Here is a 44980-nt window from a genome sequence, read left to right as displayed (position 1 = left end):
TGCCTCGGTCCCATCATCACCGCACCTCCACTCTCAAAAACGAGTGAATCAGCGACAGGCAAACCAATCAACGGAATTTTTCAACACTATGTCCGCGATCTGTAAGTTCGACCTGCATGGAAATTTTCGCTCGCGGCAAAGGACCGCAATGCGGGCTGCGACCGCAGAATCCAGATGGGTCGTTGGATGTCGGCTCAGGGCCGGTGTTTTCTCCGTATGTAGTCATCCTAGTCAGATAGGCCGCCACTAATGGGCGTGTGTTCGTCGAACGACAGATGACGTGTCTTTTCCGGATTGCGAACAACGTAAACAGCGGTAATCACGTCGTATTCGATCTCCAACGACATCGTTTGCAAAAGGCCGCTCGCTTCATGGCTGAGGATCGATGGCAGATTGTTCAGGTGGCAGAATTGCCATTGCTGGACAGATTGATCAGAGTATTTACGCGCCAATCCAGACAATAGCCGCATCACCTTATCTCGGCCCAAAATCGGATTGAGTGTCGCCAGCACTTTGCCGCCGCCATCCGAAACAAATCTTACGTCTTGCGCAAGCAATTTGGTAAGAACGTCGGTGTCGCCGCTTTTGGCGGCCATGAAAAATGCCTTGGCGATGGCTTCGCCTTGTTGCGGCTCAACCTGTGTTCGAGGTTTGCTGCGCTGCACATGTTTCCGCGCTCGGCTGACAAGCTGGCGGCAGGATTCAGGTGTGCGTTCCAGTGCCGATGCCAGCTCGTCATATGATTGCTCGAACACATCGTGGAGCAGAAATGCTGCCCGCTCGAGAGGTGTCAGCCGCTCCAGCGCCAGTAGGAGTGCCACTGAGACGTCACGGTCCAGTCGCTCGGTGGCATCATCTGTGATCAGTGGTTCCGGCAACCACTCGCCGGGATATGTTTCGCGTCGAATACGCGCGGCCCGCATGTGATCCAAACATAACCGCGTGACGGTTCGGATCAGAAAACCCGTCGCGTCCCGCACACTGGCATGATCAACCTTCTGCCAACGCAAAAATGCGTCCTGTACTACATCCTCCGCGTCGCCAACGGTGCCCAGCATTCGATAGGCGACCGCAAACAAGCGCGGTCGCAGATCGACAAAAATCTGGTCGTTGACGGGTGAAATCATATGACTCATGCGGCCGAGGCCTCCTTGGCGGCAGGATGTGGCGTTGCAAAGCCAATAGCAATGCGGTTCCAGGCATTGATCGTTGTCACAACCAGCGTTAGGGCGATCTTTTCCTGATCTGAAAACTGAACGGCCATCTCTTTATAGATGTGATCCGGTGCACCATTCTGCTCGATGCGGGTCAGCGTTTCGGCCCAGGCAAGAGCGGCGCGTTCACGCCCGGAATAAAGAGACGACTCTCGCCACGCGTTCAGTAAGTGAAGCCTGTCTTCACTCTCACCCTGCGCACGCGCGTCATGGGTGTGCATGTGAATGCAGAAAGCGCAGCCGTTGATCTGCGACACGCGCAATTTTACCAGTTCGATTAGACTGTGCTCAAGGCCGGATGTTTTGAGGCATTCCTCCATGTCGAGCATTGGCTGCATAAGTTGCGGGGCAACGGCGAAGTGGTTTAGGCGGGATTGCATGAGGTGCTCCTGTATTCGGGTGTATAGAAACAGGACGCGGCAGGCGTGGAGTTTGTGACATGGGTGCGTAACAAATCAGTTTTTATTGCGTAGGGTGGACAGTTATATATCAATCGAGTTGCGCAAAGTTCACCAGTGTTTCGCGAATGCTTTACCCGACTGCAGGTGCCCTGTTTCCAAGGTGCGCCATGTTCTGAAAATGTGATGGTTTCTTGGGAGGCGCTTAATTTATCAGTATTTATTTCGTATCTTCGTCAACCGCCTCGCCCAGTGCTTTAAGCAATCCATTCAAGTTATCGCGCTGCTCGGGCGATAAACCGTTCATAAGCCGATGTTGTGTTTCAACGTGATCTGAGACGGCATTTTCGATTTTTGAGAACCCGTCCCTCGTCAATCGGATCAAGAAGCCGCGTTTGTCTTCCGGATTTGGCGCGCGCTCGACCAAGCCGGCCTTGACGAGCTGGTCAATTCGGTTGGTCATTGTCCCCGATGTCACCATGGTCAGGTCAAGCAGTTCCCCGGGCGACAAGCCTTCAGGCTTTCCGGATCTGCGCAGAGTCGCCAGTACATCAAAGCTGGCGAGGTTTAGCCCGTAAACCTTCCAGGTTTTGTCCATCTCTTTTCTGAGTTGAGCCACCAGGCGGGAGAGACGCCCAATCGTTTCCATCGGTCCGACATCAAGGTCGGGTCGGGCTTTGTTCCATTGCGAAATGATACGATCAATGTGGTCCATGGAAGCATATTGCGAAGATTTATCTTGACGTCAAGAGAATGAGTAATATCTTGACGTCAAGATAAATGGAGATTCCTCATGAAACATCATGTCGACATCGCGCTCACTGCAATCGCGCCGCTGGTCTGGGGCAGCACGTACTACGTTACGACTGAATTCCTTCCTGCTGGGTATCCAATCACAATGGCTGCCCTGCGTGCGCTGCCTGCTGGCCTGCTATTGCTCGTTCTGGCCCGGCAACTGCCGCAGGGTATCTGGTGGATACGCGCTTTCGTTCTTGGTGCGCTCAATTTCACCGTGTTCTGGACATTGCTATTTGTGGCGGCGTACCGGCTGCCTGGTGGTGTAGCCGCAACGGTTGGGGCGGTTCAGCCTTTGATTGTCGTATTCTTGGCTGCGATGCTGATTGGTACGACGGTCAAGTTATCTGCGGTGATCGCGGCACTGATCGGTATCTTTGGGGTTGGACTTCTTGTTCTTGGTTCGGGGGTTTCACTTGATCCGATTGGAGTGATTGCGGGCATCGGGGGCGCAGCCTCCATGGGGGCGGGCACAGTTCTGACCCGGAAGTGGCAAGCCCCTGTGCCCCTTTTGACTTTGGCGGCCTGGCAACTCACGGCAGGGGGGCTGTTGCTGGTACCCTTGGCGCTTTTGTTTGAGCCTGCGTTTCCACCATTGAATACGCAAAACATCACCGGCATCGTCTATCTCACTCTGATCGGGGCTGCGCTGACATACATCTTATGGTTCCGGGGCGTTTCCCGGATCGAACCCGGCGCCGTTTCAGCCCTTGGTTTTCTCAGCCCGCTTTCCGCAGTCATTATTGGATGGATGCTTCTTGGTCAGGCTTTGACACCCACCCAGATCGCCGGAGCCGGGGTTGTGCTCACGGCAATCTGGCTTGGACAGCGTGCTGGGCAGATGGGCAATTCCGTACTTTCAAGAACTTCCAATTCACACCTCGTCTCAAAAGGAGAATGCTCATGAAACTTGTTGTATTTGGTGCCACTGGCGACGTCGGTTCTCGTGTCGTGACTGAGGCCATTTCGCGTGGCCATGAGGTTACTGCGGCAGTTCGAAATGAGGCGGGGCTCAAAAAACTACCCAAAGGTGCCAAGCCGGTTGTTGCAGATGTCGCAGACCCTGCGGCATTGGCCACTGCGATGGCTGGCCAGGATTTGGCCATAAGCGCTGTGCGTACACCGGCCGGGCGTGAAGGCGAAATTGTTGCTTTGACCCGATCCATCCTGCATGTCGCATCTCTTGTCCGTCTTCGTGTAATTATTATTGGGGGTGCCGCTCGTCTGCATATGCCCGATGGCAGCCCGCACACTGTCTTATCAGATCCAGACTTTCTGCCTGAAAGCATAGTCCCAACCGCACGTGCATCCATGGCGCAGTGGGAACTCTGTTCATCGGATGCCTCAGCAAACTGGACCTATGCCAGCCCGTCCGCCTTATTGCAGCCCGGTGAACGCCGGGGCGTCTTCAGAACCGACACAGATAACCTGATTGTTTATGACGTCGGCAACTCAGAAATCTCCATGGAAGATTTTGCAGTGGCAATTGTAGATGAGGCTCAATCGCCCAAATTTCCACGCGCCGCCTTTACCGTAGGCTATTGAAACGCGAATACCTAGTCGTTCAGGGAGAGCACGCCGTCTGCAGTTTGCAAGCGGCGTGTTATTCCAGATGCAGTCTCGTCACGCGACCTTACGAAAACGAACAACCCGAGCGACATTTTGTCGAATACGCTATCCGCTTTACAGCGTGCTTACGCGGGCCGACGGGATCAACCGTTAGGACTGCAGGCACAAAGGCAATGGGCATTGTAAGGTTAAGGATTTCATCGATAGTCAAATTCCTGCGCAGAACTTTTTGGCGAATTTTCTTCTGGCTAGTTTTCGAATGGAACAGTTGAGAGGATTGCAAAGTTCGCGATGACAAAACTCACGGGCGAATGACGGCTTTGATGTGCCGGCTGTGGGTTCAGCTGGCCATCGATTTCGCACTCGCGGCGAATGTCGGGAAAGCGGGCTGCGACCGCAGCGGCCGAGTGTGGTAGTCAACGACTGGTTAGGACCGTAGCAAGCATCTGACCCTTTTGGTACAACCTACCGGTTCCTTAAAAACTCTCTCGGACTGACGCCCAGAGTTTGTCGAAACATGTAGCTGAACGCGCTCATAGATTCGTATCCCATGTCGAAGGCAACCGAGGTTACGCTCTTACCCGCCGCGAGCAGCGATACGGCATGCAAGACCCGTGCATGGCGCAACCATTTCGAAGGCGGCATGCCTGTTTCGGCGATGAACAGTCGTTCGATGGTCTTTCTGCTCGCTGGTACATCCGACAACCAGGCTTCGACCGAGCGAACGCTACCAGGGTCGTCGAGCGCACCACGCGCGACGTCGAGAATCCGCGTATCTTTTGGCAATGCAAGAGTAAGCGGCACGTCCTTTGCGGCGAGAATCTCCTGTCGAAGCAACGCATGCAGCGCTGTGTTGTGCTTGACTGTTCGCGTGCCTGTTGCTTCAGGCATCACCGCAACAAACAATGCGTCCAGAAGCGGTGTTATGGCAACGACCCGGCAATCAGGTCCAAGCCACTCTGCCTCTTCGCGATTGACATCGACATAGTGCATGACGTTGTTCGCCCCATAGCGCATCCAGTGTTCTTTATCTGGAGGAATCCAGATCGCCATGGCCGGACTGAGCAGCAGGACCCGGTCCGGGGTTCCGACATACATCGACCCCGAGGCTGCCGAGATCAGTTGACCAAAATCGTGGGAATGCCAGTCGTAGCTTTCGCCTGACGCTGGCTCAATCGTTTCCCCGAGATAGCGGGGTCGATCAGATGTAGTCGGCGTGCTGTACTTCATTGACGAATCCTCGATAACAGTCGTCTCCCTGTCGACAGACAGACATACCATCCTTCGCTATCAATCGCCAATCAGTCGGGCACCGTGCCCGATGTTTTGCACTCGATGGGTTAGCCACCATGACAGAACGATCCCTAATGGCCTGGTTCGCCGCGGGACACTTCGCCATCGACTGGCCAATTGCAGCGCTATGGTTGATCGTGCCGGCTGCTGGTCTACACATGGGCTTTTCCCCCGCTGAGGTCGGTCTACTGTTTACGCTGTTCAGCATTGGCGGCGCTTTGGCCTACCTGCCAGCAGGCCTCATCGCAGATTGGGTTTCGAACCGCGGTCGTCTTCTTGTCGGCACCTTTCTCTGGGTCGTCGTGGGATATGTTCTCGCAGCAGCGGCGCCAGGATTTTGGAGCCTTGCTATCCTTCTGGCGCTCGCTGGTATGGGCAACGCGGCCTGGCATCCGATCGCAACTGGAATATTGACGAGCACCAACAAGGCGACACGCGCCCGCGCCTTGGGAGTGCATGCCGTTGGAGGATCCTTTGCGGAGGTCTTCGCGCCACTGTCGATCGGGTTGCTTCTGTCGGCCCTCGATTGGCCCGTTGCTTTGGCGCTTTCCGTGCTTCCAACCGCTTTGGTTGGCGTGTGCTTTTTGTGGGTCGCACGGGCGGTTCCTGCCTCCGAAACTTTGCGTATCAATCGCAAGGAGCTCTTACTGCTTCTGAAGACGTGGCGCAGTCGAAAGGGGATCCGCCTCGTTGCCATGGTCTCGCTCTACAATATGGCATTGATCGCTCTGCTAAGCATGATCCCACTCTACTTGGCGACGGTTCACGCACTTGCACCCAGTATGATAGGGGGCATCTTCGCAGCTATGCTTGTGTCCGGGGCGCTCGCCCAACCGTTGGTCGGATCAATTTCTGACAAGCTCAACCGCTTCTCGATCCTCGCAACTGGAAACGGCTTTGCTGCCTTGGCTATCGGTGTACTGGTGTTCGAGCCTCCGTTCTGGATCATGATAGCCCTGATGGCCTTTGGGGTCGCTTCGCTGGACGCAGTTCGAGCGACAATGCTGGCAGCTACAGTTGATCACTCGGATCGCAACGAAAGTACGACGCTGGGTTTCGCGTTCACTTTGCTGGACGGGGTAGGCGCGTATGGAGCGGTTTTGGCCGGGATCGTCGCTGGCATATCCTGGGGTGCCATGTTTGGCCTTTCTGCGGCGTTTGCCGGCGGTGCGGCCGTTCTTGCCATCGGCACTCTGCCCGCTTCAGCACGACCCAATGATTTTCCATCAATTGATCCGCTTGGTAGAAATCGCATGACTATCGAAGAGGCTAAGGCCGAACATGCGCGGCGATACTGGTTTATATGATCAAATGCGCGAACCGCCGCGACTAAACGCGTCAAGCGACGAATGGGAACAAATCACAAGGATGCTTAACTATGATTGCCTACATCACAATAGGTGCCGATGACATGAAGAGCGCTGAACGCTTCTACTCCGCGTTTCTGCCAGATCTCGGATATCAGCTGGAACACTATCACGGTGACCTGAGCTATGCGCTTCCTACAAAGCCGGGGCAGGCGCCAAACCTCCCTGAGTTCTATGTCAAATCTCCTTTTGACGGGAAGCCCGCATCAACAGGAAATGGCACGATGGTCGCGTTCGAGGCGCGCAGCCAACAACAGGTTCGTGATCTTCATGCCGCTGCACTTGAGGCGGGTGGAAGAGACGATGGAGCGCCGGGCTTCAGAGAGGCCTACGGACCGAACTTTTTTGTCGGCTACCTGCGCGATCCTCAAGGCAACAAGATCGCGTTATTCTCCAGCGATCAGAGCGAACCAAGAAGAGACGGATGAAGGAAACTGTCTGGTTGGGCGGGCAATACAACGATGGCCTTGGCCTCGGTCGCATCATTTGCTATCTACTTTGCACGGTCGGCAGAAACCGAGGCGTCGCTGCTCCTCCGGGAGAGCTAAACCTGCCAAACAGATCGAACGGCAAAGCATTCACTAACACAGTTGAGAGCGCCGCTTCGTTAAGCCAGCGACCGACGATCCAGCAATGGCGCTTGATGTGGAAGCCCCATGCCTAAAATCTCTCTGCCGTTACACGCGGACGACTTGACCGTGTTTGTGCGATCCCTCGCCAAGCAACTCGGTGACGCAAGCCCGCCGCACCTCGTGCTCATGAATATGGCTGCGCGTGCCGCAGGTTTTCAAAACGTCCAACACATGCGCTCGGTCCATGCCGCTGGTCAAAGGCTTGCGCGCGCAACCAACGGGCAAACTGTTGATGCGAGAACCGTAGAGCGCGCCTTGTATCAATTCGATGCCAATGGTCGTCTCCTTCGCTGGCCGTCCAGACGCAACGTGCAAACGCTTGCTCTTTGGGCGCTCTGGGCAAGACTTCCGCCGGCACAGTCGATGATGGAGCAGGAAGTCAACGAGCGTCTGATTCTCGAACACGCGTTCGAAGATCCAGCAACCCTGCGGCGCACAATGATTTCTGCCGGGCTTCTGACGCGTCAAAACGATGGTACCGACTACCGACGCGTCGAACAGGAGCCGCCAGTCGAGGCGAAAGCTCTCATTCAAGCACTGAACATGCGGCGCCGAAACCGTATGCCAAAAGCAGAGGAGGTCGGCCATGCATAGAGGATCTTGCCTTTGTGGCGCCGTAAAGATCGTCGTCGAAAGTGACCTGCCACGCCCCACCGCGTGCCACTGCCAGCAATGTCGCAAGCATTCCGGTCATTTTGAGGCCTCCATAGATATTCCCCGTACAGCACTTCGGATCGAAGGCGAGGATGTAGTGCGCTGGTACCAGTCTTCTGAAAAGGCGCGACGGGGCTTTTGCGGCACCTGTGGATCAACACTGTTCTGGGATCCGATCCACCATGACTGGACGGCTGTCGCCATGGGCGTATTCGATGGTCCAACGCATACGTCCCTCGCGATGCATATCTTCGTGTCCGAGAAAGGGGACTATTACGAGATCGCAGACGGACTCCCTCAAAACGAACGTTAGCGCGAAGCAGAATTGGTTTTCGGAAACAGAGATGAGACAAAAGTTGATTTTGCTGACAGGCTGTTCTGGTGGCGGGAAGTCAACGTTACTTCAGGCCCTCGGCGAGCGCGGACACGCCACGGTGACAGAGCCCGGTCGACGGATTGTTGCGGATGAATTGGCCCGATCGGGTCACGCTTTGCCGTGGGTCAACATGCACGCATTCGCATTGCGTGCCATTGAGGTTGCAATGAGCGACTTGCACGCAGCGCGTGAGTTAGAAGGTTCTGTCTTTTTTGATCGCGGGTTGGTCGATGCAGCTGTTGCTTTAGCGAGTTCCGGCGGACAGGACTTATCAGAAACACTCGGAAAAACTCGGCAATATGCGAAGCAAGTTTTTGTGGCTCCGCCATGGAAAGAGCTTTTCACGCAGGATGGTGAGCGCAGACACGACTTCTGCGCAGCAGTTCAGGAGTATCACCGTATTTTGTGCGCACTAGATACCCTTGGCTACTTGAGAAGGGAGCTGCCAAGGGTATCAGTGCAACAACGCGTTGAATTCGTTCTGAGCATATGCGGTGCAGCTTAGACCAGTGGTCCGCTTCTAACCCATCAAGCTCTCGACTTTGCACCCGCAGCGAACGGCGGCAGTACGGGCTGCGACCGCAGCATCGGAGGCGGGCAACGAATGTCTCTTATGGGCCGCCATTGCAGCTCGAGTTATCGGGTCACTTAGCTGCAGTCGGGAGCCGGGGTAGCGCCAAAACAAACCCTTGGTTCTTAAGGCATAGTGCCACGTCGCCAGAGATTAGCAGATGGTCTTATACATATGTCCCCTGTTTGCTACCTTTAGCCATGCTTACCCCTAACCGATATGCGTTTCGCAAGGTGACGTCGGCTGATCTTGCGATGATCTCAGAATGGCAATCGCACCCACATGTTCGCGAATGGTGGGATTCCAATGAGCCAAGCACGAACAACGAACTGGAAGACGCGCGAGTCCGACGATGGATCGTTTCGCTTGCGGAACGCCCGTTTGCATATATCCAGGATTACACTGTTCACGGTTGGGAGGATCACCATTTCTATTCCCTTCCGCCGGGATCTCGGGGCATCGACCAGTTCATTGGTGAGCCAGATATGATCGGGCGCGGGCACGGCCCGGGCTTTATCTCTGAGCATCTTAAACGGGTGTTTTCCGCAGGAGCCCCGGTTGTCGCAACAGATCCGCACCCGGACAATGCGCGTGCGATCGCGGCCTATCACAAGGCGGGATTCTCTGCCTTTGGTGAAGCGCGGCAAACGCCCTGGGGGCCGATCCTGCCGATGAAGGTCAGCCGTTAAAAAATCTGGCTACGGCAGCCTATACGTCTGGCGCAAGCACTTCGAACCTTAGACGACTCCGTGTTCCGAGACTTGCAGGGGATGCGCTTCCGCCCAGTCAGCAAGAAAGGCGGACATCTCGGGAACGGTTGCAAATTGCGAGGCCTTTCGCGGAAGCGCCACACCGGTCTCCAGCGCCAGACGCGCGCATTCGATGTGATGGCGATGCGCCCTTTGTGGGCAGTTTTCTGACCCGTGAACAATCGTTGACAGCAGTGTCCCTCCGTAGGCATTTGTGTGGTTCAGGTCCGGGTTTTGGTTCAGGAAATACGACATGACGTCGGGCATTCCTTCCCAACCGGCAAGGTGCAGGGGCGGCATTCCCATTTCGTCCGGCAGATTTGGGTCAAAGCCAATTTCGACCAGTCGATGCATGTGAGGCAGGGTTCCTTCACGCCAGACGAGGCGGCAAAGAAGAAACCTCATCTCTTGCGACAGGGCACTCATGTCGATCTGGTCGTCGTCCTTTGACGCTGCGTCCGCTGCCCGTGCGAGTTGCTCTTCGGTCAACGTCAACTGCGTGGATGCACCTGCGCGCTCCAGAACTGACGCGACATCCGTGTTTCCGAAGATGCGGGCAAAGGCATAGGGAGAATGGCCGCGGCTAACAGCACTTGGGTTCGCGCCGTGCTCCAACAAAAGCCGAGCGATTTCGCCCGAAGCCAAACGCCGGGCTGCCTGATGCAAGGCGGGGATCACCAAGGAAGGTTCACCCGACGGACGAGGATTGATGCCTTCATTGGGATCAGCGCCGTGTTCCAGCAACAGCCGGACTGCATCGGTGCTGTTGAAGTCAATCGCCCTCGGCAACGCATTTGTTCCTTTCGGATTTGCCCCATGTTCCAACAACAAACGAAGACTTTTGGTATGGCCCAGTTCAGTGGAATGGTGGAGGGATTCATTGTCGTCGGGATTTGCCCCATGCTCCAACAGCCACCTGGCCAAAGGTATGTTGTCTGCATGACTGATGGCGCCATAGAGAGCGGACAAGCGTTGGTCTGTCTCGGAGTCGAATGCAAAACTGTCATTTACGTCAGCGCCGTGTTCGACAAGCAATTCCGCCATGGCGAGCATCTCGGGTTCTTTCTCAGGCGCTGTCTTGATGTATTGCGAAAACGCCAGGTGGCACATTGGTCGCCGCGGAGGGTATTCGCGCGACGCGGCATTCGCATCTTGCGCCAGGATCTTGTGCATCGCTGCTACGTCATACAGCGCGACGAGAAGAGGTACCTGACCGTCTGCGAGGTCTGGTTCATCCGCGAGCAGATGTACGACTGTCTCGTGTGAACCATTGTAAAGCGCCCAACGCAGCCGCCCCTGTTTCTGCGCGCGATCCATACCTTGCGTTTCAACGGCAAGTTTCAATGCTGGCCACGAAGCGTATCCAGTCTCGCGCGCTATGACATGCAGACAATCCGCGTGTTTGTAGGCCCCGATTGCGGGGGTTGCGACAATGCCGTGGACACGCAACATGGCGCCTTTGTCGCCTTCTGTCAGAGCCTTGCCTAAAGCCTTGGCATCACGGCGCAGTTGATCGAGTGATTTGGTCATCGGTCTTCCCTCCACTGCCCGTCGGTCCGCTAATCCGGGCTGAGAAACCGATGTGGTTTTCACACATTCTGTGCGAGGTGCCGATGACAGCTTTCCGCGGACCAGGGGGCCGCCTCGGAACGGCCTCAGGTCAACGTAGCGTTTGCCAATATGTCCCGCAAGCCGGTTGCGGATCAAAGGCCAACTTGAGCGATTTCTGTTCGCATCAAGTGGCCGTCGGATGGTCTGCGATCGCGGCTTTTCGGTTGGCTACATGCTACCTGCTTTGTGTCAGGCAATTCATCGATTTTGAGCAACAAACAATGTAAACTGTAAGCTCTAGCTGCCAACCCAACTGCACGTGGGAGGATCGAATGAACGATAGGAGCAGCCCAACTGAGGGAATGATTGACTATGCAGGGAATTCCCTCCCGCAGAAGCACTCAATTCAATCTCGCGCAGACGATGTTCGGGAAATGGCCGACAAGGTTCTGGCCTCATCAGACGAAATACACATCGCTGACTATGGCTGTGGCACAGGATCTAACGCGATCTTGTCGGTCAAGCCTGCTGTAAAGTCTTTTGCTGACCGCTACCCAAGTCGCTCCATCTTTGTTCACCATGTCGATCAGGCGGAAAACGATTGGAATACCCTATTCGATTTTGCTGCTGGCCAAGACGGTTACACCAATCTCTCTTCCAGTATTCGCCCTGTTGCAAGCGTAGGTAGCTTTTTCTCAATGGCTGCACCGACCGCTACCATTGACGTCGGGACTTCGTTTGGGGCGAGCCATTGGCTCAGCACACAGCCCCTGGTCTCTTCAAAGGGCACGCTGTGGTTCGCAGATTTGCAGGGAGAAGCTCGCCTGGAGCTCAAAAGACAAGCGCAACGAGACTGGGAAAGTTTCCTAACTTTCCGACATAGTGAATTGCGAAGTGGCGGCAGGCTTATGGTCTCAACACTGGGCTCCATCCCGGATGCGAGCGAGGTTAATGGCGTTTGTAGTTCTGGCCGGCACACCTATCGCGCGATGTACGACGTTGCCGAAACGATGGTGAAAGACGGGTTAATATCTGAGCACGCGCTGCGGGACTTCGTAATGCCAATCTGGTTTATGTCCAGGGAAGAGGCACTAGAGCCATTTCAACGTAACAAGGAATTGGCAGATGGATATTTGATCGAAAGAGCTGAGGTAGCTCCGGCTCAGCAAAAACCGGATGATATCTTTGCAGATCAGATCAATGCGCCCCAAGAGTACGCAGCAAGCTATAAAGGCTTTGTTCGCTCCTTCACCGAGTCCACGTTCAGGCAATCCTTGTTACGCAGTGACACTGAGCAGAAGACCGAACCTCTTCTGGATCAGTTTTATGATCGCTTTGAAGCGACCATCAAGGAAGGAGGGGGAAAATACGCCTTTGAAATCTGGTTGTTGACGATCGAGCTTAGAAAACAATGAGCGAACATCTATGCTGGCTTGTTTCAATCCTACGCTTTCGCAAGGCTTGTCGAAATAGTTCGCCAGCCCTTTTTTGTTCTACATAGGAGTGTCAAAATGCGTTTTCTTGCCGCCATGCTTATTCTCACCTATGCCCTTCCTGTTTCAGCTGACAGCGCTCTAGAATGCGGTCAATTTACTGTCTACTTAGAAGACCTGAAGATCACGTCTGGTGGCGACAAAATCGGGGATGTTGCAGTTGGGCACGTCACGGTTTTCGGTGAAGATGGTCAGGTTGTTGGTATGCAGAATGTCACGACGCTGATAGCGCCTGGCGCAAGTGAGGGCAAAACCCAGCTTATCGTTAACGCCTACCTAACAATCGACGGCAACCAGCTAATCTATTCTGGCTCGTACCCAGCCCCGAGCAGTCCCGACACCGTGCCCCACTTCGAAACCCAATTGGCAGTTGTCGGTGGCACTGGCGTGTTCAAAGGCGCAAGTGGTCAGGTGAAGTTCTTCAAAAAAGACAACAAGCGCGCTGCTGAGTTTGATGTCAAGTGCACCGGTTAGCCAAAGTCTTCAAGTACCGAGGGTGGATAGAAGTAAAGCAAGTTAATGGCTACTATTGGCCTAGATGAAAACAGGCAGCGACTCTGTCTGCGTTCTTTGCGTTCCGCGCTAGTTAGCATCTAGCACCTGCAGCGAAACTCTCCTCTAATTGACCGCATCGCATTGATGGAAAGCCTCGATCAATGTCCGGTTTGACCGCAATGGCGGGTTTTGATCCCGTATCTCTCCTATCACGCCTGACGCCCAAGATGTCGCAGCCCTAAGATCTGGCAAGTCATATCACTCCGTCGCGAAGTGGCTCGCGGCTAAGTTTTCCCAATCGAATACCCCCAAAAATTCAGGGCCGTGTCAGCGCCCAGAACCGCAAGGGCAGGGCGATAGCTGCTGCCACCAGACCCAGAGTATAGCCGATCCAGACGCCGACGGCTCCGAGATCAAAGAGGAAACCCAGTGCATAGCTGGCCGGCAAGGCAAGCGGCCAATAGGCTGTCAGGGTAATTATCGTCGGCAGGTTCATGTCCGACATTCCCCTCAGCGCACCCAAAGCAGTGCCCTGAACGCCGTCCGCAACCTGCAGCAGTGCCACGATAAAAAACAACGTGACCGCGAGGTCAACGACGGCCGGGTCATCCGACATGCTTTCCGCCATCATCCGACCAGCGGTAATGAAGACGATGGCGGCAACTGCCTGCCATAGCGTGACCATCACAAAGGACGCCTTCAGGATCGGTCTGAGCCTTTCTCGACTCCCTGCGCCGACTGCAAGACCCACACGGATCGAGGCAGCACCCGCCATGCCAAGCGGGATCATATAGGCCAGCCCCGCAAGCGCGTTGACGATTTGATGGGCGGCCAGCGCCTCGGCCCCCAACCAACCCATCATCAGGCCCACCACGGCGTAGGCTCCGCCCTCACCTGCATAGCCAAGACAGAGCGGCAGGGCGTCTTTGGCCTGTGACCAGACATCCGCCCATGCAACAGTCACCCGTTGGCGAAAGGCGGCCAGCCCTGGCGCGCGTATCAAAACGTAAATCCCGGCTAACAGCGACGTACATTGCGACAGTATGCTGGCCAGGCCAGCGCCCAGAATTCCAAGATCAAGGATGTGAATGAAGGCATAGTTTGCGGGTACGTTGAACAGGACACCCAGATAAGACAGCGCCACGGCCGTCCAGGGCCGCCCAACGGCGTCGAACAGAGCCTTCAGGCCGAAAAACAGCGTGAAAGGCACGATCCAGATCGCCATCGACATCCAGTACGGCAGAAGGATCGCCAGAACCTCCCTCGGTTGACCCAAAGGCCCCAGCAACGGATAGAGCGCCATCATCACCAACGCCGCGCCGCCGCCGCCCAGAAGGCACAGCAACAGCCCGCTGCGCAACGAAAGCGCAACCCGCGCGGCATCGCGTGCGCCTTCGGCCTGGCTGATCTGCACGGAAATAGCCGTGATCACGCCCCAAAGGGCGGAGATCAGGATGATCAGAACGGCTGTGGTCACACCGGCCGCCGCCAGCGGGATTGTTCCAAGCGGAGAAATCATGGCCGTATCTACGACGCCGATCAATAGCGCTGCGGCCAGCCCGACCATCAGCGGCACGGCCAGCCGGATCAACGGCGTGAATTCGGCGCGGGTGGGCGCCTGCGAAATCAGGATTTGGTCTGTCATGGGTCACCTGCCGGAAAAGATCCGGCGAAAAAGTCGCGGTCAGGAGCTTTAAGCTCAGAATGAAGAGGGGCTGCTCAGCCCTGCGACGGGAACACCATGAAACTGGTCCTTTTGGGGGACAAGATAACAGGTAAGGTTCTAGGGGAAGAATTGTTCGGCGTCCAGATCGCTTTTGCAGGCTGTTTGTCGAACTCTGCCAAGGTCAGGAATGAGCAAGGTTCACCGGGACGTGATAAGGCTCTTGCAAAACCATGATTTAATTGGCAGCCAATTGGGCAAGGTCATGCAGAATTTTGGCACTTTGGTCGTCGGCCGGAAAAAACAGCTCAATCTTCAAATCGTCCAGCGTGACGTCCGTGACTGTGCTGAATTGCGCAATCGTTCCAAATAGGGAAAGCCGCTGACCCCCAAAGCGGTAGATCGTAGAAATTGTCGGCCCGATCGCCGCGTCACTGCGGGCGTGCCCCTGTTGCGACAACGCGCGCGCCGCGGCATCCAGTGCGGGTACGCCGCCCGCGTTGGCGCTTTCAGCGCGCAGGCGCAACATCGTGTGATGCGCAACCTCGGGCCAGTTTTCAACAAGCTCAGGCATCAGCGGACTGGTCAGCAGGTCCAGCAGGCTTTGCCCTTCGCCGATCCCCAGTGGCTTGAAAAGCCTTTGTGCTCCGCTGTTGAGCATCACAACATTCCAGAGCCGGTCCAGTACCATTCCTGGGTAAGGGGCATGCTGCTGAAGTGTCCATTCGACCGCATCCCGGATTGGCGACATCGCCGCGTCATCAATCGGTGTTGCCTCAAAACGCGGCGCGAACCCTTCGGCGCGCATCATCTGATTTCGGGTTTCGACCGGAAGGTTCATGACCTCAGATAAATGAAGGATCATGTCCGGGCTGGGCCGGGACCGCCCGGTTTCTAGAAAGGAGATATGGCGCGCGCTGACTTCAGCTTCGACCGCGAGGTCTAGCTGGCTCATCCTCCGTCGCTTTCGCCACTCTTTCAGCATGCCGGGATAGGGTGTCATGACCTGAGTTTAGCAAGGGTCCGGACAGAATTCACTTACCTTTGAGGTAATTGATTTGCGTCCCCTGCAAGCTGCATGAAGGGCGCATATCGAAAGGAGAAACTCATGACCCAACAACAGTCAGCAATGCGAATATCAGGCGGTGTGCTTGTTGCAACCGGGGCGCTTTTTGCGCTGGCCGCGTTTCAGTTTCTTCATCCCGTTGCGCATATCTTTCTGCAAATCGCGTATTGGCCAATGCACGCCGTTCCCGCGGAGCTGATGGTTCCGTCGCCTTTATTGCTGGTGATCACCGGTGGCCTGACGGTTGGCTTGGGGGGAATGCAGTGGGCGCTGGGAACCTATGTTGCTCCGGTATCGGCGACAGCCGCGACCAAGACCGCTCAGATTGCGGCATGGTCCTGGTTTTGCGCCGACAGTTTAGGCTCTATTCTAGTAGGTGCGCCCTTCAACGTCGTACTAAACCTGTCCTTTCTGGTCCTGATCCTGTTGTCTTGCCGCCCCGGCACGGCAAACAAACCCGCAACATCCTGACGTGAAGTGGAATTTACTGGGTTAAAAGATGGACTGGCTACTCTAGAAAACCTTCAATGGTCGAGACGACTTCAACGTCAGTTTTTGCATCGGACATGCTGGTGTTCTCAAGGGCGCTGCTGTTTTCGCACTTGGCTTGAGCTGGTCGAATATGGGCAGGATTTCCTCTTCCAGTTTGCCCGGCTTTTCTTCGGACCAGCCGACCTTGGTCTTTGCAGGTTGCAGGATGCGTGCGAAACGATTTCTCCGGCGGCCTTGAAAAATTGTCTATAGGAACTGCAAACCGCAGGGTCCGTTTATCGCGCGGAAGGAGGATAGGCATCCCTCCGGGCACGGATCGATTGATAAAAGCAAGGGCAGCTTAATGCCCTTGCTTGGACGGCTCCTTAAAAAGGGAACCGATAATGCGAAGGAGGTGGGTGTTCAGCCTCCGGTGGAAGACCAACGTCCTTCCTTAGATGAGCCGGCAACTCGGCTCTCTTTCGTCGAATAGGCCGTTCCACACTGGGTCGCCGGTCGAAGATAGCCGCTAGCCGCAGTAAGAGGCCGCGCGACCAGCCAATTGGTATGTGAAGTGATAAGCTTGGCATTGTTCTCTCCATGAAATGATGGAAAGCCGCCACATGAGGAAAACACAAAAAAGGCCGCTCACGAGGCGGCCTTCAGATCGGAAATCTGTCAGACCGCTTTAACGGGCTACTGCGCCTACCGCGCGAAGTATTGAGGTCTGACAATTCAGCATATCTGATATCTCCTGTATCAGGGTTTCCGGTTCGTCTTGTTACCAGACGAATGGTCTCAGTTCAACAAACCACACATGTATTGGTCGAATTCCGCCGGATAGCCAGCTCACACCCGTTGGGAAGAAACCAATGTATTGTTCTATTCGCAACCAGTGGCGACGGCGGCGGCACTTGTAATTTCTCAAACTCTGCGTTCGCATCGAACGGCAGCTTTGTGGACTTGCAATCGCAGAATCTCGATTGTCGATCGAATGTCGGCTCTGGGCCGGGAATTTGTCCGTTTCGTCAATTTGCGGAATTGGCGACATAAGAAGAGGGTTCGGTACCAACTCTTCGTTCAGTAAGAAACTCTGCAACAGATCCGTGCAGCAAGCATGTCCTTCCATGCGAAGTAAGACGCTTTCGGAGTTCGCTTCATTGAACTGAAATCTACATCAACCAGGCCAAAGCGTTTTTCATACCCCAAGGCCCATTCGTAATTGTCCAATAGGGACCAGACAAAGTACCCCTTAACCGGAACCCCTTCGCCCAAGGCGACCTGGACTGCCGACAAGTGTTGATCCAGATAGTCGATACGGTCATCGTCTTGTTGACGCTCGGGGCTGGCCATACCGTTTTCGGTCACGAAGATCGGCAGGTCGCCGGTGTATTCACGTGCTGCTCGGATCAGGAACCTGCTCAGCGCGGTGGGGTCGATTTCCCAACCCATTTGGGTCTTCGGCAGAGGGCCGGGAACCTCAGCGAGACTTGGCCACGCTGTTTCTGCGGGCGCGATAAGTTTACGGGTGTAGTAGTTCAGTCCGCACCAGTCTACGGGTGCTCCGATGCTATCGAAATCATCTTGCCAGCCCGACGGAAGGTGGGGCTCCAGCCCCTCCAGAACATTCTCGGGATAGGCCTTGTTGAACACGCCGCCCAGAAAGAACCGGTTGTATATTCCGTCATACAGAGCGGCGGCCTGTTGTGCCTCGGCGCTGTCATCGGCGGGTTCGGCCCATTCCAGATTGAATACGCCGCCCAGGTTAGACATGCCCAACCCACGCATCGTCTGAATGGCCTGACCATGGGCCAGCAGAACGTGATGCATAGCGCGCGCCGTGGCTCGAATATCGCGCAGCCCGGGAGCGTGGTGCCCTTCGAAATGGCTCAACCAACTGACACACCACGGTTCATTGATGGGGGCGACGCTGTACATGCGGTCGCCAATCCGTCCCATGATGACCTCAGTGAAATCGGAAAACCAACCGGCAATATCCCGGTTGCGCCAACCGCCCAAGTCGGCCAGGGGCGACGGCAGTTCCCAGTGATACAGTGTCGCGCACGGACGGATGCCACGCTCCAAAAGCGCGTCGGTCAGGCGATCATAAAAATCCAATCCCGCCTGATTAACAGGTCCGCGCCCCTCGGGCATCACACGCGCCCAGCTGGTTGAGAAGCGATAGCAATCGAATCCCGCGTCGCGCACAAGATCAAGATCCTGTTCAAACCGGTTCAGGTGATCACAGGCCAGATCGCCGTTTTCTCCCCGCACTACATTTCCGGGTGTCGCTGCAAACGTATCCCAATGTGTCGAACCGGCGCCGCCTTGGGCATGGCCTTCGATCTGGTAAGCAGAGGTGGCGACTCCGAAATGGAAGTCATTGGGGAAATCGCTGCGCGTATGTTTCATTGTCAGATCCTGTTGGGTGCTGGGCCGGTTGATTTGCCAACAACCAGTTCCGCCTCAAGCAATCTGGTCTTGACCGGATCGTCAGGCGATTTGATCCTCTCAATCAACATCTCGGCGGCCAGCTCTCCTGCATGCCGTACTGAGGACCGCGTTGCTGTAAAGATGGGCACATCCTGTCCGTTTTTGAGATAAGAAAGGTCATCATCATGCGCGATGACCGAGACATCCCGGCCAATTCGCAGCCCTGCCTCGTCCAGCGCCCGCCTCACACCAATCGCTGAAATCATCGAGGATGCCAGAATGGCGGTTGGTGGATCGTCCAGTTGCAGCATATCGCGGGTTTCATGATGGCCGTAGACCTCGGTCATTTCGGCGCTGCGCATTAATTGTGGGTCCGGGATCAAGTCCGCCTGTTCCAGCGCTTGTAGGTATCCGGCACGACGGCGCTGTGCGAAATCCATATCCTCAAGCCCGTTAATCAGGGCAATCCGGCGGTGACCCAAGTCGATCAGGAACTGTGTTGCGCGCCGAAAGGAGCTTTTGTTGTTCACATCGATCCAGTCATACTCTGCATCTATCCCGGTCGAACGACCGTGTACGATAAATGGTACCGCCATCCGGTTTAGCAGATCGATGCGACGCTCGTTGACCTTGGGGCCTTGCAAAACGACGCCATCCACGGCTCCGCGCTGAAACAAGCTGCGATAGGCCCCTTCGATCGAAGTGTCATCCGCGGTGGTGAACATCATGTCGTAGCCGTTCGCAGAGTATGTCCGCGCAGCGCCGGCGACAAAGTCGCCGAAGATCGGGTTCACCATCTCGTGCTGGGACGAACTGGGGATGACGTGCCCGATCACCATGGACTTGCCAGTCGCCAGACCTTTGGCGCGGCTGTTTGGCCGATAGCCATGCTTGTCTGCAGCGGCCTGCACGCGCACACGAGTCGCCTCGTTCACCTCTGGATAGCCGTTCAGCGCGCGACTGACCGTTGTCTGCGAAAGACCGAGAATCTCAGAGAGCTGCTTCAGGTTCATTGTGTTCAAAGCGCCTTCAAATGGATGCTCACTTGTTTTGTTGTGGTTTTTTGCTTCCGTCAACCCGTTTTGGCAATGAGGTCAAAATCGGCAATAATTGAGGGGTAGAAAACGATATGTTGACAGAATCTGATTGCCAGCAGATAAAGTGCAACATCCAAAGCGCTTTGAAAATCTTGCAATGCGCAGATATTACTGGGAGGAGATTTCATGAAACACGCGCTTTATGCAGGTGTGGCCACATTCGCCCTGATGGCGGGAACGGCTCAGGCTGATAAGGTTACCGTGTTCGGGCCATGGCTGGGCCCGGACCAGGAAAACGTCGAAGCGGTTCTGGATGGCTTTGCAGCCGCGACAGGCCACGACTACGCGTATGTTGGTTCAGATAGTTTCGAGCAGCAGATCAGGATTGATGCAGAGGCAGGCTCGGCGCCGAGTATAGCCGTTTTCCCGCAGCCTGGTCTGGCGGCGGATATGGCCAAGTCGGGTTTTCTGACACCGTTGGGCGATGGCACCGCTGATTGGGTTCGTGACAATTACGCAGCCGGACAATCTTGGGTAGATCTGGGCACTTTTCCGGGGCCCGAAGGGCAGGATCACCTTTATGGGCTTTTTTACAAGGTAGATGTGAAATCCCTTGTTTGGTACGTGCCTGAGAATTTCGAGGATGCCGGTTACGAAGTTCCGACCACGATGGAGGAACTGAAGGCTTTGACCGATCAGATCGTCGCAGACGGAGAGACGCCGTGGTGCATCGGTTTGGGTTCAGGTGGTGCGACCGGTTGGCCAGCGACCGATTGGGTCGAAGACATGATGCTGCGCACTCAATCGCCCGAGGACTATGACGCCTGGGTGTCCAATGAAATGAAGTTCAATGACCCGAAAGTGGTCGCTGCCATCGAAGAGTTCGGCGCGTTTGCACGCAATGATGACTATGTTGCGGGCGGGGCAGGTACGGTCGCAACGACCGATTTCCGTGACAGTCCAAAGGGCATGTTCAGTTCGCCACCACAATGTTACATGCACCGTCAGGCGTCGTTCATCCCGGCATTCTTTCCTGAAGGCACGGTTGTCGGTGAAGATGCTGATTTCTTCTACTTCCCCGCATATGAAAGCAAGGATCTGGGTAGCCCGGTTCTTGGCGCCGGCACGCTATGGGCAATCACCAATGACAGCCCGGCTGCACATGATCTGATCGCCTATCTGCAGACCCCCGAAGCACATGAGACATGGATGGCCCTGACCGGCTTCCTGACGCCGCACAAAGGCGTTGATACCTCCGTGTTCTCAGATACGACGCTCAAGAAGATGAACGACATTCTTCTGGGCGCGACCACCTTCCGGTTTGATGGTTCGGACCTGATGCCGGGCGGCGTAGGGGCCGGCACATTTTGGACCGGTATGGTTGACTATGCTGGTGGAAAGCCCGCTCAGGAAGTTGCTGACGAGATCCAATCTTCCTGGGATTCGCTGGACTAAGCGCGTTAAAACCCGGGCGGTCTGCGCGTCAGGCCACCCCTTTTCCCCTTCGCAACGGAGAGCATGATGCATCCGGCAATTCAGGGCCTGCTGACCATCGCCATAGGCGTATCGGGCTGTGTGGGCTATTTCTTTCTGTCCAACCAGTTTCTGGACAAGGTTCTGTTCCCTGCGCGCGGGCCGAATGCCGGCCGCAACATCAACCGCGCGAATATGATCCGGCCTTGGCTGTTTTTGCTTCCGGCGCTTGTAGCGATTGGCCTATATCTGGCCTATCCGGTAGTTGAGACGTTGCGCCTGTCGCTCACGGATCGCATCGCCGGTGGTGGGTATAAGTGGGTTGGTCTCGATAACTACGTCCAGATGGTGGCAGAACCGAAATTCTGGGAAGCCATGCGCAACAATTTGTTCTGGCTGATCGTGGTCCCTGCAATGTCGACTGCATTTGGTCTGTTGGCAGCTCAGCTAACTGATCGGATCCGCTGGGGTAACATCGCAAAAGCCCTGATTTTCATGCCGATGGCGATCTCTTTCGTCGGGGCTTCGGTCATTTGGAAACTGATCTACGATGCGCGTCCGGCCGAGCAAGACCAGATCGGGATTCTGAATGCGCTTTATCTGTTCTTTGGTGGGGCCGAGCCGCAAACCTGGCTAACCATTCCGTTCTGGAACAATTTCTTCCTCATGGGGATCCTGATCTGGATTCAGACAGGCTTTGCCATGGTGATACTGTCCGCCGCTTTGCGCGGCATCCCCGAAGAAACCGTCGAGGCGGCGGTTTTGGATGGGGCCAATCCCTTCCAGATATTCTTTAAAATCAAGGTGCCTCAAATCTGGAACACAATTCTGGTTGTTTGGACAACCATCACCATTCTGGTCCTGAAGGTCTTCGACATCGTTTTCGCGATGACCAATGGCCAGTGGGAGACACAGGTTCTGGCCAACTACATGTACGACAAGATGTTCCGCGCCAATGATTGGGGCGTGGGTTCGGCATCGGCCATGGTGATCATGTTGCTGGTGACGCCGATCTTGGTCTGGAACATCCGCAACGCACGCCGGGAAATGGAGTAGGGGATGAGCGATATTGCAGGAACCAAACCCGCCCTTAGATGGATCGTCCAGGCCTCGGTCCTCTTTCTCGTGGTGCTTTGGGTAATACCGACACTGGGATTGTTGATCTCATCCTTTCGCACGGCTGACCAGATCGCGACCAGTGGCTGGTGGAAATCCCTGTTCCCGTCCGAACAAAACCTGACGCTACGCACGGCCGTGCCCAATACGCAAATTCTGAAAAACGGGACGTATGTGATTGAAGGGAACCTGTTCGACGAAGGGCAGAAAGCTACGATCTCAAAGTGGGGTGTCAGCTCCCGCGCGGTGGATGCGTATGAACCCGGTCAGACAGCGGAATTGCGTCGTGGCGGGACTATCACGGTCGATGCAAACGGGAACTACAAAGCGGAAAATGAAGAGGAGTTTACTGGCAGCCGCGGCCCGCGTGTTTTCGTAAGTGCAGAACTTCCACCCGAGTTCACGTTGGACAATTACCACAAGGTTCTCTTGGCCGAGAACAGCACCGACAGTATGGGTCGGGCGTTCTTTAATACTCTCACAGTGACCATTCCTGCCACGATCATCCCTATCCTGGTTGCGGCGTTCGCCGCTTATGCGTTGGCGTGGATGGAGTTCCCGGGCCGCGCGTTGCTGATCGCAGCTATTGTCGGGCTTTTGGTTGTTCCGCTTCAGCTCGCACTGATCCCTTTGCTGAAATTCCATCTTAATATTGGGATCGGCAAAGGGTATCTGGGTGTCTGGATGGCCCACACTGGCTTTGGAATGCCGCTGGCGATTTACCTTCTTCGCAGCTACATGGCCGGTCTGCCACATGATTTGATCGAGAACGCGCGGGTCGACGGGGCGTCTGAGTTCCAGATCTTTACGAAACTGATCCTTCCACTCAGCTTCCCGGCGCTGGCGTCTTTCGCGATCCTGCAGTTCCTGTGGACCTGGAACGACCTTCTGGTGGCCAAAGTCTTCCTGATTGATGCATCAGGTCAAACCACCGTCATGACCAATCGAATTGTCGAACTGCTGGGTACAAGAGGGGGCAACTGGGAAATCCTCGCCACCGCTGCGTTTGTTTCGATCATTGTTCCACTGATTGTTTTCTTCGCAATGCAAAAATACCTGGTCCGTGGCCTGCTGGCCGGATCCGTCAAATAGAGGCGTCTGATGAACGTGCAGAACACTGTAGAACTTTCCAAATCAACCAAAGCAAAGTCAGAGTGGTGGCGCGGTGGCGTGATCTATCAGATCTATCCGCGCAGCTTTCAGGACAGCAATGGTGATGGGATCGGTGACTTGAAAGGGATCACCCAACGTCTGGATTACATTGCGGATCTGGGGGTCGATGCGATCTGGATCTCGCCCTTCTTCAAATCTCCGATGAAGGATTTCGGCTACGACGTCAGCGATTATCGCGATGTGGATCCTATGTTCGGCTCGTTGGAAGATTTCCGCGAGTTACTCGATCAGGCCCATGACAAGGGTCTGAAAGTGATGATCGATTTGGTGCTGTCACACACATCTGATCAGCACCCTTGGTTCGGTGAGAGCCGCGCCGATTGGGACAACCCGAAATCCGACTGGTATGTTTGGGCCGACCCTAAACCGGACGGCACACCGCCCAATAACTGGTTGTCTATCTTTGGCGGTTCAGCGTGGCAGTGGGAGCCTCGTCGCCTGCAATATTTTCTGCATAACTTTCTGAGTTCGCAGCCAGACCTGAACTTTCACTGTAACGAAGTTCAAAACGCACTGCTGGATGTGGCTCGGTTCTGGCTGGACATGGGCGTGGATGGTTTTCGCCTGGACACGATCAACTTTTATTTCCACGACAAACATTTGCGGGACAATCCGGCCCTTCCGGTCGAAGAACGTAATGCATCAATTGCGCCTGCGGTGAACCCCTATAACCACCAGGATCACCTTTATTCCAAAAGTCAGCCCGAGAATATCGCCTTCCTCGAAAGGTTGCGCGCGCTGACCGACGAATATGAAGGCCGTGCCTGTTTGGGTGAAGTCGGTGATGCACAGCGCGGGCTGGAAATCATTGGTCAGTACACCTCGGGCGATCAACGAATGCATATGTGCTATGCCTTCGAGTTTCTGGAAAAGCGTGCGTTGACCGCGCCTTATGCAAAGCAGGTCTTTGATCAGCTCGAGGAAAAGGCAGGCGACGCATGGCCATGCTGGGCGTTCTCGAACCATGATGTTGAACGTCATGCCTCGCGCTGGGACCTAAACGATGCGGCCATTCGCCAGCACGCGGTTCTGATGATGTGTCTGCGCGGCTCTGCCTGTTTGTATCAGGGAGAGGAACTGGGCTTGCTCGAGGCAGATGTTCCGTTCGAGAAACTGCAAGACCCCTATGGCATCGAGTTCTGGCCCGAGTTCAAGGGTCGCGACGGATGTCGCACGCCAATGGTTTGGGCGACGCAGGACGAACATTCAGGCTTTAGCACCGGTGAGCCGTGGTTGCCTGTTAGTATGGCCCAAACGGAAAGAGCCGTTGACCGGCTCGAGGCGAACGACCAATCGATGCTGCACCATTATCGCCGCGCAATCGCCTTGCGCCGCGTCCACCCAGCACTAACTACGGGTGCGCAGTCCAACATGAAACAGGTTGGACCTGTGCTGACTTTCCAGCGTGAGGATGCGTCTGAAGCGGTGTTTTGTGCTTTCAACCTTGGAACGGAAGCTCAGCGGGTCGACTTGCCCTTGGGTGATTGGCGGGTCATCGGGCGGGAACTCGGCGGTAGCGACGGTGCAGGAAGCGTTACGCTGCACCCCGCACAGTTTTGTCTGATGGCTAAGGTTAAGGGGTAAACCATGTCAGAACTCAAACTTACGGATGTCGCGAAATCCTATGGTCCGGTCGATGTTCTGAAACATATCGATCTGGATATCGCAAAGGGCGAGTTGATCGTCTTTGTCGGTCCATCGGGTTGCGGAAAATCAACCTTGTTGCGAATGATTGCCGGGCTGGAAAAGATCACCGGCGGCACCTTGGAGATCGAAGGGCAGGTCATGAATGATGTGCCGCCCGCCCAAAGGGGCATTGCCATGGTGTTTCAGTCCTATGCGCTCTACCCACATTTGACCGTGCGCGAGAACATGGCATTTGCACTGAAGATCGCCAAGATGCCTGCTGCCGAGATCGATGCCGCCGTTGAACGCGCGGCCCAGACCCTTCAACTGGATCCGCTCTTGGATCGTCTGCCCAAGGCTCTGTCCGGAGGGCAACGCCAGCGCGTCGCTATCGGGCGCGCCATCGTGCGAGACCCCAAGGTCTATTTGTTCGACGAACCGCTTTCGAACCTCGATGCTGCGCTGCGCGTTGCAACCCGGATCGAGATTGCGCGCCTGAAAGAGGCGATGCCCGAAAGCACAATGATCTACGTGACCCACGATCAGGTTGAGGCGATGACGCTGGCCAGCCGGATCGTCGTTCTTGCCAACAAAGGCATCGCGCAGGTTGGTACGCCACTGGAACTGTACGAAACGCCGGATAACGAGTTTGTGGCGCAGTTCATCGGATCGCCCTCTATGAATCTGCTGTCTGGCAATATTTCCAAAACCGGGGATTTGACAGAGGTCACACTTGATGCGGGCGGAAAAGCCGTTTCATCCATTTCGACCACGCCCGAACAAATGGGTTTGCAGGTCAATATCGGCGTACGACCTGAGGATTTCGTTGCCGACGCCGCCGCTGGGTTTCTGGACGGCACTGTCGATTTTGTCGAAGCCCTGGGTGAAGTGACCTTGCTGTATTTTGCCAGCAGGCCGGGGGCTGAGAATATCGTCGCCAAGTTTCCTGGCGTTGAACGAAACCGACGTGGGAAAGCTGTCAAATTGAATGCGGACCCGAGCAAAGTGCATCTGTTTCACAATGGTTTGTCAATGCGGAAATGATGAGGGCTTTGTCGCGAACTTTTGGCCAGGAAGTCTTGGTGTTAATGGCGTTTCGGACTTTGATCGAGGCAGACAGTAACAATTTCATTCAAAGGCGCTCATTTCCCAAGGGACGTGATACTACACGCAGTGTTCTTCGATCTTCGTTACCCAGTGTCCTAGGATCTATTGCAAAGTTTCTTACTGAACGAAGAGTTGGTACCGAACCCTCTGCTTGTGCCGCCAATGCCGCAACTTGGCGAAACGGACAGATTCCGGGCGTAAGCTGACCTTTGCGGATCATGTGCGTCACTTCGCTGCTCACTTTGCCCGCAAGGCAGACGTCGGACAACTCGTCGATCTCGCAGATTAAGCGAATGGCCGGTTCGTTGAAGCTGCACCGCAGCGTGGCCAGAGGCGATGAATGACCAGTTTGGGCCGCCCGCGTAGGCGACCCAACTGCACTAGATTTCAATGGCTTCAGCGATGGCCAAGGCATCCTCGAGTTCGACACCGAGGTATCGGACCGTACTGTCCATCTTCGTGTGGCCCAGAAGGAGCTGAACCGCGCGAAGGTTTCCGGTCTTCTTGTAGATCTGAGTGACCTTGGTTCTACGCATCGAATGCGTGCCATAGGCGCTTGCCTCCAGACCAATCGACGTGACCCAGTCGCGGACGATTCGAGCATACTGACGGGTCGAGATGTGCAGCCGCTCATGGAAGCGGCCCGGCCAAAGGTACTCGGAGCCGATCATCACCTCGTCTTCCATCCACTTCTCGACCGAGGCGCGAGTCCCTTCGGATATCTCAAATCGCACAGGTTTCTGTGTTTTGCTCTGTAAGACCGACGCCCGTTCCTTGATCTGACCTGTCGCCATAACATCAACGACTTTCATCTTCACCAGGTCGCAACCGCGGAGCTTGCTGTCGATCGCCATATTGAACAGTGCCAGATCGCGATGGTTCTCAGCGAGTTCGAGCCTAACCCGGATCGCCCAGACGTGTTTTGGCTTCAGGGGGCGCTTTTGACCAACAATACGTCCTTTGTTCCAGGCGGGACGAAGCGCACGAATGGCAGGTAAGTTTGGTGTTTCCATGACTGATCCTCCGATCCGCCATGCCCTCCCACAACGACAACCCGACGTTGACCGAGGCAACATATCACAGGATGCTGCGCCGCATTCGAGGTCTGGAACGAGCCCATTTTGTCGGATGCTGCGTCGTGCATGAATGTCTGGCTCCAATGCAAGCAGGATGCGTTGCTCTCCGCAAAAAAGTTGCGAACGGTAGTCTTGGGCTTTGTTTACCAATTGTGAATAGAACATTTCCGGCACGTTTTCGGAGATTCCATGCAACACAGTTTCAGCCACTTCTTAAGGCACGGCGGTGACGGCAAGTACGAGATCGCGCAGCGACACGGTCATCTGATTGGCCGCCGCGTAGGATTATCGCTCAAGTCGACATTTCCTAACTACACAGCTCTACGGGCCGATTTCAGCGAACGCCTCGACCAGGTGATCTCCGAAAACACTCGGATGCTTCTGAACGCGCTGACCCCGCCTGACACAGTGCCAATTGTCTCCGAAGCTGAATTGCGGGATGTGTCAGATGCAAAGTCAGAAGCGCTCGACGCCTGGGACGCGCGTCTTGAGAGAATATTCGGCGAATACCAAAACCATCCGCAACGGTTGCGGCCACTGCGCACAGACATGGAAGAACGTCTCGTTCGGGCTTTTGCGGGAGTAATAAATCGGCTTCGGCAGGAAAGCTTGGGGATTCAGCAATACATCTGGCGCTCGCGAGATGATGCCAAGGTGCGCGACAGCCATGCGGCCTATGACGACCGCGTTTTCCGCTGGAACAATCCACCGGAGGGCGGGCATCCCGGCGAGGCACACAATTGCAGGTGCTATGCCGAGCCAGTGCTGCCGGGCGTTCAGAGCAATGTGGTACTCGCTGACTTTGCACCCACGGCAAATGGTGTCCCCGCTCTCGATCTGACGGAGGCGATGCGTGGCTTGCGCGCTCTGACGGGCGTCGGCGCGGCGCTTCTTGCGTCTGATGCGCTGCAAAACTGGACGCAAGCCATGCGTGATAGGCGCGTGGACGATGCTGGCGCGCGACTGGGGGTCGATGTAACAACTGTCGAAGGTCGCCTGGCGGCGACAGCCTATGCCCTCGTGCAGGAAGGGATTAGCACCGGCGAGTATCCGGTCCTGCCCAAGACCCCCGAATTCGCACGAATAGGGGCCGAAGCGGCAGCGCTTTATGAGTTGCTAAATCCCGGCACCATTCTTGATACAGGCGTTGGCGGTGATCCCGCGAAACAGCGCGCTTTGCAGGATTTCATCGCAGCCGCCGGGGCAGCGTTCGCGCGCGGTGAACTGCGGCTTCAGGATGGGGAACTGGCGCAAGGCTGGGTCGAAGTCTTTCCTGAGCTTGCGGAGGATGAACGCCGCTTGGGGCAACTGCCGGGTTTCACTCCGGAACGGGTCGAGCAATGGCTTGAAACCTATCCGATTGAAGAGCTTGGCCTGCCGAACCACACCGGATCGCCAATTCCTGATGATCCGACCGACAACATTGTCTCAACGCCGATCCCGGAAGAGGCGGGGCCGAATATTGTCGAAGCCCGACCTGGGGCCACAACGACACCTAGCGGCAACAGAATTCTGCCCCACGGTGGCAAAGGGGGCGGGCGAGAATATATTGGCCTCAAAGGCCACGATGTTGAGCAAATTGACGAGATCATCGCCAATCCTCGTCCAGATCTGAGCGGTATCGTTGAAGGGCGCGGCAGATACAAAGGGCAGGATATGACCCTGTTGACAGGCCAGGATGGCCATTGGGTGCTTCTTGACCCCGATGGTAACGTCTTCGCTGTAAGCAATCGTAATCTGCCGCTTGGGCACAAAGAGAACCAACCGGACGACATCATCCGTCCTCTGGAGGAGCAATGAATACACGGTTTGAAGACCTGATAGAGCAGGCACAAACAGGGGCAGGCACTGAATGGATTTCCGAAGCCGAGCTTCTGGACTTCAACGAATATCTTGCCACACGCGGCTTTGGCATTTCAAGAATGGAGGTCGCACAGGCAGCCGGTGGGACCGTCAAGCGAAATTTCGGCTACGGCATCTTGCCTGCCCCAATCGGCGACGACCCCGAACACTGGCTCAATCATTTCGATCCCCAACGTTCCGCCGCATATGTTCGCGAAACTGTTCAGTTTGCCAAAGAAGACGGCGCCCTGTTCGACTACAAGGTTTGGGCCGAGCAGCCTTAAATCACCGAGAAGCTTGGTCAAAAAAACATACGTTTCTGCCCTGCCAACCCTGAGCCGCCATTGGTGCGATCGCAGAGAAACGAGGCTTTGTCCGCAATCTGTGAGTTCGACGAGGCCCGGAGTTCGCGCTTGCGGCGAATGTCCGGAAAGCGGGCTGCAACCGCAGAATTCAGGACTAAGGTCGAACGGCATCTGTGGGTGGCTCCTGCATTGCAAGAGTTTTTTGGCGATTTCTGCGGTCGATTTCGTCAGTACTGTCGTCTGTCCGGCCTGTTCGTGCGGTGGTGTTCCGCTGGCCCTGATGAATTCCGCGAGCGAGGTTCCAATCGGCTTATCGGCCTCGGAAGAGGGCCGCTGCCATTCCCGGAGTGTCCTTGCTCTTGGTTGACTTACTTCCGCATCATCACTTCAACGTCTTGCATCTCGTGGGCAGTCGGTGTGGTTAGAACGCCGGCTGCCGGTATTCCTGTTTCTTCGTGAGCATCGCCCAGATGGCCCGCGCTGCCTTGTTTGCCATGGCGACTGTTGCCAGCCGGAACGGCTTGTCAGCGATGATTTTGGCAGTCCAGAGATCGACCTTCTCGGGTGAGCGTTTCGCCATGACCGCGCGCGATGTCATGCTCACGACCAAAAGTTTGCGAATGTAACGATCGCCTTGCTTTGTGATCTTGCCCAGCTTCTCCTTGCCGCCGCTCGACTTGTTGAGCGGGGTGAGGCCCAGCCATGCGGCCAGATCTCTTCCTGTCCGAAACTGATGCGCGTCACCGATTGTGGCGACAATTGCTGACGCTGTGATCGGCCCGATGCCAGGCATGCGCATCAATCGGCGTGCATCTGCACTCAGCAATGCATGTTGCTCGATCATCTTCGAATAGCCGTCAATGCGTTCATTCAGGCCGATGAACTGATAGCACTGTATGCCAAGCATGCCGTTCGCGATTTCAGGCATGTCGGGATGATCGCCGCTCAGATGGCGCTTCGCAAAAGCCGTCACCGCTTCGATCCCGATGGGCAATATTTGCCCAAACTCGCGCAATAGGCTGCGGATCATGTTGGCCAACTGTGTGCGCTGTCGGACGGCCAGGTCGCGCGTTCTGTGAATGGATAATATGGCCTGCTGGTCTTCCGTCTTGATATCTACGAAACGCATTGTCGGACGGCGGACCGCCTCGCAAATCGCTTCTGCGTCGACAGCATCGTTTTTTCCGCGCTTAACATATGGTTTGACATATCCGGCAGGCATGAGCTTCACATCATGCCCGAGCTTGCGCAGCTGACGACCCCAATGATGGGATGAACCGCAGGCTTCCATGCCAACCGTGCACGGTGGCAGTGTCTCAAAAAACGCCAGCAGCTTCGCGCGTTTGATCGCCTTGTTGAAGATGACGCAGCCGCTCTCCGAAATGCCGTGTACTTGAAAAACATCCTTGGCCAGATCGAGGCCGACGGTCTTTACTGTCATTGGGTGGCTCCTTTCCTAGCAGTCTTTGACAACTGCACTTTGGCACATTCGATGCCGGTGGAGCAGGAACCACCCACCTCATCCGGATTGGGCCGTTCTCCAAGTTTCCTTTCGACGTTGAGTTACTTGAGGCCGGTACCGCTTTGGAGGTTGGAGGGCATCCTTTGTGCGTATTTCGGAAGCCGCTTCCCGGTCAGGGCCCAAAATCGATACAATCCGCTATTACGAGGCGGCGGTGGTAGTTCCAAACGTGGCCCATGGTACGGACGGGCAACGTAGTTTTTACGACCCGGTCGGGCTTTGCGGTGCTGGCGCTTTGCCGGTTTCGGGGTGCAGTGAACCATGCGGGGCAGGCCCTAGCCGGAATCTCGGCCCTTGCCTCCACCCTGGTTTGCCGACGCCCCGAGGGGGCAACCTGATACCGGAGGCATGAATTCTCTTCACATTCCTGTGCCAGCCCTTTGCAGACAGGTGTCCAGCCGTCAGGATTGCGCATCCCCCGACCGGAGATTCCAATGCGCCGTCCTGTCCTGTTCGCCTTTCTCTTCGTCGCCGGTACAGCGCTCGCCAGCCCCGACCGCTGGGAACTTGAGTGGCCGCAGACCAATTTCAGCCGCAGTGCGGTCACGGATTGGTCCGAGATTCAGTCCGGCGGTCCGCCCAAGGACGGAATCCCTGCGATCAGCGATCCCAATTTCCTGCGCGTTTCTGACGAAACGAGACTGGGTAAACGCGAGCCAGTAATCACGCTTGAGATCGACGGGGCCGAGCCTCGAGCCTATCCGATACGCTATCTGGTATGGCACGAGATCGTGAATGACAGCGTCGGCGGTATCCCGGTGGCCGTCACCTTTTGCCCATTGTGCAATTCCGGCATGAGCTTCGATCGGCGCACCGCTGCGGGCACGCTCACATTCGGCGTCTCAGGTAAGCTGCGCCATTCCGACATGGTGATGTATGACCGCGAAACTGAAAGCTGGTGGCAGCAGGCCATCGGCCGGGCCATCGTCGGCGATCTGACAGGCACCGAATTGAAGACCCTGCCCACTTGGATGGAAAGCTGGGAGGAGTTCAGCAGCCGTAACCCGGATGGGCTGGTGATGAACGAACCGGCCTATATTCGCGACTATGGGCGCAACCCTTATCGCGGCTATGACACCCTGTCGCGGCCCTTTCTCTATTCCGGTGAAAACCCGCCCCATGGCATCAACCCACTGGCGCGCGTGATCCGCGTCGGCGACAAAGCCTGGACTCTGGAGAGGCTGAGAGCAGAGGGCGAGATCTCTGAGGCCGGGATAACGCTCTCCTGGCGCGCGGGGCAGGCCTCGGCCCTCGACACCGGGCGCATCGCCAAGGGGCGCGATGTAGGCTCAGTCCGGGTGCGTAACGCATCGGGACAGGATATCGCCCATGATGTCATGTTCGCCTTTGCATTCCACGCCTTCTGGCCGGAAGGCAGATGGATGCTGGCCGACGGGGGTGAACGTACGCTCTCGAAATGACCGCTTGACGGACGCGGGCCAGACAGCCATCAGCCGCGTGCAATCAAGTTAGCAATGCCCCTGCCGTTCCGACGAAGAGAACGCACCATGCAACGTTTCAAGCGTATGCGAAGTTTGCTGAAATTCGCCTCCGTCCACTCCTCCGTCTAAAACCATTTCAACCAGGAAAGATCGCTCACCAGCCGAGACACCCTCAAGCTGACACGGTCCGCCGCTCTTGCCGAGTTGCGCAAACTTGGTGCTGTATATTGGTGCTGTATAAAGGACAGTTCTTTTGGCCTAACGGAGACAGGTTCGAATTTGTCTGACAGCACCTTTGTCTGACAGCACCGGTCAAGCACCCGCGGCCAGTGATACTAGCGATTCGGGTTCCATGCCGTTGACACCGGCATCGGAGACTAAGTTGCTTGCAAGCAAGTTTTTGAAAACGCTTCCGTTCCACTGCTTTCCCTAGCGTAAACTTATCTCCTTGCATTGCTGTGTCGCAGAAAGGATAAAATCTCAATTGGAGATAATGCGGGGTGGGCCCGCAAAACACTAGGACTTAAGACAATGGAAAAAATCCAGAACTTCACAGCGATTTGGAAAGATGCGATGGGCGAATTTCCCCTCAAAGCCGCACTCTTCGAAAATGCGTTCAGAACTTCCACATCGCTGAGCGAAAAACTGTCGCGCATTTCATTAGAAGCGGCTGAAAAATCAACGGATATTTCCAGCGTGTGGACCAAAGATACCATTGTCAAGCTGACCGAAGTGTCAAAAGCCAAGGCGGAGCCAACTGAGTACGCAAAAGCTGCCACAGATTTTTTGTCGGGCGCTACCGAAGACGCCACTGAAATGATGTTTGCTTTTGCCGAGATCGCCAAGAAAGCCCTGATAGACACTGTCGAGTTGCTGATGACCGCCGGCAGAGACATCACCAAAGAATCCGCCGCTGCAAAGAAAGCCTTAGCAGCCTAATTCGGAACAAGAGAACAGAATTGCGCCGTTTCTTATTAATTGGTGCAATAGAGAAGGGCAGATTGAAGAATCTGCCCTTTATGCGCGTGTGTAAGAGGATCGAAACGTTATGTATGATATGCTCCGGTGCGCACCTATGTAACGTAGCCCTATGTAAAGGCGGCGTGAATATCGCTTATTTACAAGCCTCCGATGGGGGAAACCATTGATCGCCGTCGAAAAAGATATCCGTATCCTGTCATCCTTTTGGGAATTTTTTGGTCAAGAAGCGGTTGCTCGTTCCACAGGCATAAATGATTGGTTAACCCGTAGACTATTAGTTTATGACAACCCAAACTTTGGCGGTGCAGCGAATGTCGGCAATGCGGGCTGCGCTGCAGCGTTCCGAAGGTACAACGCAGGTCTGGTTTGGGCCGTCCACGAGGGCCGAAATATAGTAGGCATTCGATCTGATGTTTAACCACCTCCAACTGCGGTTGTGAGCGGTCTTTGTAGCAGCGCCGTGATATCCCGCCATCGAACCATCTTCCATACGTGAGCGATCATTCAAGACAAAGGGCGACAGTGAAAGCTCGGTCAGGCCTCAGCTATGATGGTTTCATCTGCGAATGCTGCAACTCTCTCAGCAGCTTCCAGGGCACCTTCGAGAAATCCGCCGTACCCGCGTGCGGTTTCGGTTGAGCAGAAATGGACACCTCTTTCCGCAAGGCTGCCAAGGACAGAAGGCAAACCGTAGCTTGGGTGAAAGCGAACCGGGACGTGATCCTGCGCGCGGGAGATTTCCGCGATTGTGGCCCAATCCTGCAGTTCCAGATCAAGGGGCTGCGCCATTTTGGGGCCAAACATGGCCGTGAGTTGCGCCAGGGCCTGATCCATCATGGTGTCCTTGTGTGCCTCGCGCGTGTCGGCGGGATAGCCGACGAAACCGAACAGAGCGTAGGGGCCGCCCTCCATGGGAGACGCGTCGTGGATTTCGACCATGGGGCCGCGATGGCTCATGGCGTCACCTGATAGCCCGGCGTTGCGCCAATGGGGCTCATCGTAAACCGCGAGGATCTTGGCCTCCCCGGCCATCCAGGTCGGGATGCTCTTCAGGGCCTGAAGCTGAGCCGCATCTAGCGCCGGCTCGAATGTGACGGTATCCGCAATCACCCGCGGCGGGATGGCCAGCATTATCTGCCGGGCTTCAACGGTATAGGCCGTGCCGTCATGATCGAGAAGTGCGGTGATCTTACCGGGAGAATGCCGGACCGATCTGAGGCTGGTTTGCGTCAGGACGTGACCGGCATCCAGAGATCCGGCAAGCGCCTTGATCATGGCGCCCATGCCCCCGGCAAGTCGGTAGGACCCCTGCATCGACGCATAGCCGCGGGCGCGGTGAACCGCCCCGGATTGGTCCTGATACATCTGATCGCCGGTTGAAGACTGTTCGAACACCGGGATTCGGAAACGCCGCGCGAGCGCAGCCATGCGCGGCTGGCCAGGCCAGAACCAGGCCGGCCCAAAGTCGAACTTTCCGCCCGAGAGCTCTTTGGTCAGGATGCGCCCGCCAAGGCGATCCTGCGCCTCGATCAGTAGGAAATCTGTGCCCTGGCGTGTCAGGTGATCAGCAAGGGCGAGGCCGGACAGGCCGCCGCCAACAATAAGAGTGTCGGTTTGCATCAGAATGCCTCCCCCATGGGTCTGAGATCCAGCTCGTGGGTCCAGGTGGATTGCGGCTGGCTGGCCAGATCAAGATAAACCTTTGCGATATCGGCGGGTTTCATCATCCGCGCCGGATCCATCTTGTGCAGATCCCGACTGGCCCTGGTGTCGACGATCCCGTCCAGGATCACATGCACCACATGCACGCCTTGCGGCCCGTATTCGCGAGCCAGGGATTGGGTCAATGCCCGCAAACCTGCCTTGGCCGAAGCGAAAGCCGAGAAGTTCTTGCCACCGCGCAGGCTGGCCGTGGCGCCAGACACGATGAAGGTGCCGCCCCCGGTGTCGGCCATCGCGGGCAAAACACCTTGCGCCAGAATGACCGCTGACAGGACCACGGAACGCCAGGTCGCCTCGAAGTCATCCGTGCTTGTCTCCTCGAAGGGCGAGATGACAAGGTTCGCCGTGTTGTGGACCACAAGCTTGGGCGGGCCATGGGTGCAGATCATGTCCCGGAGCTTCGCCCTGTTCCAGCGCTGTTCGGTCAGATCGACAGCCAGCGTGGTACAGGCGCCTTGCGGCACGGTCCGGTTCAGCCCAAAGGCCGTATATCCGTTCTGAGCAAATGACGTGACCAGCGTCTGTCCAAGGCCGGGGCCGGCACCGGCGACGATCGCGAGAGGTTTGTCCATTGTCCTATCCTTGGGTCGGGATGATTGGCGGTTGCGCCAAGTGGTCGGATTTGATCCAAAGACGGGCACCTTCCAACCCGGCCGTGGCGTTGAGCGCCATACCCGGTGGCAGACGCAGCCATGAGTTCTTCTGGAAGACTTCTCCGCCTTCGGTGAAGCTGCCGTCGATCACCAGTGCCTCGAACCCTTTGTGCCCGGTCACGTTTACATGTGCCGATGCGTCCCAGATCTCGATCCGGACCCGTTCACGGGAATCCTCAAAGAGCGGGATTTCGGATATGCCATCTGCAACCGGGCGCGGGTCCTGCGCGTTTGTGTCGATTGTCAGCTGTGTGCGGTCCTCCGGGTCGAACTGCCAAAGCTTGACCAGGATCGTTGCTCCGTCCGCCGCGCTTGGCGTATGCGACGTGGTCGGCGGGTTGCGCACATAGGTGCCGACGGGAAAATCCCCGTGCTCGTCCTGAAAGACGCCGTCAAGCACCAGAAACTCTTCGCCACCGGTATGGGTATGGGCCGAAAAGGCGCTGCCTGGTGCATAGCGGACAATCGTTGTTGCCCGTGCAACCTCGTCGCCGATCCGGTCGAGCATGCGACGGTCGACACCCTTCATTGGCGAGGGGACCCAGGGCTCGTTCTCCGAGTGGACGACAGCGCGTTCATCAAAGTTTGCATTGATTTCCATGGCTCATTCCCTTTCTCAAAGGTTGATCTTCATGCCGACGGCAATCGGCACAACCCGTTCGCCGTATTGGCGTTCCAGCGCGTTTGTCGCACGCCAACCTGTGCAGTGGCCGGGCATGATCAGGTCGATGTCGAACTGCGCAAAGTCGGCGACGGTCCGGTCGATGATCTTTTCGTTGCCACCGGCAAGGTGAAAGCCGCCGGTTAGGCCATGGATCGGCACTCCGGGGATATCCCTTTGAGCGGCATGAAGGACATTGACGATACCCGCATGGCTACAGGCCGAAAACACCACCAGCCCTTTGCCCGCGATGTTCACCGCCACATAGCGTTCGTCCATGAGCAACGGGTCGTCTTCCCAACCCGCGCCGTCTTCGGTGCGGCGGACATGACCCGGAAATCCGACCTCGTAATCCGTGACACGGGGAATTTCGCCCGAAATATAGAACATATCGTCCAGCACGCTGACCGGTTGATCCGTAACAACGGGTGTAGCCCCCTGCGCAGCCAGGGCTTCGGGCGTGGCGATTTCGCGAATTTCGATCAGTTCCCCCGATGAAAGCGGAAAGGCGCGTTTGCGGAACATCCCGGGATGCAGATAAACCGGTAACTCGCCGGTCTGGCCATCCTTGCGGATCAGGTCGATTGCCGCTGGAATGCCGCCTGCATGGTCCCAATGCCCATGCGACAGGGCGATCGCCTCGATGGCTGCAAAGGATTTGCCAAGGCGTGATGCGTTGAACTCGACGGCAAAATCCACCGGCCCGGCGTCAAAGAGCAATGTATGTTCCGTCACACCGCGCCGGGCTGTGATGATCAACGCCAAGCCGTGATTGGCACAACACTGACCGGCGCCCGAGATTTGCTTCATCCCGACGTTGTGGAGGTTGATCCACTCATGGGTGAACCCCTCGGGCACGCTGGACAGGCTGTCCGTCCGGTTGTCGATGAGAACGAGAATCTCGACACTGTCGATGGGTTGCAGATCGGCGGACATGGGACTTCTCCATTTCGAATTGCCGGGGCGGACAGGTGCCCGCCCCGACGTAAGGCGTCAGGCAGCCAGGCGCTGCTTGAGCGCTTCCGCGAGTGGTGGTGCCGACGCCGGGCTTTGGCCGGTCATCAGGGCGCCATCTTCGACCACGTTGGCCTCCCAGTTGGCCTTGCTGACGTAGGTGGCGCCACGGCGTTTCAGTTCATCTTCGAGAGAGAACAGAAGGTGATGCAGAAGCTCGATCTCACTGTCTTCGTCGTTCTTGAAACCGGTCAGGCTGAGGCCCTCAACCAGGTAGCTGCCGTCTGACTTCTTGATATCCCGCAGTATGGCCGGCGCGTGGCAGACCATCGCGACAGGCCGTTCGGATTCGTAGAACTCCCGGATCATCTTGATAGCATGGCTGTCCGACGCCAGATCCCAGATCAATCCATAACCGCCGGGTACGAAAAGCGCATCGAAGGTCGAATAGTCGATCTCGCGCAGTTTGCGGGTATTCTGTACCGCGAACATGGCCACCGGATCGTTGAAGAAGCGGTCAGTGTTTTCGGTAGTGAACGGAGCCTTCATCGACAGCAGGTCAATCGGCGCGTTGCCGCCTTTGGGCGAGGCAAAGACAACCTCATAGCCCGCTTCCGTCAGGACGTAATACGGGGTTGCGACCTCTTCGAACCAGGTGCCGGTTTGCTTGCCCGAGATGCCCATTTCGTCAACGGACGACATGACCAGCAAGACGCGTTTTTGTTTGTTTCCAGTAGCCATCAGCGTGATCCTTTCATCAATATCTATCTATCACTAGGTAGATAACAGTTAGAAGTTGATTCCTGGGCTGTCAACGTTTATCTATCAATCGGTAGATTGGAGGTAGTCATGCCACTGACAATGAAAGAAAAAATTCTCATCGCCGCCGAGAAACGCGTGCGCAGTGCGGGCTTTTCGGAGATGAGTTTCCGTGACCTGGCGAACGATGTGGGAATCAAAAGTGCCAGCGTACACTACCATTTCCCCACCAAACCGGATCTCGGGGAGGCTCTCGTCACCCGCTACGCCGAGCAATTCAAGGCAGAACTGGACAAGATTGACCTGAACGATCTGCAAACCGCTCTGGACTGCTTCGTTTCGCTCTACTCCAAAGCGCTTGTGCTGAACGAATCGATATGCCTTTGCGCCGTCATGGGCGCCGAGGCCATCGGACTGCCGGAAAACATCAACCAACGCACAAAAGCCTTCTTCGAGATGAACAAGGCATGGCTCCAAAATCTGCTCGTCAAGCATGGGGTCAAGGATGCCGCTGACAAGGCAAACCTCATCGTCGCCGCCCTTGAAGGGGGCATGATCGTCGCATCAGCGTCAAACGATCGATCGATGTTTGAACAGGTTGCCAAAGCTGCAATTCGCGGCGTTGGTACGATTTAGGAACAGAAGCTAGCAGTGCGTCCCATGCGCAGGGGCGGGGATCTGTTGCAAACCTTTGACTGTTGACGCTCATAAGTGCTTCGAGTGAATGGATATCGGAATATTGAAGTCGAAGATTTGCAACAGATCCCAGCGGGGTCTACACCTTCAGAACCGGGGAATACAGATCGCAAGTTTAAGTCCGAGAGGCTTCAAACGCCGCCCATGCTTTTTCGAAGGCATCGAAATCGAACCCGGTTGCGCGGGCGGGATCCAGAATCAGTTTTTCGGTTTCAAGCAATTTGATGATCGCCCGTTCAAGCTTGCCCACGACTTCGGGCGGGATAACCAGCGCACCATGACGGTCCGCGTGCACAAGATCGCCGTTTTGGATCTTCAGACCAAAGATAGAAACCGAGGTGCCGATTTTGCGCACATGTACGAACCCGTGACTGGGCCCGATTGACCCGGCAACAACCGGGAAGTTACCGGGTAGATCGCCCAGGTCGCGCATTACCCCGTTGGTCAGCGCACCACTGATGCCGAAGCCCTTGTGGATCGTCGTATTGATCTCACCCCAAAAGGCGCCGATGCAATCTGGATAATCCAAATCCTCAACCACGGTGACAGCCGGGCCGCTCCCAGTTGCCATATGCCTGTAATAATCCATCCGACGTTGGCGGATCTCCTCAGGCGGTTCTGACGGCGGGTTCACGGCGGCAATCTTCGCGGTACGGGCATATCCAACCATCGCGCCCGCATCGGGATCAGAACATAACATCGTGCCCCGGGTGAATTCATTGAATCCGCGCTTGCCCTGCGCCACTTCGATTGCGTTACAAACAGTCGGCGTGTCGATCTTTTTCAGCAGGTCCAGCAAGGATTGGTTCATATCAACTCCAGCCAGCGGATCAAAGCCGCCGTTGTTTGTCGCGGTTGTTCCAGTGTCGGCAGGTGGCCGGCGTTTTCTATGATTTCCAACCGGCTCTGTGGCATCAGATCGTGCATCAATTCATGCCTTGAAACAGGGCACAGGGCATCGTCGCGCCCGCAGAGAATGAGTGCTGCGTCGGTGAAGTTGCGCAGAGTGTTGCTCTGGTCAGGGCGATCACGCAGAGCTTTAGATTGATTGACAAAAACGTCCGGGCCAAGATCCATGGCCATATCCATGCACAGGTCCAGAATGGCGGCGCGGCGCGGACCTTCAGTCAGGTAGTTCGGTTTCATCTCTTCGGCCATGACCTTGCGTAGGTTGCCACGTCCGACCGCATCGATCTGAGGGCCGCGCCTGGCTTTGACCTCGTCCAAATCAGCAAGCGGGTTCGTGTCCATCAACGCCAAACCAGCCACACGGTCCGGTGCCTGACGCAGGATTTCCATCCCCACAATGCCACCCATCGAGAGTCCCGCCAGAGCAAAGCGTTCGGGCGCATAGGCTAACACATCGGCGGCCAGCGCCTGCATTGTGTCCTGTCCTCCGATTGGTGCGCACAGGATCGGGTATTTGCCTGACAAAGCGTCAATCTGCGGTGCGAACAACCGCGCATCGCACATCATTCCGGGCAGGAGGATAAGCGGCGTCATTTGACCAGGGCAGCCCCTTCGGCAAGCGCGCCCAGCTTGGCGTAGGCGATATCCGGATCTACCGCACCAAAGCCCGCAAAGGTGCCAAAGCCGCAATCTGATCCGGCGATTACACGCTCATTTCCAACTATGTTCGTAAACCGCTCGGTACGCTGAGCAATCAGTTCCGGGTGTTCGACAAAATTCGTCGTGGTGTCCACCACACCGGGCACAAGAACCTTGTCACCCGGAATTTCACCCTTGCGGTCACGGAACACCGTCCATTCATGCGCGTGTCGCGGGTTAGAGGTTTCGAACAGCACATAGCGCGATTTGGTCGACATCAGCGTCGAAAACACCTTGTCCATGCCGATGTCGCAGCAATGCGGCCCCTCGTAGTTGCCCCAGCAGATATGGACACGCACTTTGTCAGATGGGACATTCTGCAATGCGTGGTTCAATGCCTCAACATGCATGTTGGCGATTTTCACGAACTCGTCGTCGGACAGATCGGTGAACAGCATATGGCGCGACAGGGCCAGATCGGGGCAGTCCAATTGCAGATCCAGACCCGCACCAACGATGGTCTCATATTCTTCCTTCATCGCATCGGCCAGCGCGGCCAGATAGGCCTCGCGCGTCGGATAGAAATCATTTTGCAGAAACAGGGAAATAACTCCGGGGCTGGCGGCGTTCATAAAACCGCGCTCGACCCCGTGCTCGGCCATCGCGGCTTTGAGATTGTCGATGTCCTTCTGCAGCTCACCTTGCCCTTTTGAGCGCACCTCGCCCACACACATGGGTCGAGCATACTGGGGCGTTCCACCGTCATCGGCCAATCGTTGCAGAAAGCCCGGAAACATCTTGAGGTCAGCTGGCGCATTGCGCGCGCTGTCACCTGCAAAGCCGGTATAGCGGTCCTTGACGTAAGTGGCGTAAGAGATCTTTGAGGTCTCACCGTCCGAGGCGATATCTACCCCAGCCTTGACTTGTTTCCGCACGGTTTCGGACACGGCCGCGGTCATGCAGGCGTCAAATGCAGCCTGATCGAACGGTTCCTCTCGCTCGCGAGCAAAGATGAAGTCAACGACCTCCTGATTTCGTGGCAGACTTCCCACATGGGTGGTTGAAACGCGGGTCATGTTAGGATCTCCATTCAAATCTAGGTCCATCGCCGGGCCGGAAAGCCGGCGATGGATGTGCTGCGCGCGCCCCGATTGAAACCGGGACGTGTAATTTCGGCGTTATTCTCCTGTCCAAGTCGCCCCAGCAGGGTCGTCGGTTGCGGTGATCCGGTACAGACCCGCTTGCCCGGTCATAGACGGTTCAGCGCTGTAGCTTTCACCGGGCAGAACCAGAGCGGTATCACCGTTGGACAGGGTAACCTCGACCTCATTGATCTTGATGCGCCAATGGCCACTCGCCGGCATCAGAACCACGGGTTTGTCCGCCTTGACCAGTTCAGCCACAGCCGAACCGCGCGTCAAAAAATCAACCTCGAAACCGGGCTTGTCTTTGATCAGGCCATTTTCACCGATCACAACCGCAGGTTTGTCCGCCGCCAGCGCCATCAGGTCCCAGTAGCGAGCGACGTATTTGCCGATCACCGCATCAACGGGAACCTCAGGGTAGGCTTTCAGCTCTTCCTCGGTCAGTAGCGGCATCGGCTGCACATAGTGTGGCAGTTCCTCACCCTTTTTGCTATCGTAAAGGACGCCGTTATTGCCCAACATCAGGCCATGGGCCTGCGCATCCTGAATGACTTGCGGAGCCCAGGTCACGCCGCCACCGGCATCGTCGCCACCAAGCATCGACATGATCATCCCATAGTCCTGGCCGACATTCTCGAAGCCGCGGAAGATCCCGGTCGGGATGTTGAAGATGTCGCCTTCTTCGGCGATGAACTCGCCAGCCGTGCCATAACGACCCCAGAAGAACCGCCATCGACCTTTAGCAACAAAGAACACCTCGGCGGTGGTGTGGCTGTGCAGCGAGTTGCGGCATTTCGGCGGTTGACCCGCTGCACCGATGTTGAACCCGATCTTGTCGGTGATGTGGACGTGCTGATCCGGGCTTTCGCTGACCCCACCGCCAATGATGGTAAAATTTTCTTTCTGGTTCGAGCCCGGAGTGTGCGCGTCGATGAACGCGGTTTTACATGGCTTCAGTTCGCCATAACGGACGATGCGGCTTTCGATGGTACTCATATCTTTTCTCCTTTTGATTTGGGTTTGATCGGATCAAACCAAACCACCCGGCGGACGATTGTTCAGTCGCCGGGCGCGCAGGCTGGCGCGATGGGCGTGGTACCGCCGCAACGCCTGCCCGGCATCCAGATTTGAGATACGGTGCGACATTCTAGAGATCGCCGGTTTTCAGAAGAATCTGTTTCCAGATCGAGGTTTCGTCAAACAAGGTGTATTCCTTGCGCAGACCCCATGGACCGAACTCGGCCTGGCTGATGCCCAGCACAAAGACCTCGGCCCCTGTGGGCACACCGAACACGCCCCAGCCGTCATGTGTGCCATGCAAAGACCAGCGGATCGCGGCGCGCGGCGGCATCATCGGGTCATCACGGCCGATCTGGTGGTGGATCTTGAATTCGGCACGTGGGAACGCCGCGCGCAGGCCCATCCAGAACCGATCAACCGGCCCCCAACTGTGGCCGGTCTTGCCCCCGGGATATTCTGACAGAACAGCGCGGTCGTATTCAGCCTCGATCACCCTCATATCGGCATTCATGATCCGGGTCAGGATATCCGCGTATTTCTGGCCCCATTCATTGTCATTGCCACGGCCTTTATAAGGGCCGGGCTGATCGTTCGCAGGCGTGAAAGGTTGCACGCAGGCGTCAGCCCCACCCTCGCCCGCGATCAGATCGCGGGCATATTCCTTGGGGTCCCAACCCATCTGCTGCACGATCGCGCTCTGGTCGCGGATGAGCCACTCATCGTTGATCTGGTTGTTGATGGCGTGGCAGTCGGCTAAAATGCGGTAGACAAGCTTCTTGCCGGTCGCCTTGCCATACACACCGTCACCCAGATGGGTCGCTGTGGACAAAAGGCGATGCGACGACAGCATGCCCTCTTCCGGCGTTCCCGACCAGATTACATCCTCACCCAACAGCGTTCGATCAGGGAATTCTGCCAGAGTTGCCATAGTGGCAGCAATGACATTCTGGTTTCCGACAACCACCGACCCAGGTGAACGCACGACGATGTCCGGGGCGTAATAGTCGTGCAGCGTGGCAATGCCACGATCTTCCCAGATTTCCTTGGTAATCCCGATTATGTAGTCGGGAAAATCTTTGAACTTGGGATCAAATCCCTTCATGTCTTCCATCCTTCAGGTATGCGGGCGGAGCCGCGTACAATTAGCGGTCCGTCAATCTCGACCCGACGCGGGCCGGCATCGGGGTCCTCGATCTTGCCGAGCAGAATATCGACAGTTTCGGTGACCATGCGATTGGCGGGCTGTCGAATGGTGGTCAGGTTGTAGGCTGGCCATGAGGCGACAGTGACATCGTCATACCCGATGACCGAAACGTCCCCCGGAACATTCAGCCCCAATTCGAACCGCAGCGTGTCCATCACGGAAACGGCCATGTGATCGTTGGCGACAAACACCGCATCAGGCGGATCGGCTTCGAACATCCGCAGCGTGGCTTGCCGGGCTTCTTCCGTCGAAAAGTTTCCTACTTCGCGGGCGTGCAGCGTAACCCCGGCTTTCTGCAAGGTCGCAACAAACCCTGTTTCGCGGTCACGCTGGGTCGAAGCTCCTTCCCACCCGGCGATATATCCGATCTTTTGGTGCCCAGCTGCCAACAAGAACTCGGCAGCCTTTCGACCACCGGCAACGTTGTCAGATGTAACTGACGACATCGCCGTGTCGTCTTGTGCCCGATTGAACAACACCATCGGTATACCGGCCGTTCGGCAGCGGTCTGACAAATCTGAGGACAAAGCCACCGAAGCGGCGATAATCCCTTCGACCTGAAAGTCGAGTATTTCTTCGACCACATTGTCGATGTTTCCAGACTCATGCGAGGCCATGAATATCAGCACGTGGTATCCACGTTCCTGTAACGTGTTTGTCAGCTTCTCCAGCGCCTCGGGATAGAACTGGTTGTTCAGATAGGCCACGACAAGCCCGATGATCCGGCTTTTCCCGGACACTACAGCGCGGGCCAGAACGTTCGGGCGATAGCCCAGTTCCTTGGCCGCCTTGCGCACCTTTTCAACGGTTTTTTTCGACGCAGACGCGCCGGGGGTGAACACACGGCTGACCGCAGATTGGCTGACCCCGGCGAGACGGGCAACTTCCAGTGATGTAACTTTTTGTGTCGCCATCAGTCTGCCGTCCAACCTCCGTCAACCATCAATGCCGTGCCCGTCACCAGCGCCGACGCATCCGATGCCAGATAAACCACCGCCCCCATGATGTCTTCAACCTCTCCGGGGCGACCCAGTTTTATCTTGTCCAGAATCCAGGCCCGCTTGTCCGGATCGTCAAAAGTCGACTTTGTCAGATCCGTCAGAATGAAGGTGGGGCAAATCGTGTTAA

Annotated in this window: 44 protein-coding genes and 1 pseudogene (1 of these 45 cut by a window edge); 22 read left to right on the top strand and 23 right to left on the bottom strand. The window is 56.2% G+C overall.

From position 1 onward, the window contains the following. Nucleotides 1–227: 227 nt before the first annotated feature. The 3 genes from ACR0EK_RS16435 to ACR0EK_RS16425 form a co-directional block, all read right to left on the bottom strand. The gene (locus ACR0EK_RS16435) at nucleotides 228–1136 is read right to left on the bottom strand and encodes a sigma-70 family RNA polymerase sigma factor (protein ID WP_480871395.1); all 909 of its coding nucleotides are present in this window, start codon (nucleotides 1134–1136) and stop codon (nucleotides 228–230) included. After that, nucleotides 1133–1594, bottom strand: a complete 462-nt coding sequence (locus ACR0EK_RS16430) for a carboxymuconolactone decarboxylase family protein (protein WP_170592554.1) — start codon at nucleotides 1592–1594, stop codon at nucleotides 1133–1135. Before ACR0EK_RS16430 ends, ACR0EK_RS16435 begins: the two co-directional genes overlap by 4 nt. 238 nt (nucleotides 1595–1832) lie before the next feature. Further along, nucleotides 1833–2327: a MarR family winged helix-turn-helix transcriptional regulator gene (locus ACR0EK_RS16425; protein WP_480967949.1), complete on the bottom strand. Its 495-nt coding sequence runs from the start codon at nucleotides 2325–2327 to the stop codon at nucleotides 1833–1835. A 78-nt stretch (nucleotides 2328–2405) separates the two neighbouring features. Here ACR0EK_RS16425 and ACR0EK_RS16420 point away from each other — a divergent pair, with 78 nt between their 5' ends. Both ACR0EK_RS16420 and ACR0EK_RS16415 read left to right on the top strand, forming a co-directional pair. Further along, nucleotides 2406–3314, top strand: coding sequence for an EamA family transporter (locus ACR0EK_RS16420; protein WP_480967948.1), 909 nt, complete (start codon nucleotides 2406–2408; stop codon nucleotides 3312–3314). Continuing rightward, complete coding sequence (locus ACR0EK_RS16415) at nucleotides 3311–3952, top strand: NAD(P)-dependent oxidoreductase (RefSeq protein WP_480967947.1); 642 nt, start codon at nucleotides 3311–3313, stop codon at nucleotides 3950–3952. The genes ACR0EK_RS16420 and ACR0EK_RS16415 overlap by 4 nt, the downstream gene beginning before the upstream one ends. Nucleotides 3953–4441: 489 nt before the next feature. Here the strand turns inward: ACR0EK_RS16415 and ACR0EK_RS16410 are convergent, their stop codons facing one another. Further along, the gene (locus ACR0EK_RS16410; protein ID WP_480810081.1) at nucleotides 4442–5206 is read right to left on the bottom strand and encodes a helix-turn-helix domain-containing protein; all 765 of its coding nucleotides are present in this window, start codon (nucleotides 5204–5206) and stop codon (nucleotides 4442–4444) included. Nucleotides 5207–5325: 119 nt separating this feature from the next. Between ACR0EK_RS16410 and ACR0EK_RS16405 the strand changes: the two genes are divergently transcribed. The 6 genes from ACR0EK_RS16405 (at nucleotide 5326) to ACR0EK_RS16380 (ending at nucleotide 9558) form a co-directional block, all read left to right on the top strand. Continuing rightward, complete coding sequence (locus ACR0EK_RS16405) at nucleotides 5326–6576, top strand: MFS transporter (protein WP_480871526.1); 1251 nt, start codon at nucleotides 5326–5328, stop codon at nucleotides 6574–6576. Between the two features lie 71 nt (nucleotides 6577–6647). Further along, nucleotides 6648–7064, top strand: a complete 417-nt coding sequence (locus ACR0EK_RS16400; RefSeq protein ID WP_480871525.1) for a VOC family protein — start codon at nucleotides 6648–6650, stop codon at nucleotides 7062–7064. A 228-nt stretch (nucleotides 7065–7292) separates the two neighbouring features. Then, entirely contained in the window at nucleotides 7293–7862 is a 570-nt protein-coding gene (locus tag ACR0EK_RS16395; RefSeq protein WP_480810085.1) for a DUF2087 domain-containing protein, read from the top strand. Further along, complete coding sequence (locus ACR0EK_RS16390) at nucleotides 7855–8235, top strand: GFA family protein (RefSeq protein ID WP_480871523.1); 381 nt, start codon at nucleotides 7855–7857, stop codon at nucleotides 8233–8235. The genes ACR0EK_RS16395 and ACR0EK_RS16390 overlap by 8 nt, the downstream gene beginning before the upstream one ends. A gap of 31 nt (nucleotides 8236–8266) precedes the next feature. Beyond that, a complete protein-coding gene (locus ACR0EK_RS16385; RefSeq protein ID WP_480900604.1) occupies nucleotides 8267–8803 on the top strand; it encodes an AAA family ATPase in 537 nt (178 codons plus the stop codon). A gap of 266 nt (nucleotides 8804–9069) precedes the next feature. Continuing rightward, nucleotides 9070–9558, top strand: a complete 489-nt coding sequence (locus ACR0EK_RS16380; RefSeq protein ID WP_480900605.1) for a GNAT family N-acetyltransferase — start codon at nucleotides 9070–9072, stop codon at nucleotides 9556–9558. A gap of 48 nt (nucleotides 9559–9606) precedes the next feature. On the opposite strand, the gene ACR0EK_RS16375 is transcribed toward ACR0EK_RS16380, so the two are convergent. Next, the gene (locus ACR0EK_RS16375) at nucleotides 9607–11148 is read right to left on the bottom strand and encodes an ankyrin repeat domain-containing protein (protein WP_480871519.1); all 1542 of its coding nucleotides are present in this window, start codon (nucleotides 11146–11148) and stop codon (nucleotides 9607–9609) included. Nucleotides 11149–11501: 353 nt separating this feature from the next. Here ACR0EK_RS16375 and ACR0EK_RS16370 point away from each other — a divergent pair, with 353 nt between their 5' ends. Together ACR0EK_RS16370 and ACR0EK_RS16365 are read left to right on the top strand one after the other, a co-directional pair. Further along, nucleotides 11502–12584, top strand: coding sequence for a class I SAM-dependent methyltransferase (locus tag ACR0EK_RS16370; protein WP_480900608.1), 1083 nt, complete (start codon nucleotides 11502–11504; stop codon nucleotides 12582–12584). Nucleotides 12585–12680: 96 nt separating this feature from the next. After that, nucleotides 12681–13136 (top strand): hypothetical protein, encoded by a 456-nt coding sequence (locus tag ACR0EK_RS16365; RefSeq protein WP_480871517.1) that lies wholly within the window; start codon nucleotides 12681–12683, stop codon nucleotides 13134–13136. Between the two features lie 337 nt (nucleotides 13137–13473). Here the strand turns inward: ACR0EK_RS16365 and ACR0EK_RS16360 are convergent, their stop codons facing one another. Continuing rightward, entirely contained in the window at nucleotides 13474–14802 is a 1329-nt protein-coding gene (locus ACR0EK_RS16360) for an MATE family efflux transporter (protein ID WP_480871516.1), read from the bottom strand. Nucleotides 14803–15058: 256 nt separating this feature from the next. Further along, nucleotides 15059–15805 carry an MmyB family transcriptional regulator gene (locus ACR0EK_RS16355; RefSeq protein WP_480967950.1) on the bottom strand — a complete coding sequence of 249 codons (747 nt, stop codon included), beginning with the start codon at nucleotides 15803–15805 and terminating at the stop codon, nucleotides 15059–15061. Nucleotides 15806–15928: 123 nt separating this feature from the next. Between ACR0EK_RS16355 and ACR0EK_RS16350 the strand changes: the two genes are divergently transcribed. Beyond that, entirely contained in the window at nucleotides 15929–16357 is a 429-nt protein-coding gene (locus ACR0EK_RS16350) for a hypothetical protein (protein ID WP_480871515.1), read from the top strand. A 1080-nt stretch (nucleotides 16358–17437) separates the two neighbouring features. Here ACR0EK_RS16350 and ACR0EK_RS16345 read toward each other — a convergent pair. Then, the gene (locus ACR0EK_RS16345) at nucleotides 17438–18769 is read right to left on the bottom strand and encodes a GH1 family beta-glucosidase (RefSeq protein ID WP_480871514.1); all 1332 of its coding nucleotides are present in this window, start codon (nucleotides 18767–18769) and stop codon (nucleotides 17438–17440) included. 2 nt (nucleotides 18770–18771) lie between these two features. Next, a complete protein-coding gene (locus ACR0EK_RS16340) occupies nucleotides 18772–19803 on the bottom strand; it encodes a LacI family DNA-binding transcriptional regulator (RefSeq protein ID WP_480495814.1) in 1032 nt (343 codons plus the stop codon). Between the two features lie 210 nt (nucleotides 19804–20013). On the opposite strand from ACR0EK_RS16340, the gene ACR0EK_RS16335 reads away from it, so the two are divergent. The 5 genes from ACR0EK_RS16335 (at nucleotide 20014) to ACR0EK_RS16315 (ending at nucleotide 26259) form a co-directional block, all read left to right on the top strand. After that, a complete protein-coding gene (locus ACR0EK_RS16335) occupies nucleotides 20014–21282 on the top strand; it encodes an ABC transporter substrate-binding protein (RefSeq protein WP_480871512.1) in 1269 nt (422 codons plus the stop codon). Between the two features lie 66 nt (nucleotides 21283–21348). After that, nucleotides 21349–22356, top strand: a complete 1008-nt coding sequence (locus ACR0EK_RS16330) for a carbohydrate ABC transporter permease (RefSeq protein WP_480495818.1) — start codon at nucleotides 21349–21351, stop codon at nucleotides 22354–22356. A gap of 3 nt (nucleotides 22357–22359) precedes the next feature. Continuing rightward, nucleotides 22360–23508 (top strand): carbohydrate ABC transporter permease, encoded by a 1149-nt coding sequence (locus ACR0EK_RS16325; protein WP_480900614.1) that lies wholly within the window; start codon nucleotides 22360–22362, stop codon nucleotides 23506–23508. A 9-nt stretch (nucleotides 23509–23517) separates the two neighbouring features. Next, on the top strand, nucleotides 23518–25173 hold the full coding sequence (locus tag ACR0EK_RS16320; RefSeq protein ID WP_480495820.1) for an alpha-amylase family glycosyl hydrolase: 1656 nt from the start codon (nucleotides 23518–23520) through the stop codon (nucleotides 25171–25173). Nucleotides 25174–25176: 3 nt separating this feature from the next. Further along, entirely contained in the window at nucleotides 25177–26259 is a 1083-nt protein-coding gene (locus ACR0EK_RS16315; RefSeq protein WP_480509102.1) for an ABC transporter ATP-binding protein, read from the top strand. 443 nt (nucleotides 26260–26702) lie between these two features. On the opposite strand, the gene ACR0EK_RS16310 is transcribed toward ACR0EK_RS16315, so the two are convergent. After that, nucleotides 26703–27335: a tyrosine-type recombinase/integrase gene (locus ACR0EK_RS16310; RefSeq protein ID WP_480495824.1), complete on the bottom strand. Its 633-nt coding sequence runs from the start codon at nucleotides 27333–27335 to the stop codon at nucleotides 26703–26705. Nucleotides 27336–27587: 252 nt separating this feature from the next. On the opposite strand from ACR0EK_RS16310, the gene ACR0EK_RS16305 reads away from it, so the two are divergent. Both ACR0EK_RS16305 and ACR0EK_RS16300 read left to right on the top strand, forming a co-directional pair. Beyond that, nucleotides 27588–29198, top strand: coding sequence for a phage minor head protein (locus ACR0EK_RS16305; protein WP_480772582.1), 1611 nt, complete (start codon nucleotides 27588–27590; stop codon nucleotides 29196–29198). Next, entirely contained in the window at nucleotides 29195–29524 is a 330-nt protein-coding gene (locus ACR0EK_RS16300; protein ID WP_480508082.1) for a hypothetical protein, read from the top strand. The genes ACR0EK_RS16305 and ACR0EK_RS16300 overlap by 4 nt, the downstream gene beginning before the upstream one ends. A 442-nt stretch (nucleotides 29525–29966) precedes the next feature. Here the strand turns inward: ACR0EK_RS16300 and ACR0EK_RS16295 are convergent, their stop codons facing one another. Continuing rightward, complete coding sequence (locus ACR0EK_RS16295; RefSeq protein ID WP_480900618.1) at nucleotides 29967–30986, bottom strand: IS110 family RNA-guided transposase; 1020 nt, start codon at nucleotides 30984–30986, stop codon at nucleotides 29967–29969. 515 nt (nucleotides 30987–31501) lie between these two features. Between ACR0EK_RS16295 and ACR0EK_RS16290 the strand changes: the two genes are divergently transcribed. From ACR0EK_RS16290 to ACR0EK_RS16280, 3 genes and pseudogenes are all read left to right on the top strand, one after another. Next, on the top strand, nucleotides 31502–32488 hold the full coding sequence (locus ACR0EK_RS16290; RefSeq protein WP_480900620.1) for a DUF3179 domain-containing protein: 987 nt from the start codon (nucleotides 31502–31504) through the stop codon (nucleotides 32486–32488). Nucleotides 32489–32548: 60 nt separating this feature from the next. Beyond that, a pseudogene (locus tag ACR0EK_RS16285) lies at nucleotides 32549–32731 on the top strand (IS6 family transposase); the annotation flags it as partial. 309 nt (nucleotides 32732–33040) lie between these two features. Beyond that, nucleotides 33041–33448 carry a phasin, PhaP gene (locus ACR0EK_RS16280; protein WP_480900622.1) on the top strand — a complete coding sequence of 136 codons (408 nt, stop codon included), beginning with the start codon at nucleotides 33041–33043 and terminating at the stop codon, nucleotides 33446–33448. 576 nt (nucleotides 33449–34024) lie between these two features. On the opposite strand, the gene ACR0EK_RS16275 is transcribed toward ACR0EK_RS16280, so the two are convergent. The 5 genes from ACR0EK_RS16275 to ACR0EK_RS16255 are packed head-to-tail and all read right to left on the bottom strand — an operon-like array spanning nucleotide 34025 to nucleotide 38221. Next, a complete protein-coding gene (locus tag ACR0EK_RS16275) occupies nucleotides 34025–35110 on the bottom strand; it encodes a flavin monoamine oxidase family protein (protein ID WP_480900623.1) in 1086 nt (361 codons plus the stop codon). Further along, nucleotides 35110–35784, bottom strand: a complete 675-nt coding sequence (locus ACR0EK_RS16270; protein ID WP_480900625.1) for an SDR family NAD(P)-dependent oxidoreductase — start codon at nucleotides 35782–35784, stop codon at nucleotides 35110–35112. Before ACR0EK_RS16270 ends, ACR0EK_RS16275 begins: the two co-directional genes overlap by 1 nt. A gap of 4 nt (nucleotides 35785–35788) precedes the next feature. After that, the gene (locus ACR0EK_RS16265; RefSeq protein WP_480967946.1) at nucleotides 35789–36466 is read right to left on the bottom strand and encodes a cupin domain-containing protein; all 678 of its coding nucleotides are present in this window, start codon (nucleotides 36464–36466) and stop codon (nucleotides 35789–35791) included. Between the two features lie 15 nt (nucleotides 36467–36481). Further along, nucleotides 36482–37462 (bottom strand): MBL fold metallo-hydrolase, encoded by a 981-nt coding sequence (locus ACR0EK_RS16260; RefSeq protein ID WP_480474286.1) that lies wholly within the window; start codon nucleotides 37460–37462, stop codon nucleotides 36482–36484. Between the two features lie 57 nt (nucleotides 37463–37519). Further along, entirely contained in the window at nucleotides 37520–38221 is a 702-nt protein-coding gene (locus tag ACR0EK_RS16255; protein WP_480474287.1) for a type 1 glutamine amidotransferase domain-containing protein, read from the bottom strand. A 108-nt stretch (nucleotides 38222–38329) separates the two neighbouring features. Between ACR0EK_RS16255 and ACR0EK_RS16250 the strand changes: the two genes are divergently transcribed. Then, nucleotides 38330–38875: a TetR/AcrR family transcriptional regulator gene (locus ACR0EK_RS16250; RefSeq protein WP_480484710.1), complete on the top strand. Its 546-nt coding sequence runs from the start codon at nucleotides 38330–38332 to the stop codon at nucleotides 38873–38875. A 175-nt stretch (nucleotides 38876–39050) separates the two neighbouring features. Here the strand turns inward: ACR0EK_RS16250 and ACR0EK_RS16245 are convergent, their stop codons facing one another. The 7 genes from ACR0EK_RS16245 to ACR0EK_RS16215 form a co-directional block, all read right to left on the bottom strand. Next, nucleotides 39051–39746 carry an RraA family protein gene (locus ACR0EK_RS16245; protein WP_480900629.1) on the bottom strand — a complete coding sequence of 232 codons (696 nt, stop codon included), beginning with the start codon at nucleotides 39744–39746 and terminating at the stop codon, nucleotides 39051–39053. After that, nucleotides 39743–40438, bottom strand: a complete 696-nt coding sequence (locus tag ACR0EK_RS16240; RefSeq protein WP_480773467.1) for an alpha/beta fold hydrolase — start codon at nucleotides 40436–40438, stop codon at nucleotides 39743–39745. The genes ACR0EK_RS16245 and ACR0EK_RS16240 overlap by 4 nt, the downstream gene beginning before the upstream one ends. Further along, entirely contained in the window at nucleotides 40435–41559 is a 1125-nt protein-coding gene (locus ACR0EK_RS16235; protein ID WP_480773468.1) for a cobalamin-independent methionine synthase II family protein, read from the bottom strand. Before ACR0EK_RS16235 ends, ACR0EK_RS16240 begins: the two co-directional genes overlap by 4 nt. 102 nt (nucleotides 41560–41661) lie before the next feature. Next, complete coding sequence (locus tag ACR0EK_RS16230) at nucleotides 41662–42624, bottom strand: cupin domain-containing protein (RefSeq protein WP_480539873.1); 963 nt, start codon at nucleotides 42622–42624, stop codon at nucleotides 41662–41664. A gap of 151 nt (nucleotides 42625–42775) precedes the next feature. Further along, nucleotides 42776–43750 carry a nuclear transport factor 2 family protein gene (locus ACR0EK_RS16225; RefSeq protein WP_480967945.1) on the bottom strand — a complete coding sequence of 325 codons (975 nt, stop codon included), beginning with the start codon at nucleotides 43748–43750 and terminating at the stop codon, nucleotides 42776–42778. After that, nucleotides 43747–44766, bottom strand: a complete 1020-nt coding sequence (locus ACR0EK_RS16220; protein ID WP_209599322.1) for a LacI family DNA-binding transcriptional regulator — start codon at nucleotides 44764–44766, stop codon at nucleotides 43747–43749. The genes ACR0EK_RS16225 and ACR0EK_RS16220 overlap by 4 nt, the downstream gene beginning before the upstream one ends. Then, on the bottom strand, nucleotides 44766–44980 hold the 3' portion of the coding sequence (locus tag ACR0EK_RS16215; RefSeq protein ID WP_480900635.1) for an SDR family NAD(P)-dependent oxidoreductase. The gene runs 553 nt beyond the window's last position; 215 of the gene's 768 nt are visible here — the last part of the coding sequence; the start codon falls outside the window, past its right edge; its stop codon occupies nucleotides 44766–44768. The genes ACR0EK_RS16220 and ACR0EK_RS16215 overlap by 1 nt, the downstream gene beginning before the upstream one ends.

Source organism: Ruegeria sp. AE4 (assembly GCF_056542185.1).
Note: the sequence above shows the minus strand (reverse complement) of the source record. Positions and strands in the feature narration are given on the sequence as shown.

Bases quoted from the DNA above. Each gene is read 5' to 3' on its own strand.
- ACR0EK_RS16305 (WP_480772582.1), top strand. From the start codon at position 27,588: ATGCAACACAGTTTCAGCCACTTCTTAAGGCACGGCGGTGACGGCAAG.
- ACR0EK_RS16270 (WP_480900625.1), bottom strand. From the start codon at position 35,784: ATGGACAAACCTCTCGCGATCGTCGCCGGTGCCGGCCCCGGCCTTGGA.
- ACR0EK_RS16245 (WP_480900629.1), bottom strand. From the start codon at position 39,746: ATGAACCAATCCTTGCTGGACCTGCTGAAAAAGATCGACACGCCGACT.
- ACR0EK_RS16345 (WP_480871514.1), bottom strand. From the start codon at position 18,769: ATGAAACATACGCGCAGCGATTTCCCCAATGACTTCCATTTCGGAGTC.
- ACR0EK_RS16290 (WP_480900620.1), top strand. From the start codon at position 31,502: ATGCGCCGTCCTGTCCTGTTCGCCTTTCTCTTCGTCGCCGGTACAGCG.
- ACR0EK_RS16255 (WP_480474287.1), bottom strand. From the start codon at position 38,221: ATGGCTACTGGAAACAAACAAAAACGCGTCTTGCTGGTCATGTCGTCC.
- ACR0EK_RS16410 (WP_480810081.1), bottom strand. From the start codon at position 5,206: ATGAAGTACAGCACGCCGACTACATCTGATCGACCCCGCTATCTCGGG.
- ACR0EK_RS16275 (WP_480900623.1), bottom strand. From the start codon at position 35,110: ATGCAAACCGACACTCTTATTGTTGGCGGCGGCCTGTCCGGCCTCGCC.
- ACR0EK_RS16385 (WP_480900604.1), top strand. From the start codon at position 8,267: ATGAGACAAAAGTTGATTTTGCTGACAGGCTGTTCTGGTGGCGGGAAG.
- ACR0EK_RS16415 (WP_480967947.1), top strand. From the start codon at position 3,311: ATGAAACTTGTTGTATTTGGTGCCACTGGCGACGTCGGTTCTCGTGTC.
- ACR0EK_RS16300 (WP_480508082.1), top strand. From the start codon at position 29,195: ATGAATACACGGTTTGAAGACCTGATAGAGCAGGCACAAACAGGGGCA.
- ACR0EK_RS16395 (WP_480810085.1), top strand. From the start codon at position 7,293: ATGCCTAAAATCTCTCTGCCGTTACACGCGGACGACTTGACCGTGTTT.
- ACR0EK_RS16390 (WP_480871523.1), top strand. From the start codon at position 7,855: ATGCATAGAGGATCTTGCCTTTGTGGCGCCGTAAAGATCGTCGTCGAA.
- ACR0EK_RS16400 (WP_480871525.1), top strand. From the start codon at position 6,648: ATGATTGCCTACATCACAATAGGTGCCGATGACATGAAGAGCGCTGAA.
- ACR0EK_RS16325 (WP_480900614.1), top strand. From the start codon at position 22,360: ATGAGCGATATTGCAGGAACCAAACCCGCCCTTAGATGGATCGTCCAG.
- ACR0EK_RS16405 (WP_480871526.1), top strand. From the start codon at position 5,326: ATGACAGAACGATCCCTAATGGCCTGGTTCGCCGCGGGACACTTCGCC.
- ACR0EK_RS16310 (WP_480495824.1), bottom strand. From the start codon at position 27,335: ATGGAAACACCAAACTTACCTGCCATTCGTGCGCTTCGTCCCGCCTGG.
- ACR0EK_RS16360 (WP_480871516.1), bottom strand. From the start codon at position 14,802: ATGACAGACCAAATCCTGATTTCGCAGGCGCCCACCCGCGCCGAATTC.
- ACR0EK_RS16260 (WP_480474286.1), bottom strand. From the start codon at position 37,462: ATGTCCGCCGATCTGCAACCCATCGACAGTGTCGAGATTCTCGTTCTC.
- ACR0EK_RS16430 (WP_170592554.1), bottom strand. From the start codon at position 1,594: ATGCAATCCCGCCTAAACCACTTCGCCGTTGCCCCGCAACTTATGCAG.
- ACR0EK_RS16320 (WP_480495820.1), top strand. From the start codon at position 23,518: ATGAACGTGCAGAACACTGTAGAACTTTCCAAATCAACCAAAGCAAAG.
- ACR0EK_RS16240 (WP_480773467.1), bottom strand. From the start codon at position 40,438: ATGACGCCGCTTATCCTCCTGCCCGGAATGATGTGCGATGCGCGGTTG.
- ACR0EK_RS16230 (WP_480539873.1), bottom strand. From the start codon at position 42,624: ATGAGTACCATCGAAAGCCGCATCGTCCGTTATGGCGAACTGAAGCCA.
- ACR0EK_RS16335 (WP_480871512.1), top strand. From the start codon at position 20,014: ATGAAACACGCGCTTTATGCAGGTGTGGCCACATTCGCCCTGATGGCG.
- ACR0EK_RS16365 (WP_480871517.1), top strand. From the start codon at position 12,681: ATGCGTTTTCTTGCCGCCATGCTTATTCTCACCTATGCCCTTCCTGTT.
- ACR0EK_RS16370 (WP_480900608.1), top strand. From the start codon at position 11,502: ATGAACGATAGGAGCAGCCCAACTGAGGGAATGATTGACTATGCAGGG.
- ACR0EK_RS16280 (WP_480900622.1), top strand. From the start codon at position 33,041: ATGGAAAAAATCCAGAACTTCACAGCGATTTGGAAAGATGCGATGGGC.
- ACR0EK_RS16340 (WP_480495814.1), bottom strand. From the start codon at position 19,803: ATGAACCTGAAGCAGCTCTCTGAGATTCTCGGTCTTTCGCAGACAACG.
- ACR0EK_RS16225 (WP_480967945.1), bottom strand. From the start codon at position 43,750: ATGAAGGGATTTGATCCCAAGTTCAAAGATTTTCCCGACTACATAATC.
- ACR0EK_RS16330 (WP_480495818.1), top strand. From the start codon at position 21,349: ATGCATCCGGCAATTCAGGGCCTGCTGACCATCGCCATAGGCGTATCG.
- ACR0EK_RS16220 (WP_209599322.1), bottom strand. From the start codon at position 44,766: ATGGCGACACAAAAAGTTACATCACTGGAAGTTGCCCGTCTCGCCGGG.
- ACR0EK_RS16250 (WP_480484710.1), top strand. From the start codon at position 38,330: ATGCCACTGACAATGAAAGAAAAAATTCTCATCGCCGCCGAGAAACGC.
- ACR0EK_RS16315 (WP_480509102.1), top strand. From the start codon at position 25,177: ATGTCAGAACTCAAACTTACGGATGTCGCGAAATCCTATGGTCCGGTC.
- ACR0EK_RS16420 (WP_480967948.1), top strand. From the start codon at position 2,406: ATGAAACATCATGTCGACATCGCGCTCACTGCAATCGCGCCGCTGGTC.
- ACR0EK_RS16375 (WP_480871519.1), bottom strand. From the start codon at position 11,148: ATGACCAAATCACTCGATCAACTGCGCCGTGATGCCAAGGCTTTAGGC.
- ACR0EK_RS16265 (WP_480967946.1), bottom strand. From the start codon at position 36,466: ATGGAAATCAATGCAAACTTTGATGAACGCGCTGTCGTCCACTCGGAG.
- ACR0EK_RS16380 (WP_480900605.1), top strand. From the start codon at position 9,070: ATGCTTACCCCTAACCGATATGCGTTTCGCAAGGTGACGTCGGCTGAT.
- ACR0EK_RS16235 (WP_480773468.1), bottom strand. From the start codon at position 41,559: ATGACCCGCGTTTCAACCACCCATGTGGGAAGTCTGCCACGAAATCAG.
- ACR0EK_RS16350 (WP_480871515.1), top strand. From the start codon at position 15,929: ATGACCCAACAACAGTCAGCAATGCGAATATCAGGCGGTGTGCTTGTT.
- ACR0EK_RS16355 (WP_480967950.1), bottom strand. From the start codon at position 15,805: ATGCTGAAAGAGTGGCGAAAGCGACGGAGGATGAGCCAGCTAGACCTC.
- ACR0EK_RS16425 (WP_480967949.1), bottom strand. From the start codon at position 2,327: ATGGACCACATTGATCGTATCATTTCGCAATGGAACAAAGCCCGACCC.
- ACR0EK_RS16295 (WP_480900618.1), bottom strand. From the start codon at position 30,986: ATGACAGTAAAGACCGTCGGCCTCGATCTGGCCAAGGATGTTTTTCAA.
- ACR0EK_RS16435 (WP_480871395.1), bottom strand. From the start codon at position 1,136: ATGAGTCATATGATTTCACCCGTCAACGACCAGATTTTTGTCGATCTG.